The 57671-nt window shown below is 69.1% G+C and carries 47 protein-coding genes and 1 pseudogene (1 of these 48 running past the window's edge); 34 read left to right on the forward strand and 14 right to left on the reverse strand.

Going from position 1 to position 57671, the window contains the following annotated elements:
• Positions 1 to 90 precede the first annotated feature (90 nt).
• The 3 genes from ACLF3G_RS25480 to ACLF3G_RS25490 all read right to left on the reverse strand — a co-directional run bounded on the left by ACLF3G_RS25480 (position 91) and on the right by ACLF3G_RS25490 (position 2278).
• The gene (locus tag ACLF3G_RS25480; protein WP_430672211.1) at positions 91 to 1188 is read right to left on the reverse strand and encodes an HAD domain-containing protein; all 1098 of its coding nucleotides are present in this window, start codon (positions 1186 to 1188) and stop codon (positions 91 to 93) included.
• Between the two features lie 469 nt (positions 1189 to 1657).
• Positions 1658 to 1933 carry a hypothetical protein gene (locus ACLF3G_RS25485; RefSeq protein WP_430672212.1) on the reverse strand — a complete coding sequence of 92 codons (276 nt, stop codon included), beginning with the start codon at positions 1931 to 1933 and terminating at the stop codon, positions 1658 to 1660.
• Positions 1934 to 1948: 15 nt separating this feature from the next.
• On the reverse strand, positions 1949 to 2278 hold the full coding sequence (locus ACLF3G_RS25490) for a hypothetical protein (protein WP_430672213.1): 330 nt from the start codon (positions 2276 to 2278) through the stop codon (positions 1949 to 1951).
• On the opposite strand from ACLF3G_RS25490, the gene ACLF3G_RS25495 reads away from it, so the two are divergent.
• Both ACLF3G_RS25495 and ACLF3G_RS25500 read left to right on the forward strand, forming a co-directional pair.
• Complete coding sequence (locus tag ACLF3G_RS25495; protein WP_430672214.1) at positions 2277 to 2903, forward strand: 3'-5' exonuclease; 627 nt, start codon at positions 2277 to 2279, stop codon at positions 2901 to 2903. The genes ACLF3G_RS25490 and ACLF3G_RS25495 overlap by 2 nt on opposite strands.
• Positions 2904 to 4050: 1147 nt before the next feature.
• Positions 4051 to 5046 (forward strand): replication protein RepA, encoded by a 996-nt coding sequence (locus tag ACLF3G_RS25500; RefSeq protein ID WP_430672215.1) that lies wholly within the window; start codon positions 4051 to 4053, stop codon positions 5044 to 5046.
• 917 nt (positions 5047 to 5963) lie between these two features.
• Here the strand turns inward: ACLF3G_RS25500 and ACLF3G_RS25505 are convergent.
• The 3 genes from ACLF3G_RS25505 to ACLF3G_RS25515 are packed head-to-tail and all read right to left on the reverse strand — an operon-like array spanning position 5964 to position 9432.
• The gene (locus tag ACLF3G_RS25505) at positions 5964 to 7280 is read right to left on the reverse strand and encodes an aminotransferase class III-fold pyridoxal phosphate-dependent enzyme (RefSeq protein WP_430672216.1); all 1317 of its coding nucleotides are present in this window, start codon (positions 7278 to 7280) and stop codon (positions 5964 to 5966) included.
• Positions 7277 to 8542: an NAD(P)/FAD-dependent oxidoreductase gene (locus tag ACLF3G_RS25510; RefSeq protein ID WP_430672217.1), complete on the reverse strand. Its 1266-nt coding sequence runs from the start codon at positions 8540 to 8542 to the stop codon at positions 7277 to 7279. The genes ACLF3G_RS25505 and ACLF3G_RS25510 overlap by 4 nt, the downstream gene beginning before the upstream one ends.
• Positions 8539 to 9432, reverse strand: a complete 894-nt coding sequence (locus tag ACLF3G_RS25515; protein ID WP_430672218.1) for an FCD domain-containing protein — start codon at positions 9430 to 9432, stop codon at positions 8539 to 8541. Before ACLF3G_RS25515 ends, ACLF3G_RS25510 begins: the two co-directional genes overlap by 4 nt.
• Positions 9433 to 9514: 82 nt before the next feature.
• Between ACLF3G_RS25515 and ACLF3G_RS25520 the strand changes: the two genes are divergently transcribed.
• Genes ACLF3G_RS25520 through ACLF3G_RS25540 form a run of 5 tightly spaced genes read left to right on the forward strand, consistent with a single transcriptional unit; the run spans position 9515 to position 15492 of the window.
• The gene (locus ACLF3G_RS25520; RefSeq protein WP_430672219.1) at positions 9515 to 10633 is read left to right on the forward strand and encodes a C45 family autoproteolytic acyltransferase/hydolase; all 1119 of its coding nucleotides are present in this window, start codon (positions 9515 to 9517) and stop codon (positions 10631 to 10633) included.
• Positions 10630 to 12177 carry an ABC transporter substrate-binding protein gene (locus tag ACLF3G_RS25525; protein WP_430672220.1) on the forward strand — a complete coding sequence of 516 codons (1548 nt, stop codon included), beginning with the start codon at positions 10630 to 10632 and terminating at the stop codon, positions 12175 to 12177. The genes ACLF3G_RS25520 and ACLF3G_RS25525 overlap by 4 nt, the downstream gene beginning before the upstream one ends.
• Positions 12174 to 13118, forward strand: a complete 945-nt coding sequence (locus ACLF3G_RS25530; RefSeq protein ID WP_430672221.1) for an ABC transporter permease — start codon at positions 12174 to 12176, stop codon at positions 13116 to 13118. Before ACLF3G_RS25525 ends, ACLF3G_RS25530 begins: the two co-directional genes overlap by 4 nt.
• Positions 13115 to 13918, forward strand: a complete 804-nt coding sequence (locus ACLF3G_RS25535) for an ABC transporter permease (RefSeq protein WP_430672222.1) — start codon at positions 13115 to 13117, stop codon at positions 13916 to 13918. The genes ACLF3G_RS25530 and ACLF3G_RS25535 overlap by 4 nt, the downstream gene beginning before the upstream one ends.
• Positions 13915 to 15492: a dipeptide ABC transporter ATP-binding protein gene (locus tag ACLF3G_RS25540; protein WP_430672223.1), complete on the forward strand. Its 1578-nt coding sequence runs from the start codon at positions 13915 to 13917 to the stop codon at positions 15490 to 15492. Before ACLF3G_RS25535 ends, ACLF3G_RS25540 begins: the two co-directional genes overlap by 4 nt.
• A 31-nt stretch (positions 15493 to 15523) precedes the next feature.
• Here ACLF3G_RS25540 and ACLF3G_RS25545 read toward each other — a convergent pair whose 3' ends face one another.
• Positions 15524 to 16468 (reverse strand): LysR family transcriptional regulator, encoded by a 945-nt coding sequence (locus ACLF3G_RS25545; RefSeq protein WP_430672224.1) that lies wholly within the window; start codon positions 16466 to 16468, stop codon positions 15524 to 15526.
• 126 nt (positions 16469 to 16594) lie between these two features.
• Here ACLF3G_RS25545 and ACLF3G_RS25550 point away from each other — a divergent pair, with 126 nt between their 5' ends.
• The 5 genes from ACLF3G_RS25550 (at position 16595) to ggt (ending at position 23304) form a co-directional block, all read left to right on the forward strand.
• On the forward strand, positions 16595 to 18424 hold the full coding sequence (locus tag ACLF3G_RS25550; RefSeq protein ID WP_430672225.1) for a CocE/NonD family hydrolase: 1830 nt from the start codon (positions 16595 to 16597) through the stop codon (positions 18422 to 18424).
• Positions 18425 to 18447: 23 nt separating this feature from the next.
• Entirely contained in the window at positions 18448 to 20043 is a 1596-nt protein-coding gene (locus ACLF3G_RS25555; RefSeq protein ID WP_430672226.1) for an ABC transporter substrate-binding protein, read from the forward strand.
• 2 nt (positions 20044 to 20045) lie between these two features.
• Positions 20046 to 20588: a GAF domain-containing protein gene (locus ACLF3G_RS25560; RefSeq protein WP_430672227.1), complete on the forward strand. Its 543-nt coding sequence runs from the start codon at positions 20046 to 20048 to the stop codon at positions 20586 to 20588.
• Positions 20589 to 20590: 2 nt separating this feature from the next.
• Entirely contained in the window at positions 20591 to 21589 is a 999-nt protein-coding gene (locus tag ACLF3G_RS25565; RefSeq protein ID WP_430672228.1) for a Bug family tripartite tricarboxylate transporter substrate binding protein, read from the forward strand.
• A gap of 107 nt (positions 21590 to 21696) precedes the next feature.
• Positions 21697 to 23304 carry a gamma-glutamyltransferase gene (ggt, locus tag ACLF3G_RS25570; RefSeq protein WP_430672229.1) on the forward strand — a complete coding sequence of 536 codons (1608 nt, stop codon included), beginning with the start codon at positions 21697 to 21699 and terminating at the stop codon, positions 23302 to 23304.
• A 144-nt stretch (positions 23305 to 23448) separates the two neighbouring features.
• Here the strand turns inward: ggt and ACLF3G_RS25575 are convergent, their stop codons facing one another.
• Complete coding sequence (locus ACLF3G_RS25575; protein WP_430672230.1) at positions 23449 to 24381, reverse strand: LysR substrate-binding domain-containing protein; 933 nt, start codon at positions 24379 to 24381, stop codon at positions 23449 to 23451.
• Between the two features lie 104 nt (positions 24382 to 24485).
• On the opposite strand from ACLF3G_RS25575, the gene ACLF3G_RS25580 reads away from it, so the two are divergent.
• From ACLF3G_RS25580 to ACLF3G_RS25610, 7 genes are all read left to right on the forward strand, one after another.
• The gene (locus ACLF3G_RS25580; RefSeq protein ID WP_430672231.1) at positions 24486 to 25610 is read left to right on the forward strand and encodes a mandelate racemase/muconate lactonizing enzyme family protein; all 1125 of its coding nucleotides are present in this window, start codon (positions 24486 to 24488) and stop codon (positions 25608 to 25610) included.
• Positions 25607 to 26692, forward strand: coding sequence for a mandelate racemase/muconate lactonizing enzyme family protein (locus ACLF3G_RS25585; protein ID WP_430672232.1), 1086 nt, complete (start codon positions 25607 to 25609; stop codon positions 26690 to 26692). Before ACLF3G_RS25580 ends, ACLF3G_RS25585 begins: the two co-directional genes overlap by 4 nt.
• 20 nt (positions 26693 to 26712) lie before the next feature.
• The gene (locus tag ACLF3G_RS25590) at positions 26713 to 27906 is read left to right on the forward strand and encodes an ABC transporter substrate-binding protein (protein WP_430672233.1); all 1194 of its coding nucleotides are present in this window, start codon (positions 26713 to 26715) and stop codon (positions 27904 to 27906) included.
• Between the two features lie 4 nt (positions 27907 to 27910).
• A complete protein-coding gene (locus tag ACLF3G_RS25595) occupies positions 27911 to 28771 on the forward strand; it encodes a branched-chain amino acid ABC transporter permease (RefSeq protein ID WP_430672234.1) in 861 nt (286 codons plus the stop codon).
• Between the two features lie 5 nt (positions 28772 to 28776).
• On the forward strand, positions 28777 to 30522 hold the full coding sequence (locus ACLF3G_RS25600; RefSeq protein WP_430672235.1) for an ABC transporter permease subunit: 1746 nt from the start codon (positions 28777 to 28779) through the stop codon (positions 30520 to 30522).
• The gene (locus ACLF3G_RS25605; RefSeq protein ID WP_430672236.1) at positions 30503 to 31240 is read left to right on the forward strand and encodes an ABC transporter ATP-binding protein; all 738 of its coding nucleotides are present in this window, start codon (positions 30503 to 30505) and stop codon (positions 31238 to 31240) included. Before ACLF3G_RS25600 ends, ACLF3G_RS25605 begins: the two co-directional genes overlap by 20 nt.
• 167 nt (positions 31241 to 31407) lie before the next feature.
• Positions 31408 to 32604: a M20 aminoacylase family protein gene (locus ACLF3G_RS25610; protein ID WP_430672237.1), complete on the forward strand. Its 1197-nt coding sequence runs from the start codon at positions 31408 to 31410 to the stop codon at positions 32602 to 32604.
• Positions 32605 to 32652: 48 nt separating this feature from the next.
• Here ACLF3G_RS25610 and ACLF3G_RS25615 read toward each other — a convergent pair whose 3' ends face one another.
• From ACLF3G_RS25615 to ACLF3G_RS25630, 4 genes and pseudogenes are all read right to left on the reverse strand, one after another.
• On the reverse strand, positions 32653 to 34056 hold the full coding sequence (locus tag ACLF3G_RS25615; RefSeq protein WP_430672238.1) for a M20/M25/M40 family metallo-hydrolase: 1404 nt from the start codon (positions 34054 to 34056) through the stop codon (positions 32653 to 32655).
• Positions 34057 to 34590: 534 nt separating this feature from the next.
• A pseudogene (locus ACLF3G_RS25620) lies at positions 34591 to 34782 on the reverse strand (IS21 family transposase); the annotation flags it as partial.
• A 75-nt stretch (positions 34783 to 34857) separates the two neighbouring features.
• Positions 34858 to 37167, reverse strand: coding sequence for a molybdopterin guanine dinucleotide-containing S/N-oxide reductase (locus tag ACLF3G_RS25625; protein WP_430672239.1), 2310 nt, complete (start codon positions 37165 to 37167; stop codon positions 34858 to 34860).
• Between the two features lie 164 nt (positions 37168 to 37331).
• The gene (locus ACLF3G_RS25630) at positions 37332 to 38582 is read right to left on the reverse strand and encodes an MFS transporter (protein WP_430672240.1); all 1251 of its coding nucleotides are present in this window, start codon (positions 38580 to 38582) and stop codon (positions 37332 to 37334) included.
• Positions 38583 to 39023: 441 nt separating this feature from the next.
• Between ACLF3G_RS25630 and ACLF3G_RS25635 the strand changes: the two genes are divergently transcribed.
• From ACLF3G_RS25635 to ACLF3G_RS25660, 6 genes are all read left to right on the forward strand, one after another.
• Positions 39024 to 40052 carry an ABC transporter substrate-binding protein gene (locus tag ACLF3G_RS25635; protein ID WP_430672241.1) on the forward strand — a complete coding sequence of 343 codons (1029 nt, stop codon included), beginning with the start codon at positions 39024 to 39026 and terminating at the stop codon, positions 40050 to 40052.
• Between the two features lie 65 nt (positions 40053 to 40117).
• A complete protein-coding gene (locus ACLF3G_RS25640) occupies positions 40118 to 41155 on the forward strand; it encodes an ABC transporter substrate-binding protein (protein WP_430672242.1) in 1038 nt (345 codons plus the stop codon).
• A 19-nt stretch (positions 41156 to 41174) separates the two neighbouring features.
• The gene (locus ACLF3G_RS25645; protein WP_430672243.1) at positions 41175 to 42197 is read left to right on the forward strand and encodes an ABC transporter substrate-binding protein; all 1023 of its coding nucleotides are present in this window, start codon (positions 41175 to 41177) and stop codon (positions 42195 to 42197) included.
• A gap of 10 nt (positions 42198 to 42207) precedes the next feature.
• Positions 42208 to 44421 (forward strand): ABC transporter permease, encoded by a 2214-nt coding sequence (locus ACLF3G_RS25650; protein WP_430672244.1) that lies wholly within the window; start codon positions 42208 to 42210, stop codon positions 44419 to 44421.
• Positions 44418 to 45491 carry an ABC transporter ATP-binding protein gene (locus ACLF3G_RS25655; protein WP_430672245.1) on the forward strand — a complete coding sequence of 358 codons (1074 nt, stop codon included), beginning with the start codon at positions 44418 to 44420 and terminating at the stop codon, positions 45489 to 45491. The genes ACLF3G_RS25650 and ACLF3G_RS25655 overlap by 4 nt, the downstream gene beginning before the upstream one ends.
• A gap of 230 nt (positions 45492 to 45721) precedes the next feature.
• Entirely contained in the window at positions 45722 to 46351 is a 630-nt protein-coding gene (locus ACLF3G_RS25660) for a MaoC/PaaZ C-terminal domain-containing protein (protein ID WP_430672246.1), read from the forward strand.
• Positions 46352 to 46362: 11 nt separating this feature from the next.
• Here ACLF3G_RS25660 and ACLF3G_RS25665 read toward each other — a convergent pair whose 3' ends face one another.
• Complete coding sequence (locus ACLF3G_RS25665) at positions 46363 to 47988, reverse strand: winged helix-turn-helix domain-containing tetratricopeptide repeat protein (RefSeq protein WP_430672247.1); 1626 nt, start codon at positions 47986 to 47988, stop codon at positions 46363 to 46365.
• A gap of 471 nt (positions 47989 to 48459) precedes the next feature.
• Between ACLF3G_RS25665 and ACLF3G_RS25670 the strand changes: the two genes are divergently transcribed.
• The 9 genes from ACLF3G_RS25670 (at position 48460) to ACLF3G_RS25710 (ending at position 56834) form a co-directional block, all read left to right on the forward strand.
• Positions 48460 to 49437, forward strand: a complete 978-nt coding sequence (locus ACLF3G_RS25670; protein WP_430672248.1) for an EamA family transporter — start codon at positions 48460 to 48462, stop codon at positions 49435 to 49437.
• A 257-nt stretch (positions 49438 to 49694) separates the two neighbouring features.
• Positions 49695 to 50495 carry a cytochrome c oxidase subunit II gene (gene coxB / locus ACLF3G_RS25675; protein WP_430672249.1) on the forward strand — a complete coding sequence of 267 codons (801 nt, stop codon included), beginning with the start codon at positions 49695 to 49697 and terminating at the stop codon, positions 50493 to 50495.
• Between the two features lie 67 nt (positions 50496 to 50562).
• A complete protein-coding gene (ctaD, locus tag ACLF3G_RS25680) occupies positions 50563 to 52344 on the forward strand; it encodes a cytochrome c oxidase subunit I (RefSeq protein WP_430672250.1) in 1782 nt (593 codons plus the stop codon).
• Positions 52341 to 53051: a cytochrome c oxidase subunit 3 gene (locus tag ACLF3G_RS25685; protein ID WP_430672251.1), complete on the forward strand. Its 711-nt coding sequence runs from the start codon at positions 52341 to 52343 to the stop codon at positions 53049 to 53051. The genes ctaD and ACLF3G_RS25685 overlap by 4 nt, the downstream gene beginning before the upstream one ends.
• A gap of 9 nt (positions 53052 to 53060) precedes the next feature.
• A complete protein-coding gene (locus tag ACLF3G_RS25690) occupies positions 53061 to 53777 on the forward strand; it encodes a heme-copper oxidase subunit III family protein (RefSeq protein ID WP_430672252.1) in 717 nt (238 codons plus the stop codon).
• 9 nt (positions 53778 to 53786) lie between these two features.
• Positions 53787 to 54146 carry a cytochrome C oxidase subunit IV family protein gene (locus ACLF3G_RS25695; RefSeq protein WP_430672253.1) on the forward strand — a complete coding sequence of 120 codons (360 nt, stop codon included), beginning with the start codon at positions 53787 to 53789 and terminating at the stop codon, positions 54144 to 54146.
• Positions 54147 to 54352: 206 nt separating this feature from the next.
• Positions 54353 to 55792, forward strand: coding sequence for an NAD(P)-binding domain-containing protein (locus ACLF3G_RS25700; RefSeq protein ID WP_430672254.1), 1440 nt, complete (start codon positions 54353 to 54355; stop codon positions 55790 to 55792).
• A gap of 14 nt (positions 55793 to 55806) precedes the next feature.
• A complete protein-coding gene (locus tag ACLF3G_RS25705) occupies positions 55807 to 56268 on the forward strand; it encodes a CMD domain-containing protein (protein WP_430672255.1) in 462 nt (153 codons plus the stop codon).
• Positions 56265 to 56834: a peroxidase-related enzyme gene (locus tag ACLF3G_RS25710; protein ID WP_430672256.1), complete on the forward strand. Its 570-nt coding sequence runs from the start codon at positions 56265 to 56267 to the stop codon at positions 56832 to 56834. Before ACLF3G_RS25705 ends, ACLF3G_RS25710 begins: the two co-directional genes overlap by 4 nt.
• 78 nt (positions 56835 to 56912) lie before the next feature.
• Here the strand turns inward: ACLF3G_RS25710 and ACLF3G_RS25715 are convergent, their stop codons facing one another.
• Positions 56913 to 57671 carry the 3' portion of a Bug family tripartite tricarboxylate transporter substrate binding protein gene (locus ACLF3G_RS25715; RefSeq protein WP_430672257.1) on the reverse strand. 219 nt of this gene lie beyond the right edge of the window, so 759 of the gene's 978 nt are visible here — the last part of the coding sequence; its start codon lies beyond the right edge, outside the window; it ends in the stop codon at positions 56913 to 56915.

The raw sequence follows: 57671 nt of genomic DNA on the forward strand, positions 1-57671 counted from the left end.
AGCGAACCGAGCTTAACCACCTGTCCGAGATCCGGGGACCACCTCAACCTGAACCGCGTTCTCTGTCGGCTATCGCTCGGATCACTCTCTTTAGAAATCGGCATCGCAGCCCGCTCCCCTAGGCTCCGGCTCCGGTTCCGGCTCTTGCGCTGGCCGATCCTGCGCAAGCCGAGCGCGGAATGCAGCTACGGCCTCAGCCTCTGCAGCGGCCTCGGAACCGCCCACTTGGCCGAGTAAAGCTCGCGCGGCTCGGCGCGAAGGCCAGCCTTGAAGCAGATCGAGCGGCCGATCCAGCACTGCCCCCCTGCCCTCCAGCCACGCTGCCGCTTCGACCGGATCGCCGTGATGCGCGGCCACCACCTCGCGCCACAAACCACCGTCGACGGCGAAGACCCCGAAGTCCTGGTCCACCGCACCGAAAGCCCGGAGCGCCACGCGGTAGCAAGAGACCGTCAGGCCATCGTCGGCATCGATCCGAACCCAACGATCAGACTGGCGACGATCGTCGAGGACAATCCAGTCCCAACCCTCATCCCAGTAGTCCGCGGAATAGGCACGCAGCAGCCGCCGCTCCTCGGACTGCTCCTCGTCCGGCAATTCCTCAGGCCGGTCAGGCATGGGCCTCAGCCGGTGCCACCTAAGCCAATCCAGAATATCCTCGGCCGGCGTCGAACTCGCGAGGCCGCGGCAGGCAGGGTCAGCGTGGAGCAGGGTCGCGTCGAGGCCCTCCGCAACCAGTTTCGCGACCGTCTGCTCTGCGCCGAAGCTCCGTCTCCACATCGACGACACGACGATATGAGCGTCAGCCAGTCGCGCCAGTCGGTTGAGCAGCCAGATCGCATGTTGGTCAAAGGACACCAAGGACATACCGCGTTGCCGGCCGTCCCAGGTCCCCTCCGCCATAGCGGCTCTTGCCTCGGCATTCCTCGGGTGAAGCCAGCCCGCACGGGTCAGTAGAACCCCGTCAATGTCAATGAAGACTACCCGTGGCCTCACACCCTCAGCCGGCATCGCCTGGCCCCTCCCCATTAAACCAGCGGAGCACTTCCAACACCGGCCGATCAACCCGCACCAGCTTGCCACCAGATAGAAGCAGCAAGGAGCCGCCGTCGTCATCGGAACACACAGCAGGCACCGCTGTAGCTGCAATTCCGTGCACCCGGCCGTCCACATCGCGGACGAGGACATACCGGCCAATCCGGCTTCCGCTTGGAGGGTTGTCCATGCCCCCTCGCCTACCCGCGCAACCGCCAGCGCTCGGCATGAGGCCGCACCTGCTCAGCCGTGATATCTCGGGTGAGCCGACGCCGGCGCCGCCTCAGGTCCGCTATCAAAAGCCGCAAAAGCCGGTGGTCCTCGAAGCGAGCCAACTCGCCGATCTGCCTACGATGCCTCGTCTTCCAGACCTCCCGGATGGCCTCGAAAGCCAACCCGATCGCGGCACGCTGGACACCAGGACGCGACAGGATGTCGGCGGGGATCGGCGGCAGGGTGGAGCTCGGATGAACAGGAGGACGGGGCATAGCACCATCCTAACGTTCCTGGTCTGTTCTCGGCCAGCCTAAACTGTCATCGATCGGATCACCTCGCACGCAGTCACCCGGGCCGGGTTCACCTCCCCTGCCCTCCCGCCGCCGGCCCCTGGGCCGCAGAGCCGCTATTTCTGGGGCTTCGCCACGTAGTGACCAGGAATGCGCTTCTCATCGATCCCGAGATCAACATGCGACATCGGGATCTCAGGGACGCCGAAGTTGGCCCCGTCCAGCGGGTGCCCGGCCAGGAACAAGCCTGAGATGTGCGATCCCCGACCACACTCGATCCGCGCACCACGATAACGCAGGGTCGGACCACCCCAAGGACCCTCAGCGTTCTCGACCCTGACCTCGTGCCGAGTTGGCTCGGGGATCAGCATCGGTTCTTGCATCTGCGCCATCGGGATCTCCTCCGCCTAGGCACACGTCCCGACCACGATCTGCATAGCGTAACTACTGACGATATCGGGACCCTCTGGTGATCCGATGGCAAACTCCCGCGGGTTTTTGCCTCCCAATCCGGATTTAGGATAGAGCCACCATCGAGCCCCGCCGTCCTCCCCAAAGACAGATTTGACCGTCGCGGTGACTTCGGCGAGGGCCGGGTTCGCCGCATCTAAGGCGAAAAGCTCCACGCTAAGACGCTGGACCTCATCCATCGCCGCCTTCAATTGGGCCAGGACCTCTTCCGCCCGTCGCGGCCCGTCGCCCGCACACCCTCGATGACCTAGGTTGCCCTTCACCATGACCAATCCTCTCCCCTGCCCCCTGGATATAGAAGCCTCCGGCCTCTCCGATGACAGCTACCCCATCGAAATCGGCCTTGCCCTCCCCTCCCCCACCCCGGGCGGAGACTGGGAGATCCTGCTGCTCTCCTGGCTGATTCGACCCACCGCAACATGGCTCGACAACCAGGACGCATGGAGCACCACAGCCGAGCAAGTTCATGGCCTAACGCTCGACCGGCTGCAAAGTGAGGGCCTGGATCCCGCCGAGGTCGCGCGCGAGATCGACCAAGTTCTCAATGGCCGCATCGTCGTCGCGGACACCGGGCCAGCAGGTGCTGACGCCTTCTGGCTGAAACGCCTGGCAGCGGCTGCCGGTGAGCCATGGTCGTCGCGCACCTGGCCGCTCTCTCTATCGAAATCCGGCGATCTGATAGCCGCCGCAGCACGCAAAACCGGCATCTCCCGCTCGCGCGCCGTGATGATGATCCAGGCCGCACCCGAGGCAACACACGCAGCTGCCGAAGACGCCCACCGCGAGACGTGGATGTGGTGCGATGCCATGTCCCCGGATGTTCCGCGGCAGGTCATCTCCGAGGCCAGCAGCTATCGCCGCCGGTGGCCGTCGACGCGCGTCCCGGCATAACGCCGGGCCGGACCGGAGATATCGAGATCATGGCTCTGGTCCTCCGCAGGCGGCGTGACGTTGCCGGACCTCAGCCAGCATCTTCTGCGCCGTTCCGAATGAGACCATCCGCGTCTCGATAGGCCGCGCCCCACAGGCGGGACACCGAAGGCGTTCGCCCGACCTACCCGAGGGAAGCTTGCCCGAGCCTTGCCAGTAGGCGGACGAATTGAAAGTGGGGGCCTGGACTCGGATCGCTGCCCGCGACGAGGTTGCCATAATCCAGCCCGGACAGCGAAGAAATTGGCCCGCGCCCAAGGGGGCCTTGCTGTTCGCAATGGTTTGGTCGAATCTCGCCATGGCTCAGACTCTTGATGGGACGTGGAATAGAAGCCTCCACTGCTCCGGCACTGCCAGAGATTCGCACGCCCCCACCGCACCCGGATCACGGTCTCCGGCAGGTACGCAAGTGCCGATGCGGCGGGAGGCAGGCCAATCTGGCAGGTGGCGGGTGTGGTCCGCGAGGATGGCCGGGCCACCTTCCACGGTACCGTGGAAGGTGGCCAGACAGAGGATTCCCGTTGGCCGTTTCAGTTCAGCGGCAAGTTCACGACAGGACCCTTCACCGGTCAGAGCGTCATGAACCCCATATCCGCGTGGCGCCGCGACTGCACCGTAGAACTGCGGCCAGACGATGCCGTGCCAGGAGAGGCCGCAGGCGGTAGGGATCACCGGCCGCGAGGTCAGTCCGACCGCGGCCGTCATTGACAGCCCGGGGCGGCAGCGCACCGGGCGCTGGACGGTGCCAGCGCTCATTGGCATGGCCTGCCGGCCAGACAAGGGCGCGCCTGCCTCGCCGCTTGTCCGCACAGCAGGGTCGACGGTGAGTGAGAATCTCAGCCGGCCAGCATCGCCCCGACTCGGCGCTGGTGGGGGGATCACTCACCCAGAGCCGATCCACCGGCAAACGCGCCTGTCCTGGGGGGATCACACACGGAACTGGGGGGGCTGCTCACGGAATCGCGGTTGTCCACAGGGGCAGCACTCACCCCTTCTACTAGATTCAGAATCAACTTCTTCCAAATAGCCTGGTGAGTAATCCCCCCATTGACCTAAGCGGTCATCGCACGCTTCCGTAGTGAACGTTGAGCAGCGCCGGGGCGAGTCCATGAGCATTGAAGGAGAGCCCGACTTCGGCGCGCGGCGCCTGGTTCTCGTGCACGGACGCGATACGGCGCGTGCGATGGTCGAACCGGAACAGAAGCGGCTGGTGGACATCGCTGCCGAGGTCATGGGCGATGACGTCGGCCGCATCGGCATCACCTACACCGGCTTCTGCCTTACTGGTCTCCCGCACAAGCGTCTGCCCGATGAACACCCGTGGGAAAAGAAGGGCCACCGGGTTACGCTTCTTATCGAGCCGGGACGGATGAAGATCGGCCGTGGCCCGGCGAAGCTGCACGGCGTGCCTTACGGGGCTCGCGCCCGCATGATCCTTCTTTATCTCCAGACGCAGGCTGTCAGGACCGGTTCACGCGAGGTCGAACTCGGCCGATCCATGCGTGACTGGTTGGGACGAATGGGGCTGTCCTGGGGTGGCGAGACCGGCAAAGCCCTGCGTGAGCAGGCGACCCGGATCGCTGCCTGCAGCCTCAAGTTCTTCTGGGAGGGCGAGAACAGCGATGGGTGGACGAAAGGCGGCTTCGTGCGGTCCGGACTCCGCTTCCACCTGGCGGACAGCAATGAGGAGCGGCAACAAGGCTTGTGGCAAGAGAGCGTGCTGTTGGATGAAGTCTTCTACGAAGCGTTGCAGAAGCACCCCGTTCCGCTGCGGGAGGCGGCCCTTCGCGAACTGTCCGATCGCTCGACAAGCCTCGATCTCTATATCTGGCTGGCCTATCGCCTGCACACGCTGAAGGCTCGCACCCCTGTCCGCTGGGCCGCGCTGCGCGAGCAGTTTGGGAGCAATTACGCGAAGATCAGCGCCTTCAAGCGCGACTTCATCAAGGCGCTTGGTCCTGCCGTCGCAGCCTATCCGGAAGCGCGCGTTGAACTCGCCGAAGAGGGCGTGGTGCTCTTCCCGTCCCAGCCGCCGGTCACTCGGCGCCTTGTGCCAGTGGGGGGCGAACTCACCGCTGTTGGCCGGCGCACCGGGGCCAGGTGAGTGATCCCCCCAAATCATGGGGGCTGGTTTGGGCTGAAGCCGGGGTCCGCGTCTGAGTTCCAGCCGGGCGCATTTCCTGGCATGTTGAATCGGACATAAATCCGCGACACGGTCGGCTTCTGGTCCTAGCGTGGAGCTGGCAGGAGCCCGATGGCACGGCACGATCCTTGCGCTGGATTCGCGTGACCGGCCATGCTGCTCCCCGGCCGAACGGCAGCCCCAGGATGCTACGTCTCGTGGATTCTTCGTCATGGGCGACCTCAGCAGCCATGACCGCCAGACCGTCCGCCAGCGTGATAAGAATTTGTTCTTATTTTTTGGCGGCCGTCGGTATCAGGTGAGTGATCCCCCCATTGCCATCGCGGCGGGGACCTGAGGACAAGCGCTTGTCGTTGATCTCGACCTGGCTCCGCAGCGGCGTGGCTCTGTCCCCCGTGCTCTCCGCGACGGCGCCAGATTTCGGCGCATTGCCATGGGGTGCGCATCCGGCCCAGGAGCGCCAGTGAGTGATCCCCCCAGGCTGAGCCGGTCTTCCGCCGGAAAGTGCTCATCGCCCAGTGCTGCCGCAGGGATCCGAGTTGCCCGTGGCGGCAATCACACGCCGACGCGGGGGGAACACTCACCTGGGTGTCGGCTCAAGCCACCGAGTTCCGCTGGGCTGGAGCCGCTCCGGCCTTGGCCGGAACCAATTCCGAACTGACGGTCCCACTTGCTAGGGCAGACCTGAAGGCGTTCATCGATCCTGGGGCGTGTCGGCACGAACTCCCGGTCTGCCATGGCAGCGCGAGACCGCTTCAGGGTGCTCCTCACGACAGCCAGGGCACTCCCACCGGCCGGTGCTGGTCGAGGATCGCGGAGCCTGCCGTGTACGTCTCCGGCCACTCCGCTCCCGGAAGAACGGGTTCGGGGCGACTGCTTCAGGCAGCATCCCGCAGGGCGTCGCGGATGGTCTGCGCGATGCGGTCGATGTCGGCCTGTGCCAGGACCAGCGGCGGCGAAAGCACCAGCATGTCGCCGGCCGCCCGCACCAACACGCCCTCCGCGAAGCAGCGATCCGCGACCGCCGGCCCACGTGCTCCGCCGTGCGGCGCCAGTTCGATGGCGCCGAGGATGCCGATGGTGCGGATATCCACCACATGCGGCGCGTCACGCAGCGCATGGATCGCATCCGCAAAGGGTTCGGCCATGGCGGCGGCGTTCGCGAAGATGCCGTCCTGCTCATAGGCTTCCAGCGCGGCGAGGCCGGCGGCGCAGGCCAGCGGATGGCCGGAATAGGTGTAGCCGTGGAACAGCTGCACCGCCTCCGGCGGCCCGGCCATGAAGGCCTCGTAGATGCCGGAGGAGATCAGCGTGGCGCCCATCGGCACGGCGCCGTTGGTCAGCCCCTTGGCGCAGGCCATGATGTCCGGCGTCACGCCGAAGGCCTGGCTGGCGAAGCAGGTGCCGAGGCGGCCGAAGCCGGTGATGACCTCATCGAAGATCAGCAGGATGCCGTGCCGGTCGCAGATGGCGCGCAGCTTCTCGAGGTAGCCGAGCGGTGGCGGGTACACCCCGCCGGACCCGGTGACCGGCTCCACGATCACCGCCGCGACGGTGGACGGGTCCTGCACCGCCAGCAGCGCATCGAGCGCATCGGCGTGTTCCGCGCCCTGCGCCGGGCGTCCACGCGGAAAACCCATGCGTGCGGGGTCATAGGGCAGCGGCAGGTGATGGACGTCCGGCAGCAGCGTGCCGAAGTCCCGCTTGTGGCGGCCGATGCCGCCGACCGAGAGGCCGCCGAAGCCGACGCCGTGGTAGGATTTTGCACGGCCGATGAATTTCACGCGGCCCGCATCGCCGCGCACGCGGTGGTAGGCACGGGCGATCTTCAGCGCGCTGTCCACCGCCTCGCTGCCAGAATTGCTGAAGAACACGTGCTCCAGCCCATCTGGCGCGACCGCCACCAGGCGTTCGGCGAAGGCGAAGGCGCCGGGATGGCCCATGCGGAAGGAGGAGACGAAGTCGAGCCGCCCGGCCGCGGCACGGATCGCCTCCGTGATGCGCGGATGCGCGTGGCCGGCATTGACGCACCAGAGGCCCGCCATGCCGTCCAGCACGCGCCGCCCGCCGGATTCGACGTAATGCATGCCCTCCGCGCCCACGAACATCATCGGCGCCTCGCGGAAGGCGCGCGCCGCGGTGAAGGGCATCCAGTAGGCTTCGGACAGCGCGTTGGGGCGGGGGTCTGCGTTCATCGGGGCCTTGCGGGGGTTGCGCGGTCCAGCCGGTCCCGCAGCCGGAACCAGACGCTGCCCGCGGCGGCGTAGAGCGACTTCAGGCGATGCAGCGGGATCGGACGCAGCTTTTCCACCGGCGGCAGCGCCAGTGTTTCGCCGCCCATCAGCAATGTCGCCAGTTCCGGGCCCAGGGCCGTGCACCAGGCGATGCCCTTGCCGTTGCAGCCGATGGTGGCGAAGACGCCGTCATCCAGCGCGAAAAGCCGCGGCAGGCGGTCCAGCGTGATCGCCACCTGGCCGCCCCAGCCGTAGTCGGGTGGCGCCTCGGCGAGGTGCGGATACAGCCGCGCCAGCATGTGCCGCTGCGTGCCGAAATCCCCCGGGCCGCGCGGCGCGCGCAGCCGGCCCTTGCCGCCGACCACCAGGCGGCCATCCCGATCCGCCCGGAAATAGCGCAGCACGCGGCGCGTGTCCGACACCACGGGCATGTCGGCGGGCACCACGCCGGCCCGGGTCGCGATTTGGAAGCTCCAGACCGGGATCATGGTATCGGCCAGGCCCGGCCACACATCGCCCGCCAGCGCATTCGTCGCCACCAGCACGCGCCGCGCCCGCAGATGGCCGTCCGCCGTCGTGATGCGCCAATCCTGTCCCTCTCGCCGGATGGCGGTGGCGCGGGACGGCGCATGGAGGGTGGCGCCCGCCGCCAGTGCTGCGCGCGCCAGGCCGCGGGCATAGGCCAGGGGCTGCACGCTGCCGGCGCCGGCGTGCAGCCAGCCGCCGAGATAGGCCGGCGTGCCGAACATCGCCGACGCTTCCTCCCGCGACAGCGCCCGCACCGGCGCGCCGGCCCGCTGCCAGGCGGCGAGGCGGGGCGCCATCAGCGCCAGCGCCGCATCCGTGTCGCCAAGCTGCGCCCAGCCACTGCGGGAGGCATCGCAGGCGATGCCGTGGCGCGCGATCAGCGCGAAGGTCGTCTCTGCCGCAGCCGCGCCGAGGGCATACAGCGCCGCGCCACGCTCCGGCCCATAGAGCGCGACGGCATCGGCCACGTCATGCTTGAAGCCCGGGATCACCTGCCCGCCATTGCGGCCGGAGGCCCCGGCTCCGGGCGCCACCGCCTCCAACACCGTCACCGCCACGCCGCGTTCGGCCAGGGCAAGCGCGGTGGACAGGCCGGAGTAGCCCGCGCCGATGATGGCGACCTCGGCCTCCGCCGACCCGCGCAGCGGTGCCAGCGCGGGACCGGCCGGCGCGGTCGCGTCCCAGAGTGGCGTCATGGCACGCCCCGCAGCCGCGCCAGTTCGCCGGTCAGCGCCTGCGCCGCCCGCAGATGGTCCCGCAACAGGCGGGCGGCGGCCGCATGGTCGCCGGCCTCCAGCGCATCGAGGATCGCCAGATGCTCCGTCGCATTCTGCCGCACGCGATCGGAGCCCAGCACCCAGCCGTAGTTCAGCAGGCGCCGCAGCCGGTTGTGCTGTTCCGTCGCCGCCAGGAAGAATCGGTTGCCGGAGGCGGCGACGATGCCGTGGTGAAAGGCGGCGTTCAGCTCGAAGAAGGCGACCGCGCGCGAATCGTGCCACCGCGTCTCCAGGAAATCCCGGTGCCCCAGCCGCATCTCGGCCGCGAAACCGGCGGGCAGCGCGTGGCCGGGCTCCAGCAGCGCCGCCGGTTCGACTGCGATGCGGAAGCGGTAGGCCGCATCGCGTTCCGCCGGCGTCGCGAGGCCCGGCGCGAAATGCCAGCCATGGCCGCGATTGCGCGCGACGATGCCGAGCTCCTCCAGCCGCAGCAGTGCGCGCGACAGCTCCCCGCGCGCCGCGCCGGTGTGGCGCTGCAATTCGGCCTCGGAAAGTGAATCCGGTAGCCGCCCGGCCGCCCGATCCCGCGACAGCCGCACCATCAGCGAATCCACCGGGTCCTCCGCCGCCGTCGCCGGCATGGGCGCGGGCGGGTCGCGCAGCACCAGGGTGCGGCCCCGCGCCTCCACGCGCCCGGCCTCCGCCAGCACCGCCAGCGCGCCCCGGATCGGCGTGCGCGAGACGCCGAGCCGCGCCGCCAGCGCATCCTGCCGCAGCGGCGTGCCGGGGCCGGCGCCGTCCCTCGCCAGCAGGTCGAGCACTGCCCGGGCCAGATCGTGATGCAGGGAGGTGGCGGCTTCGGGGGGCAAAAGGGCGCTCGATTTCGCTTGCGAGGCGTATTCTGGCGCACTACCGTATTTTCCGCAACCATAATCCAAATGGAGGCCCGGCTTGGCCACGGCAGCGCCCCTCATCGAAGTCTCCGGCCCGCCACGCGAACGCGGCCGCCAATACGGCGAGCAGGCCGCGGCGCGCATCCGCCTCGGCATCGCGCACTACTCCGAGCAGTTGGCCGGCAGCGGCCTGGGCTGGGACGGCATCCGCGACCTGGCGCTGTCCTTCGAGCCGGAGATCGCGCGCTTCGATCCCGGCATGGCGGAGGAGATGCGCGGCATCGCCGAGGGCGCCGGCCTGGACCACGCCGCCATCCTGCTGCTGAACGCGCGCACCGAGATCCTGAAGCTGGCCAAGCGTCGCAAGGACCCGGACCCCGATGGCTGCACCGGCGTGGTCGCACTGCCCGGCATCACGCTCGGCAAGAAGCTGATCCACGCGCAGAACTGGGACTGGAAGCTGGAATGCGCCGAGACCGCCGTGGTGCTGAAGATCCACCGCGACGATGGTCCCGACATCCTGACGTTCACCGAGGCCGGTGGCCTGGCCCGGTCGGGCATGAACGCGGCCGGCATCGCCATCACCGCGAACTACCTGGAAAGCGACCGTGACTACCGCAGCACCGGCGTGCCGCTGGCGCTGATCCGCCGCCGCGCGCTGATGGACCGGCAATTGGCGGTGGCGATGCACGCCGTCTACACCACGCCGAAATCCGCCTCCAACAACATGATCCTCAGCCAGGCGGGCGGCATCGCGATCGATTTCGAATGTGCGCCGGACGAGACCTTCCAGGTGCATCCGGACAACGGGTTGCTGGTGCACGCCAACCACTGGGTTTCCCCGATCGCGCTCTCGAAGCTGCGCGACACCGGCATCCAGGCGACGCCGGACAGCCTGTACCGCGACATTCGCGTGCGCGACCTGCTGGCGCCGCAGCGTGGCCGGATCACGGTGGAGTCGATCAAGGCGGCGCTGTTCGACGACTACCAGTCGCCCTGGTCGGTCTGCCGGCCGCCGCGCGAGAACCTCAGCAACAACCTGTCCGCGACCGTCGCGCAGATCGTCATGGTCCCGGAAGACGGCCTCATGCAGGTCGCCATGCTGCCGGCGCTGGACCGCACCTTCACCACCTACCGCCTGGACCTGGAGCCTGCCGCCATGAGGAGCGTCGCATGAAGTTGCGCCATCTTGCGCTGGGCCTTGCCGCCCTGCTCGCTGCGACGCCGCTGGCGGCGCAGGAATCGCTGCTGCGCGCGCGGCTGAACTCCGACATCCGCTCGACCGATCCCGGCACCAACCGCGACGCCAATACCGATGCCGTGGTGCTGCATGTGGTGGAGGGGCTGGTCGCCTACCGGGAGGACACCTCCATCGGGCCGCTGCTGGCGGAGAAGGTGGAGATCTCCGGGGATGGTCTCGCCTACACCTTCACCCTGCGCGACGGCGTGCGCTTCCACAACGGCGCGACGCTGACCTCGGAGGATGTCAAGTTTGCCTGGGACCGCTACCTGCGACGCGAGACGAACTGGCGCTGCCTGCCGGAATTCGACGGCCGCGGCACCACGAAGATCACCGCCATCGAGACGCCGGACCCGCGCACCGTGGTGTTCCGCCTGGAACGGCCGACGGCGCTGTTCCTGGCCAACATGGCGCGCGCCGATTGCGGCGGCTCCGGCATCTGGCACCGGGAATCGCTGAACGCCGACGGCAGCTGGAAGGCGCCGATCGGCACCGGCCCGTTCCGCCTCGGCGAATGGCGCCGCAACCAGTTCATCGAGGTCACGCGCTTTGCCGACTACGCGGCACGCGCCGGCGAGCCCGATGGCTATACCGGCAACAAGACGCCGCTGGTGGACCGCGTGCGCTGGCTGATCATCCCCGACGCCTCCGCCGCCAAGGCGGCGCTGCTGTCGGGCGCCATCGACATCAACCCGGACATCGCGACGCAGGACATTCCGGAGTTGCAGGCGCGGCTGGACATGCGCCTGGCATCCAGCCCGACCATGGGCATGATGGCGATCCTGATGCAGACGCGCGACCCGCTGCTGTCCGATGTGCGCATCCGCCGCGCCATCGCCTTGTCGCTGGACTACGCCGAACTGGTGCAGGCGCTGTCGGATGGCCAGTCCCGCTACAACCCCTCCGTCATCCCGGTCGCCAGCGGGTCGCATGGCGCGGTGCAGCGGGAGGGTTTCAGCCGCAACCTCGATGAGGCGCGCCGGCTGCTGCGGGAGGCCGGCTACCGCGGCCAGACCATTCGCATGATCACCACGCGGCGCTACAATTCGCTGCTGGAGATGGCGACGCTGAGCCAGGCGATGGCGCAGGAAGCCGGCATCAACATCGAGTTCGAGGTCATCGACTGGGCCACCCAGCTCGACCGCTATACCCGCGGCGACTACGCCATGATGGCCTTTACCTACTCTGCGCGCCTCGACCCGTCGCTGTCCTTCGAGATGGTCTCCGGCCCCAAGGCGACGCAGCCGCGCAAGGCGTGGGACAATCCGGAGGCTCTGGCGCTGATGCAGGAAAGCATGCGCGTCACCGACCCGGCGCGCCGGCAGGCGATCTTCGACGATCTGCATCGCCGCTTCATCGCGGAGGTGCCGATGATCGTGCTGTACAACGACGCCAATGTCGCCGCGCATCGCGCCGGCATGGTGGGCTTCCGCGCCTGGGCCACCGGCCAGCCGCGCTTCTGGGGCGTGCGCCTCCAGTGATCGGCTATGCGGCGCGGCGATGCCTGGCCGCGCTTCCGACCCTGCTGCTGGTTGCCATCGCGGTCTTCCTGATGATGCGGCTGATCCCCGGCGATCCGGCGCAGCTCATGCTGGGCGATGCGGCCTCGGCGGAGGAAGTGCAGGCGCTGCGGCGCAGCATGGGGCTGGAGGAGGCGCTGCCGCTGCAGTTCCTGCATTGGGGCGGCGCCGTGCTGGCCGGTGATTTCGGCCGGTCCATCACCAATGGCGAGTCGGTGCTGCCGCTGATCCTGTCCCGCTTCGGCGTCACGGCCGTGATCGTGCTGCTGGCGGTCGGGCTCGCGACCTTGATCGCGGTTCCGCTCGGCATGCTGGCAGCCTGGAAGCAGAACCGGCTCACGGACCTGGTGGTGGTCGGCTTCGCCACGCTCATGCTCTCGATCCCGTCCTTCTGGCTCGGGCTGATCCTGCTGCTGGTCTTCGGCGTGAAGCTCGGCTGGCTGCCCGTGGTCGGCTTCGTCGGATTCGGCGAGGACCCGCTGGTGGCGGCGGGGTACGTGGTACTGCCGGTGGCAACCCTGGTGCTGGTCGAGGTCGGCGTGCTGACGCGCATGGCGCGCGCGGCCACCATCGACGTGCTGCGGCTGGACTACATCAGCCACGCCCGCGCCAAGGGGCTGTCGGAGTTCACGGTGATGCGGCGCCACGCGCTGCCCAACGCCTTCGCGCCGACGCTGACGCTGGTCGGCCTGGTGCTGGGCAATCTGCTGGGTGGCATCGCGGTGATCGAGACGGTGTTCACCCTGCCGGGCCTCGGCCGGTTGCTGGTGGAGGCGATCTTCCAGCGGGACTACCCGGTGGTGCAGGGCGTCATGCTGTTCGTGGCTGCGATCTACGTGGTGGTGAACCTGCTGGTCGACCTTGCCTACCCCGCCTTCGACCCGCGCGTGACGGCCGAATGAGGGTCCGGGCCAACTTGCTGCTGGGTGGCGTGCTGATCTCCGCCGTCGCCGCCATCGCCGTCACCGCCGCCTTCTGGACGCCCTATGCCCCGCGTGCCGTCAATCTGCGCCGCCGGCTCAACCCGCCCTCGGAGATCCACTGGCTCGGTACGGACGAGTTCGGCCGCGACGTGCTGTCCCGCCTGATGGCCGGGGCCGAGACCAGCCTGACGGTGGCGGCGGTGACGGTGCTGGTCGCCATGCTGCTCGGCGTGCTGATCGGCCTGCTGGCCGGATTCTTCCGCGGCTGGACGGACCGTGCGCTGATGGCGCTGAACGATGCGCTCCTGGCCTTCCCGGGCATCCTGCTGGCGCTCGGCCTGCTGACCGTCATCGGGCCGTCGAAATGGGGCATCGTGCTGGCGCTGGGGCTGGCCTATGCGCCGGCGGTCGCCCGCGTGGTGCGCGGCAGCGTGCTGTCGCTGCGCGAGCGTGAGTTCGTCGAGGCCTCCCGCGCCCTTGGCAATTCCGAAGCCTACACGCTGTGGCGCCACGTCCTGCCGAACTGCGTCTCGCCGCTCACGGTGCTGGCGACCTCCATGTTCGGCTGGGTGATCCTGTCGGAAAGCGCGCTGTCCTTCCTCGGCCTCGGCGTGCCGCCGCCGGCGCCGAGTTGGGGCAACATGCTGGCGACCGCGCGGCCCTACCTGGAAACCGCCACCTGGCTGTCGATCGCGCCGGGGGTGATGATCGCGCTGTGCCTGCTCGGCACCAACCTGCTGGGCGATGCGCTGCGCGACCTGCTGGACCCGCGCAATTGACCACTCTGCTCAGCGTGGACCGGATGCGGATCGGCGCGAAGCCGGACTTCATCGCGGTGCAGGACGTATCCTTCGACCTCGCGCCGGGCGAGATCCTGGCGCTGGTCGGCGAATCCGGCTCCGGCAAGACCGCCACCGCGCGCGCCGTCATCGGCCTGCTGCCGCCGGGGCTGGCCATGCTGGGTGGCAGCGTGACCTTCGACGGCACGGCGCTGCATCCCGGCAACCTGCGCCCGCTGCGCGGCCCCGGCATCGGCATGGTGTTCCAGGAGCCGATGACCTCGCTGAACCCCGCGCTGCCCATCGGCGTGCAGATGGCGGAGGGGTTGGCGCTGCACACGAAGCTGCGCGGCGCCGAGATCAGAGGCGCCTGCCAGGCCATGCTGGCCCGCGTCGGCATCGCCGACCCGGCCGCCTGCCTGCGCGCTTTTCCGCATGAATTCTCCGGCGGCATGCGCCAGCGCATCATGCTCGCCTCCGTCATGCTGCTGCGGCCGAAGCTGCTGATCGCGGATGAACCGACCACGGCGTTGGATACGCTGACGCAGGCGGAGGTGCTGGACCTGATGGTGGCGCTGACGCGCGAACAGGGCAGCGCCGTGCTGCTCATCACCCACAACCTGGGCCTGGTCGCGCGCTATGCGGATCGTGCCCTGGTGATGCGCCGCGGCCGCGTCATCGAGGAAGGCGCCGCCCGCGCGCTGCTGGCGGCACCGCGGGAGGCCTACACCCGCGCCCTGGTCGATGCGCTGCCGCGTCGCGGGCCGCCACCGATTCCACGCGCGCCCTCCGAACCGCTGCTGCGGGCGGAGGCGCTGACGGTGGATTTCGCCGGCCGCCGCCGCTTCTTCACTCGCGGCCGCGCGGTGCAGGCGGTGCGCGGCGTCGATCTGGCGGTGCATGCGGGGGAAGCCGTTGCCCTGGTCGGTGGCTCCGGCTCCGGCAAGACCACGCTCGGCCGCGCCATGTTGCGGCTGGTGGAGCCCAGCGGCGGCCGTATCCTGTTCCGCGGGCAGGACATCTCCCGGACGCGTGGCCCGGGCCTGCTGCCGTTCCGGCTGGCCTGCCAGATCGTGTTCCAGGACCCCTATTCCTCGCTCGACCCGCGCATGCGCGTGGCGCAGATCGTCGATGAGCCGCTGCGCCTGGTGCCCGGGCTTTTGGCGGCGGAGCGGGTGCATCGCGTCGATGCCATGCTGGATGCCGTGGGCCTCGCCGGCTTCGGCGCACGGCATCCGCATGCGTTGTCCGGTGGCCAGCGGCAGCGGGTGGCGATCGCCCGCGCGTTGGTGCGGCGGCCCGATTTCGTCATGGCGGATGAGCCGGTCTCGGCGCTCGACATGACCATCCAGAAGCAGATCCTGACCCTGCTGCGCGACCTGCAGAAGGCGCACGGATTTGCCTGCCTGTTCATCTCCCATGATTTGGCGGCGGTGGGGGAGATTGCGGACCGCGTCGTGGTGATGCAGCACGGCCGCGTGGTGGAGGAAGGCGGGCGCGACCAGGTCTTCGATGCGCCGCGCCATGCCTACACGCGAGCGCTGCTGGAGGCCGCGCCGCGGCTGGAGAGCTAGGCCGAGCCGACCGCCGAGCCACGGCCAGATGTCATCGCTCCTGCGGTTCGGCCGACCGCCGCCGCAGCGTCCGTCGAAGCGCAGCGGCTTCGGCCTGCGCCGTCTCGACCACCAGCCTGGCGAACTGATCCACGATGGCGGGACGGGCCTGCCAGACGGGGAAGAAAAGCCCGTAGGGCACGGGGATGGAGCAAGCGAAAGGCCGCATGACCAGATGCGGCGCGGGGCTGGACCGCGCCACGAACGGATCGGCCAGCGCCACACCAAGGCCCTGCGCCACCATCTGGCAAACCACCACGCCGTTCGAGGCCTCGAATCGATGGCGCAAGGTCAAACCCGCCTCCCGGCAGCAGCGCTCCAGCCCCTGCCGCAGCAGGGACCGCGCATGCGTCACCACCAGGTCCTGCGACAGAAGCTCGGCCAGACCGACCTGCCGCAGCTGCGCAAGCGGATGGTCGCGCCGCATCACAACCACCGCTTCGAGCTGGCAGACCGGCTCCACCTTCAGCTTCGGGTGGGTCAGCGGCAGCACGGTGACGCCGAGGTCGAAATGCTCCTGCTCCACCACCGTCTCGGCATCAAGGCGGATCCGCGTGTCCACCTGCGCGGTGAAGTCCGGTACGCGCGCTGCCATGGCGCGGAGCGCCGGCCCCAGCACCAGGCTGGCCACCTGTGGCGCCGTCAGCACCCGCAGGTGCCGGTCGTTGCGGCCCTGGCGAATGCCGGCGGCGAGGCGTTCCAGCCCGTCATGGCCGGCGAGCACCCGCTCCGCCTGCTGGTAGTAGCGCAGGCCGTCGACGGTCAGGGTCAGTCGGCGCTTCTCGCGATGGAAAAGCTGGAAGCCGAGATCCTGCTCCAGCGCCGTCAGCAGGCGCCCGACCTGCGGCTGCGTCTTTCCGAGCCGCTCGGCGGCCTGCGAAACGGAGCCCGCATCCACGAAGGCGCGAAGCGCGTCCAGCGACCTGAGGTTGTGCATGCTGCCCCTCCACATTATGCGGAAACAGCATGTTTTGCCACAGATAACGCATTTGACGCAGCCAGCCATCGGCGAGCATGAGGGACGGGCCGCTGACAGAGCCGACATGCCGGCTCCAGCGAGGCCATGACCATGTCCGACCGCGACCACTCCGGCACCGCGTGGCGCCTGGCCCCATCGAGCTACGCCGCCTCGCGCGCCGTGGAATTCGCGCTGCCGGAGGCGCCGGCATCCTGCTACCTGACGATGCGCGACGGCTGCCGCATCGCGGTGGACATCTGGCTGCCGCAGGGCGCCACCGGCGCGAGGCCGGCCATCCTGATCCTGACGCCCTACTACCGGCGCTTCCGGCTGCGGGACGGCGGCGAGGGCGATGCCATACCCAACGCCGGCAAGTTCGTCCGCCACCTGGTGCCGCGCGGTTATTCGGTTGTGGTGGTGGATGTGCGCGGCACCGGCGCGTCCTTCGGCACGCGCGACAGCTTCCGCTCGCCGCGGGAGCGTGAGGATTCGCGCGAGATTACGGATTGGGTCGTGGCGCAACCCTGGTCGGACGGCCAGGTCGGCGCCACCGGCATTTCCTACCCTGGCGCCGCGGCCGACTTCCTGGCCAGCACCGGCCACCCGGCCGTGAAGGCGATCGCGCCGCTTTTCGCGGTATGGGACACCTATGCCGACAACTACTACCCGGGCGGCATCCCGTTGAAGCAGCTCGCGAAGAGCTATGACGACCTGATGGTCGCCATGGACCACGACCGGCGCGACCTGCTGCGCAACTACGTCTACTACGCCAATCCCGACCTTGCCGGGCCGCATCCGGTGGATGGGGATGAAGACGGCGCCCTGCTGGCCGAAGCCCTGCGCCAGCATCTGGGCAATTTCCGGCAGCCCGACTTCATGGCCGAGTTCCGCTTCCGCGAGGACCCGCTGCCGTATGATCCGGATTTCAGCTCGGCCTCCTTCAGCCCCTACTCGGTCAGTGACGGCATCCGCCCAGATGTGGCGGTGCTCGCCGTCTCCGGCTGGATGGACGGTGCCGGCTATGCCAATGGCGCGATCTCGCGCTTCCTGACGCTGCGCGACAACCCCGTGCACCTGATCCTGGGGCCCTGGGACCACGGCGCCCGGTGCAACGTCTCCCCCTGGCGCGACGACCAGACGCCGGGATTCGACCTGCTCGGCGCCGTGCTGCGCTTCTTCGACCACTACCTGCTGCGACACGACACCGGGCTCGGGCAGGAGGCCCCGGTTCACTACTTCAGCCTGCACGCCGAGGCCTGGCGCGAAGCCGGATCCTGGCCGCCGGTGGAGGCCACGCAGCGCCTGTTCCTCGCGCCAGGGGCCGCCCTGGCGGATTCGCCGGGCCCGGCCGGGCAGGATGCGACGCAGGCGGATTTCGCGTGGGGCAGCGGCGACGGCACCCGGTATGAGCGCATCGCCGGGATCAACAGCACGACCTACTACGCCGACTGGGGACAGCGGCAGGCGCGGCTGGCAGGCTGGTCCTCCGCGCCGCTGGCGCGGGACATGGAACTAGCCGGCCACGGCCTCGCTGATCTCTGGCTCGAATCGAGCGAGCCGGATGCCGCGCTGTATGTCTACCTCTCCGAGGTCGAGGCGGATGGCACCATCCGCTATGTCACCGAGGGTCTGCTGCGCGCCCTGCATCGCCGGGAAAGCCCGGCGCCCGACCGCTACCGCACCACCTGGTCGTTCCGCAGCTTCCATCGCGCCGACGCATCGCCGCTTATGCCCGGGCGCGCGGAGCGCATCCGTATCCCGCTGCTGCCCACCGCCTGGGTGTTCCACAAGGGCAGCCGCATCCGGCTTTCCCTGTCGGGGGCCGATGCCGACCACGCGGCGCAGGTGCCACATGGCCGGCCGCCACGCCTGACCCTGCTGCGCGGCGGCGACCGCGCCTCGGCCCTTGAACTGCCGCTGCGGCCCTGCGTCTGATCGACGATAGGAAGGAGATGCCCATGCACCGTCGCGATCTTTTCGCCGCCGCCAGCGCCCTCGCCACCACCGGCTGGGGCGCGCTGGCGCCACGCCCGGCGGGTGCGGCCGGCGCCAGCCTGCAGATCGGCCTCGGCGGCGCCTTCACCACCATGGACCTGCATTTCTACCACGCGGTGCCGAACCACACGGTGGCGATGCACATCTATGAGCGGCTGATCAACCGCGCGCCGGATGGCAGGCTGATTCCTGGCCTCGCGACGGAATGGAAGCCGCTGTCCGACACATTGTGGGAATTCAAGCTGCGGCCCGGCGTGAAGTTCCACGACGGCGGCGACTTCACGGCGGACGACGTGGTCTTCACGTTCGAACGCGCGCGCGACGTGCCCAACAGCCCGGGCGGCTTCGGGGGATTCCTGCGCGCGGTGCAACGGGTGGAGGTGGTCGATCCCCTTACGCTGCGCCTGCATACGCCGGTGCCCGCACCGGACCTCGGCCCCAACCTGACCTATGTCGGCATCGTCTCCCGCCGTGTCGGAGAGGGCGCCACCACGGCGGACTACAATTCCGGCAAGGCGGCGATCGGCACCGGACCCTACCGCTACGCCTCCTACACCCCCGGCAGCCGGGTGGAGATGACCCGCAACGACTTGTGGTGGGGCCCCAGGCCGGCGTGGGAGCGTGTTTCACTGCGGCTGCTGAGCAACCCGGCGGCGCGTACGGCGGCCCTCCTTTCCGGCGACGTGGATATCATCGACACGCCCTCGGTCAGCGACCTGCCCCGGCTGCGCTCCGATGATCGGTTCCAAGTCACGGCAATCCCCGGTATCCGGCTGATCTACCTGGTGCCCGACCTGTCGCGCGAGGGGGAAAGCCCCTTCGTCACCGATGCCGGCGGCACGCCGCTACCGCGCAACCCGTTCCGGGACCTGCGGGTGCGGCAGGCGCTGTCGCTTGCCCTGCGTCGAGAGGCGCTGGCCGACCGGATCATGCTCGGGACCGCCACGCCGACCGGCCAGTGGATGCCGCCGGGTGCTTATTCCTACGCCCCCAGCGTGACGCCGCCGGAGGAGGATGCCGCGCGGGCACGCGCTCTGCTGGCCGAGGCCGGCCTGCCCAACGGCTTTCGCCTGACCCTGCACACGCCGAACGACCGCTACCCGAACGACGCCCGCCTGGCGCAGGCTGTGGCGCAGATGTGGGCGCGGATCGGCGTGCAGACCACGGTGGAGGCACTGCCCTGGGCCAGCTACGCGGCACGCGGCGGCCGGCAGGAGTTCTCCATGGGCCTGTGGGGCTGGGGCAGCGCCACCTTCGAGGGCGGCTACATGCTGACCCAGTGCTTCGCAGCCCATGATCGCGCCCGCAGCATTGGCCTGTATAATTACGGCCGCTACAGCAACCCGGCGCTCGACGCGCTCGCCGCCCGCGCCGTCGCCACCGTGGACGAGGCAGTGCGCGAGGCGCAGCTGATCGAGGCGACGGAGCTCGCGATGTCGGATATGCCGATCATCCCGATGCTGATGCTGCAGAACCTGTGGGCGGTGCGGAAGGCCATCGCCTTCATGCCGCGCTCGGACGAGCGGACTCTGGCGGTCGATGCGCGGATGGCGGGCTGATCGTGGCAGGCCGCCCCGATCCCCTGCCGCATCTGGCCCGCCTCGCCCTTGCGCAGGCGGAGCCGGCGCAGCCGGCCGCCACCCTGGCCGCACTGGATGCGGCCCTGGCGGCCGCCGTCGGGCACCTGCTGTGCACCATGCAGGTGCATCATCCCGGCGGTGAGGCGGAACGTGTCTATTCCAACCTTCCGGGCGCCTATCCCGTGGGCGGCCGCAAGCGGGCCTCCACCGCGCCGCGGATGCGGGAGCTGATGCAGCATGGACAGCCCATCCTGATCCGCACGGAGGCCGAGTTGTGGGCCAGCTACCCGGACCATGCGGGCGCAACCGCGCTCGGCTGCGGCAGCGCCATGAACACGCCGGTGCGGTGGCAGGGCCGCACGCTCGGGCAGGTCAACCTGATGCACAAACCGGGCTGGTACACCGAGAACGACGTGCTGCTGGTGCGCAGCTTCGCCCAGCTCGCCCTGCCCGCCTTCCTGGCGCTGACCGAAGGTCGCGTGACAGATCAGTTCCCGACGCCCCCCCGAGCCACAGGAGCATGATCATGTTCGACCGAGCCCCCCGCCGCCGCCTGCTGCAAGTCGCCGCCGCCTTGGCAGCGACCGGCCCGATGCTGCCCCGGCGTGCGGCCGCCCAGGGCCAGCCTTGGCCGCGCGCGCAGCCGATCCGCGTCATCGTGCCCTTTGGCGCCGGCGGCGCCACCGATATCGCCGCCCGCGTCATCGCGCAGGAGATGCAGGCCGCGCTCGGCCAGACCATGGTGATGGAGAACCGCGCCGGCGCCGGCTCCACCCTCGGCACCGGCTACGTCGCCAGGATGCCGGCGGACGGCTACACGCTGCTGATCACCACCATCAGCGGCTTAGCGATCGGGCAGACGCTCTACCACGACCGCATCCAGTATGACGCCGACAAGTCCTTCGAGCACATCGCCATCATGATGGGCACGCCCTACCTGCTCTGCGTCAATCCCAGCCTTCCGATCCGCGACGTGGCCGGCTATGTCGCGGCCGCCAAGGCCGGGCCGATGTACTATGGCACTTCCGGCGCCGGCGGCGTCGCGCATCTCCTGGGCATGCGCCTGGCCGCGGCCACCGGGGCGCCGCTGGAGCACGTGCCGTATCGCGGCTCCACCCAGGCGATCACCGACCTGATGGCCGGCGTGGTGCCGAGCGTGCTGGACAGCCTGACCGCGACCAGCGCGCATATCCGGTCCGGTGCGCTGCGGCCGCTGGCGACCACGGCACCGGAACGCTCGCCCGACTTCCCGGACGTGCCGACCTTTCGCGAGTTGGGCTACCCGGAGGTGGTGGCCGATGGGTGGGCCGGCCTCGCCGCCCCCGCCGGCACGCCGCGGCCGATCCTGGAGAAGCTGGCCGAGGCGGTCCGCAGCGCGCAGGCCAGTGCCAGCGTGAAGCGGCGCTTCGCCGAGACCGCGACGAGCGCCGGGCGCCACTACCTGGAGGACGCGCAGGCCTTCGTCCGGCAGGAAGTTGCGGCCTGGGCCCCGGTGATTCGCGCCTCCGGCATCACGCCGGACTGAGCTTTCCGCTGCCGCGCAAGCGGCAGGCGCCGTTCTGCGCCCACAGATGTTTTTTGGTCTTGCGCCAGCGCGCCGGGCAGCGCGTGGCGGGAAAGGGGAGAGGCACGATGCGGGGCATGGTGGTCGCGGCACAGCCGGAGGCGGCGGAGGCGGGGGTGGAGATCCTCCGCCAGGGCGGCAACGCGGTGGATGCCGCCATCGCCTGCGCCTTCAGCCAGGGCGTGGTCGATCCGCAGATGTGCGGCATCGGCGGCTTCGGGGCGATGCAGATCTGCATGCCCGGGCACGGCGTGCACACGGTGCTGGAGTTCTTTGCCAAGGCGCCGTTCTCGGCAACGCCCGACATGTGGGCCGACAAGTTCATCGGCCAGTCGCGCGACGGCTTCGTGTACCTGCTGCGCGACCAGAGCAACGACCTGGGCTATGGCGCCGTCGGCACGCCGGGCAACGTCGCCGGCTATACCGAGGCGCTCTCGCGCTTCGGGACCATGCCGCTTCGCGAGGTGATGCGGCCGGCCATCGCCCAGGCCCATCGTGGCGTGATGGTGCGGCCCTACATGCATTACTACTGGGCCATCGACCACGGTGGCGACGGCCAGGTGAATGTCGCCGAAAAGCTGCGCTTCAGCGACAACGGGCGGCAGGTCTATTTCCGCAACGATGGATCGCTGAAGCGCCCGGGTGACGTCCTGCACAACCCCGACATGGCCCGCAGCCTGGAACGCATCGCCGAAGGTGGCGCCGAGATGTTCTATCGCGGCGACATGGCGCGCGAGATGGCGGCCGACATGGCGGCACACGGGGGCGGCGTGACGCTGGAGGATCTGGCTGCCTACCGTGTGGGAGAGAAGTCGCCCTGCTGGGGGACCTATCGGGGGCTGCGCATCGCCGCCAACCCGCCGCCCGCCGGCGGCGGGTCGCTGATCGAATTGCTGCACATCCTTGGCTGCTTCGACATCGGAAGGCTGGTGCACAACAGCCCGGAGCACCTGCGCATCCTGGCGGAAGCCATGAAGTGGATGACGATCGACAAGGACGCTCACATGGGCGACCCGGATTTTGTCGATGTGCCGCTCGATCGGCTGCTCTCGGCAGGGCATGCGGAGGCGCTCGCCGCCCGCATCCGCGCCGGGGAGAAGGCCAGCGTGGCGCGTGCCGGAGAACCGCGGGATCCGCCGGACACCACCGTGGTCTGCGTTGTGGATGCGGAGGGCAATGCGGTCTCCCTGACCCATACGCTCGGCATCCCGTCCGGCGCCATCACCCCGGGACTCGGCTTCATGTACAATGGGTGCATGAGCGGCTTCGATCCGCGCCCGGGCCGCGCCGGCTCGATCGCGCCCGGCAAGAGCCGCGCCAGCACCATGGCGCCGACCATCCTGTTCCGCGGCGACGCCATCGCCATGGTGCTGGGCGCACCGGGCGGCACCTACATCGTGCCCGCGCTGGCACAGGCCATCAGCAATGTCGTGGATTTCGGCATGTCGATGGCCGAAGCCGTGGCGGCGCCGCGCATCGTGGCGCTCAGCGACACGATCGATGTCGCCAACCGCATCCCGCACCGGGTTACCGACGCATTGCGCGACATGGGCTACCCGATCGCCCGGTCCTACCAGAGCTATGCCTTCGGCGCCCCGCACGGCGTCATGATCCAGGACGGCGGCTGCCTGGGTGGCGCCGATCCGCAGCGCGATGGAATGGCGCTGCACATGTGAGCCAGGGCTGCATCGCATCGGTCGGAGGCGGATGGGAGACCGGCTGAGACGGATGCTACGGCAAGGTCGTCGTCGGGCCCGAGCCTGCGTGGGCAGGGAAGAGGATTCGATTTCTCGTTCGCCTCTGCTGCGCCTCTGGGGCGCCTACGGCAGCGCCTGCCCACGTGCCACCAGGCTGGTGACGCAGGGCATGCTGGCGCCGTGGCGTCGGATCGTCGCCAGCAGGACCAGTGCCGCGCGCGAAAGCGCGACCCGCGCCGGCACCAGCGCCTGCGCCGTCACCACGCAACGCGGCTCCAAGCGCAGCCGCACCACACCATGTTCTCGATCATCCAGCAGAAGGAATGGGTCGATCACCGCCACGCCGGCACCCGCCCGCACGAGCGCCAGCGCGGTGGAGGACTGGTTCACCTCCAACGCGATCTTCCGCTCGATCCCCGCCTCCCGGAAGCTCTGTTCCACCAGGCGTCCGAGGGGCAGGCTGCGGCTGAAGGAGATCAGGGGCCAGGCGGCGAGGTCCTGCGGCGTAACCGAACCCGACGCGGTCAGAGGGTGATCCGGCGGCACCACGCAGACCAGATCACCACGGCACAGCGGCACCAGCCGCGCATCGGCCTCCGCGATCGGGGTCAGCACCAGGCCGAAATCCACGCCGCCCTGGGTCACTGCTTCGACGACGGAGAGGTTGTCCATCGTCTGCACCGTGACCTGGATGCGCGGCCGTGCCTGGCGGAAAGCCGCAACGGCGGGGGGTAGCAGGTTGTCCGCCAGCGTCGGCGTCACCGCGACGACCACCGACCCGACGCTGGATTCGCGGATGTCGCCCACAAGGCGCTCGATCCGTTCCAGCCCCTTGAAGACACGCTCCACCTCGTCGAGCAGCACGCGCAACTCCGGCGTTGGCTGCAGGCGGCCCTGGAGGCGCAGGAACAGCTGGAATCCGGCCGCGGCGGCGCATTCGCGCAGCATCATGCTGACCGCGGGCTGGGAGACGCCGAGGTCGCTCGCCGCCGCGGTGACCGCGCCGTGCAGCGCGACGGCGCGGATGACCTCCAACTGTCGGAAGCTCAATTTCATAAGACCAACTTATGATGACCGGGGTTATGGGGCTTGATCTGATTTTATCGCGGTTCCAGGCTAGGGTCACCCCGCCCGGACAAGAAGGTGGGGCGAGGACGTCCATGCTGATCACGGCCATCGAAAGCTCTGTCGTGTCGCTGCCCTTCACCATGGGTGGCCCGCATCCGCTGTTCGCCGGGCAGCCGTGGGATCGGCTGGAGATCCTGCTCGTACGGGTCGAGACCGCGGACGGCCTGGTCGGCTGGGGTGAAGCCTTCGGCCACGCAGCCATCCCGGCCACCAAGGCAGCACTCGACAGCATCGTGGCGCCGCTGGCGGTTGGTCGCGATGCGGGCGACATCAACGCTCTGACCCGGCAGGTGCTGCACGGGGTCCACCTGCTCGGGCGCAACGGGTCCTTCGTCTATGCCTGGTCCGGTGTCGAAATGGCCTTGTGGGACCTGCTTGGCAAGCGCACCGGACAGCCGGTGTGGCGGCTGCTGGGCGGCAGCGCGCCGGGCCCTCTGCCGGCCTATTCCAGCCTGCTGTCCTATGGCGGGAACCTGGATCTGGTGGCGCGCAACACGGCGGATGCGCGGGCGCAGGGATTTCGCCACATCAAGCTGCACGAACTGACGCGCGACGCGGTGCTGGCCGCTCGCGCCGCGGCGCCGGATGCCGCCATCATGCTCGACGTGAACTGCGCCTGGACGCCGCCGGTGGCGCGCGACATGGCGGCGAGCCTTGCCGGCGACGGGTTGCTCTGGCTGGAGGAGCCGGTCTGGCCGCCGGAGGATGCCGATGGCCTGGCCAGCCTGCGCCGCCACGGCATCCCGCTGACGGCGGGCGAGAACACCGCCGGCCTCTTCGGCTTCCGCACGCTGATGCAGGCCGGTGCGATCGACATCGCCCAGCCCAGCGTCACCAAGATCGGCGGCATCGGCGAGATGGTGCAGGTCTTCGCCCTGGCCCGAGCGCAGGGGGTGGAGGTGATCCCCCACTGCCCCTACTTCGGCCCCGGCTTCGTCGCCACGCTGCATGTTGCCGCCGCGCTGGCGGAACGCCCGCTGATCGAGGTGCTGTGGCTGGAGATGGAGGCCAATCCCTTCGACCCATGGGTGCGCGCCAGGGACGGCCATGTGGCCGTGCCGACCGCGCCGGGCCTGGGCTGCGACCCTGACCCTGCGGTGCTGGCGAAATACACCGCCGCAGCGCCCACCAGAACCGAAGCGAGGCGCGCCGCATGAAGGTCACCGCCATCGAGACCACGCCGGTCGTCGTCGCGCTGCCGCAACCGATCGGCAGTGCGCTGGGGCAGATCGCGCGCTTTGGCTGCATCCTCGTCATCCTGCGGACGGACCAGGGGATCACGGGCGAGAACCTGATCTTCACGCTGAACGACCGCCGGACCAAGGTGCTGCGGCAGATGGTGGATGACCTGGCGGATGTCGTCGTCGGGCGCGATGCCGGACACATCGTCGGGTTCTGGGCGCGGGCCTGGAAGGACATCAACTTCCTCGGCCACAAGGGTGTGCCGGTCGTCGGGATCTCCGCGATTGATGGGGCGCTGTGGGACGCGCTCGGCCAGGCCACGGGACTGCCGCTGTACCGCCTGCTCGGTGGCGCGCAGGATCGTGTGCCGGCGTATCACAGCGGCGGACTCTGGCTGTCCCGTTCGGTCGATGAACTGGTGGCGGAAGCGCGGTCCTTCCTCGACCAGGGTTTCCTCGCGATGAAGATGCGGCTCGGCAAGGCCGATCCTGCCGAGGATGCCGCACGGGTCCGTGCGGTGCGGGAGGCAGTCGGGCCGCAGGTGGCTTTGATGGCCGACGCCAACCAGGGGCAGAGCGAAGCGCAGGCGATCCGGCTGGGCCGGATGCTGGAGGAATTCCAGTTGGCCTGGTTCGAGGAACCCCTGCCGGCCTGGGACCTCGATGGCCTGGCCCGAGTCGCGGCCGCGCTCGATACGCCGATCGCCAGCGGCGAGACGGAATACACCCGCTACGGCTTCCGCCGCATGCTGGAACTGCGCTCTGCCGACATCCTGATGCCGGACCTGCAGCGTGTCGGTGGCGTCAGCGAGTTCATGCGGGTCGGCCACATGGCCGAGAGCCACGACGTGCCGGTGTCGAGCCATCTCTTCCCGGAGACCAGCATCCAGGTGCTCGGCGCGCTGTCGAACGCCAGCTACCTCGAATACATGCCGTGGTTTTCGCAGCTTTACCTGGAGGCGTTGGAGTTCGAAGGCGGACGGGCCGTCGTGCCCGAACGTCCCGGCTGGGGCTTCCGCTTCGACTGGGATCGTATCCGCCGCCTGCAAGACCAATGAAGCAAACAGGAGGAAATCCCATGAACATCACACGTCGTAGCCTTGCGCTCGGTGGCGCCGGCCTCGCCACGGCATCCGGTCTTGGACTTGCGGCGCCCGCGCTGGCGCAGGGCGAGCCGATCCGCATCGGCTGGCTCGCCGCCCTCACCGGCCCAAGCTCGGCACCCGCCATCGGCTTCGATCGCGGCGTGCACCATGCGGTGGATGCGTTGAATGCCGCCGGCGGCGTGCGCGGCCGGAAGATCGAACTCGCGGTGCGGGATACCCAGGGCGATCCGACCAAGGCGGTGAACGCCGCGCAGGAGATGATCAGCCGGGTGCGTGTGCACGCGATTTGGGGACCTACCAATTCCGGCGAGTCGCTGGCCGTGACGCCGATCATCGCGCGCGGCCGGATGCCCAACGTGCACCCGTGCTTCGTGGATACGCTGATCGACCCGGTGCGCTATCCCAACGCCTTCCGCATGGCCCCGTCGAACAGCCAGATCGACGACGCTGTCAGCGGCTATGGCGTGAACATCATGAAGCTGAAGAAGTTCGCCGTGATCGGCGACACCACCGGCTACGGCACCACCACCGTCAACAGTTCCTCCGCCAGCTTCAAGCGGCGCGACGCGGAGGTGGTGTACAGCGGCACCATCGACGCGACCCAGCCGGACCTGACGCCGGACATGCTGCGGATGCGCATCTCCGGTGCCGAGGCGATCGCGGTCTGGACCGTCTCGCCGGGCCTGATCTCCCGCATCATGAACGTGCGCGCCAACATGGGCTGGAATGTGCCGCTGATCGGCCATCCCGCGATGGGATCGGGCGAGGTGGGGCAGTTGATCGCAAAGCCGGAGAATTGGGAGAAGACCTATATCCTGGGCTTCCGGAATTGCAGCTACGGTGCCGACGGCAAGCTGCCGGACCACGTTCAGGCCTTCGTCGACCGCGTGAAGGGCAGGATCAACTTCGAGGACACGACGCTGTGGTGGGTGGCCGCCGGCGTGGACGCGATCAACATCATCGCGGATGCGGTGAAGGAGTCAGGCGGCACCGATCCGGCGGCGATGATCGCCTACTGGAATTCGGTGCGCAGCTACCCCGGCCTTTATGCCAGCTACACCTGGTCGGCGCAGAACCACAACGGACTGCCGGAGAGCGACCTGGTGATGTCGGAAGCCAACTCGCTGCGCCAGGGCGCCTACAAGCTCGCCCCCGGCTACACCTGATCCCATGCTCCCAGCCATCCTCCTGTCGGGGCTCGCGGTCGGCGCCGTCTATGCGCTGATCGGCGTCACCTACAACGTCATGTTCTCGGCCTCGCGGGTGATGAGCTTCACCGCCGGGCAGCTCGGCATGCTGGGTGGCGTGCTGGGTGCCGCCTTCATCGGCGTACTCGGGCTGCCGGCGATCCTTGGCTTCCTGCTGACGCTGGCGGCCTGCGCGCTGGTCGGCGTGCTGACGGAGATCATTGCGGTGCGGCCGGTGCTGAAGAGCCTGGAACAGCACCTGTATGTCCTGTCGACGCTCGCGCTGGCGCTGATGATCCAGCAGTTCACCGCCATCAACTGGAGCACGGAGCCGCAGCCCTTTCCGAACCTGTTCGGCTTCCAGGGTGGCGGGGCCGGGGACGAGAAGTTCTGGCTGCCCATCCTGGCCTGCATCACCGTCGTGGTCGGGCTGGAATTCCTCTATCGCCGCACGCTGATCGGCCGCGCCTTCCTCGCCATCGCCGAGGACAATTTCGCCGCCCGTGCGCTGGGCCTGCCGGAACGCAACCTGAGGATGACGAGCTACGCGCTGGCCGGCGTGATTGGTGGGCTGGCCGGCTTCGCCTCCGGCCAGCTCTTCCTCGCCTTCTTCGCCAATGGCGCGATGCTGAATTTCTACGGGTTTGTTCCGGTCGCGCTGGGTGGGCTTGGCAACAACCGCGGGGCGATCATCGGCGGGCTGGCGCTTGGCGTATTCCAGCAATCCGCGAACTTCCTGGTCGGTGGCGTCTTCGCGAGCGTGGCCGTGTTCAGCGTCTTCATCATCGTGCTGCTGTTGGCACCGCAGGGGCTGTTCGGCGCCCCGGCACAGCGCCGCGTATGAACGCCATGGCCCTCAAGCTCCTGCCCTTCCTGGGAATCCTGGCCGTCGCGCTGATCCTGCCGTTGGTCAGCAACGACTACTGGACCCTGATCGCCACGCGCGCCGCGATCTACTGGGTCCTGGTCTCCGCGCTCAACCTTGTCGTCGGATTCGCCGGGCAACTGGCGATCGGCTGGGTGGCGATGCTCACTCTCGGCGCCTATACCACCAGCGTCCTGGTGGCGGGCAACGTGATGCCGCCGGTGCATGTCTACCTGGCGCTTGGCGCCGCGGCGGTGGTCGGCGGCGTGTTCGGCGTCATCGTCGGCCTGCCGGCGCTGCGGCTACGCACCTTCTACTTCGCCATGACCACGCTCGGCTTCGCCACCATCGTGACGCAGGTGGCGCTGGCGTGGCAGAGCGTGACCGGCGGCGGCATCGGCATCATCGGCCCGGTGTTGCCGGCGCCCTTCGACACGATCTTCGGCTTCTACCTGTTCTGCCTCGCCCTGGCGGCCTTCTGCACCTGGATCACGGCCAACGTCGCGCATAGCCGCTTCGGACGATCCCTGGTCGCGATTCGCGATGCCGATGTCGCGGCGGAGGCGGCGGGCATCTCCAAGCCCCTGCTGCTGGGCTCGGTCTTCCTGTTCGCCGGCACCATGGCGGGAATTGCCGGCGGGCTGTTCGCCACGCTGCAATCCTACATCAGCCCGGAAGCCTTCACCTTCGATCTTTCGGTCCTGTTCTTCATCGCGATCCTGATCGGCGGCCGTGGCTCCATCCTGGGTCCGCTGATCGCCACCATCGTGTTGACCTGGCTGCCGGAATTCGCGGCTCCGCTGGTGGCCTGGTCCACCTTCCTCTACGCCACGCTGCTGCTGGTCATCGTCCTCGCGGTTCCCGGTGGCATCGCGGCCCTGCTGGACTTCCGCAGCCGACGCCTGATCGAGGGCGATCGCACCATTGTGCCGCGGCCGGACCTGCTGCGTGAGATCCTGGGGGACCGAGCCGGTACCGAGACCATTTTCCTGAAGGACGTGGTGCTGAGCTTCGGCGGTGTCCGGGCGATCGACGGGCTGGACCTCGAGATCGAGCCGGGCAAGGTGCATGGGCTGATCGGGCCGAACGGGTCCGGCAAGACCACCACGCTGAACGTCATCTGCGGTTTCTATCGCCCGGAGTCGGGCAGCGTGATCCTGGACGATCAACCACTGCCGCCGGCGGCACCCCAGACTCGTGCCGCCCATGGCATCGCCCGCACCTTCCAGACGCCGCGGATTATCGGCGAATCCTCGGTGCTGGACAACGTCATGGTCGGTGGTGTCATTCGTGGCCGTGGCAGCTTCTTCGAATCGCTGCTGTCGCTGCCACGGCATCGCCGGGACGAGGCGATGCTTCGGCATGATGCGCTGCTGGCACTGCGCTGTGTCGGACTGGGTGCTCTGGCCGAGGTGCGGGCCGACCGGCTGCAACACAGCGAGCTTCGGTTCCTTGAGATTGCGCGCGCCCTGATGCTGCGGCCGCGCTTCCTGTTGCTGGACGAGCCGGCGGCAGGACTTTCGGCCGAGGAGATCCGAAGCCTCGGCGCGCTGATCCGCGCCATCAGCCGGCAGGGCACCGGGGTGCTGCTGGTGGAACACCATGCCGACCTGATCTTCGACATCTGCGACCAGGTCACGGTGCTGAACCTCGGTCGCGAGCTGGCCGCGGGCACCCCCGCCGAGATCCGTGTCCATTCGGAGGTGGTCAGTGCATATCTCGGGGCCTGAGGCGTTGCTCGATGTCTGCGGGATCTCCGCGGGCTACGGCAAGATCGCGGTGCTTCACGGCGTGGACGTCCGAGTTGGCGCCGGTGAAGTGGTTTCGCTGCTCGGGCCGAATGGCGCGGGCAAGACCACGCTTCTGCGTGCCCTGACGGGTCTGTTGTCGGTGACGGCCGGCAGCGTGCGGTTCGCCGACCGGGACATGAAGGATGCCGGGCCGCGAGGATCGGCGCGTGCCGGGCTGGTGCATGTGGTGGAGGGGCATCGGATCTTCACGCAGCTCAGCGTCACGGACAACCTGCTGCTCGCCGCCTACGACCTGCCGCGCCGTGAACGTGCTGCGCGGGTCGAGGAGGCGCTTTCCGTCTTTCCGGAGATCGCCGCCAAGCGTCATGACCGGGGCGGCATGTTGAGCGGGGGGCAGCAGCAGATGCTTGCGGTGGCGCAGGGCCTTGTGCGGCGGCCGCGGCTGCTGCTGCTCGACGAGCCATCGGCCGGACTGTCACCGGTGCTGGTCGATCGGGTGCTGGGTGTCGTGGCGGATCTCCGCGACACCGGCACCGCCGTGCTGCTGGTAGAACAGCTGATCGACAAGGCGCTGGCGGTGTCCGACCGTGTCTATGCGATGGCACAGGGGCGCGTGGTGTTGCAGGCACGGGCGGATGAACCAGGCCTGCATCAGCGCCTGGAGAGAGCGTATTTCGGCGAAGCAGCAGCAGCCTGACGCAGCCCGGTGCGCGAGGATCGGGCGCACCGTCCAGGCACAACCCCGATTGGCTTGAGCCCCCACCGCGCTATGCTTGGCTTGGCAGGCCTTGCCGACGCTTCGGCGCCAAGTCGGGCGCGGCTCCGGATGGCGAGGTCATCAGGGACAGGCAGAGGAACAGGGACATGAAGCCGGACATGCAGGCGCGGATCGCCCGGTTGCTGCCTGACCTCGTCACCCTGCGGCGCGACATCCACGCCCATCCCGAACTTGGCATGGAGGAAACGCGTACCGCCGCCCTGGTTGCGGAGCGGCTGCGGGCCCTGGGCCTGGAGACGACGGAGGGTGTTGGTCGCTTCGGTGTCGTGGGCACGCTGCGGGGCCGGCGTCCGGGCCAGGGGGCCATCGGCCTCCGCGCCGACATGGATGCGCTGGCACTGACCGAGCAGACGGCCCTGCCCTACGCCTCCACGGCTTCTGGCCGCATGCATGCCTGCGGCCATGATGGCCACACCACCATGCTGCTGGGCGCCGCGCAGATCCTCGCCGAGGATCCCGACTTCGCCGGCACGGTCCACTTCCTGTTTCAGCCGGCGGAGGAAGGCCGCGGCGGCGCCAAGGCGATGCTCGACGACCAGCTCTTCGAGCGATTCCCCTGCGACGCCGTCTACGGGATGCACAACATGCCGGGCTTGCCGCTGGGGCAGTTCGCGCTCCGCAAGGGGCCATTGATGGCCGGCTCGGGACGGTGGGTCACGACCTTCCGCGGCAAGGGCGGGCATGGCGGCAACTCGCCGCATCTGGCGAATGACTTGGCGCTGGTGCAGGCCGTCTTCATCCAGATGCTGCAGGGCATCGTCAGCCGCAACGTGCCAGCGCTGGAGAGCGTGGTGGTCAGCGTCGGTCACATCGCCGGTGGTGCCCGCGAGGCGCTGAACGTCATGCCGGCAGAGCTCGTCGTCGGCGGGACGATGCGCGCTTTCAACTCGGCCATGCAGGAACTCGTCGAGCGGCGTATCCACGAGCTCGGCCAGTTGGCCGCGGCCAGTCAGGGTGCGACGGTGGAGGTGTCCCTCTGGTGGAACGCCATTCCGCTGGTCAACCACGAGCGCGAGACGGAGGTGATGGCCGCGGCGGCGCGAGCCGTGGCAGGTGAGGATGGAGTGGATGCCGCGACCCGGCCTGTCACAGGCGGCGAGGATTTTGCCTTCATGCTCAAGGCGAAGCCCGGCGCCTTCGTCTTCCTCGGCACCGGCACTGCGCCTGATGGAACGGCCCACGCGCTGCATTCATCACTCTACGACTTCAACGATGCCGCGCTGCCTCACGGCGTGGCCTTCTGGGTCAGCCTGGTGCGGCAGGAGCTGGGGGTGACGGGCTGAACCCCCCTCCCCCAGACTGCGGGAGCGTGCCGCTGCGGCGCGGCGGGACTAGGCGGTGCGGCGGAACGCTGCGGGCGGCGTCCGGCCGATCTCCGTCAGCAGCAGCGGCCAGAGGCGCAGGCCCTCGTCCAGCGAGGACAGGCGGAAGAACTCGTTCGGCGCATGGGCATCCTCGTCGGCGCTGGCGAGGCCGAACATCAGGCTGTCCATGCCGAGGCTTTCCTGGAACAGCGTCGTAATCGGCACGGTGCCGCCGAGGCGCATCACGGCCGGTTCCGCTCCCTTCTCCCGCCGCAGCACGGCCGCCGCGGCGGCGCGCAGTGGATGGTCTGCGCCGAGCGTATAGGCACGCGTGCCCCCCGGGCTGAAGTGGAACTCCAGCGCCACCCCATTCGGGGCGTGACCTTCGAGATGCGCCTTCACCGCGGCCTGCGCCGCCGCCGGGTCCTGGCCGGGAACCAGGCGCATCGTGAGCTTGGCATGAGCTTCGGCCGGCGTGACGGTCTTCCCACCGCGACCCGTATAGCCACCCCACATGCCGTTGACCTCGATGGTCGGTCGGAGCGTGGTGCGTTCGCGGACCGTATAGGCGGGGTCTCCGAAGGGAACCGCACCGAACTCCGCATACCAGGCCGCCTCGTCCAGCGGGAGCGAGGCGGACTCGACACGCAGGGCGTTGGTGAGCGGCCCTGCACCGGCCTCGAAGCCCTCGACGGCGACACGACCGTCGTCCTCATGCAGCGTTGCGACCAGGCGCGCCATCTCATGCAGGGCGTTGCGCATGGCGCCACCGACCTTGCCCGAATGAGCGTCCTTCCTCGCGGTGCGCAGGCTGAACTGCAGCGCGGTGATGCCGCGGCAGCCGATGTTGAGGACCGGCACCTTGCCAGCGGCGCCGCCCCCATCAGCGGACAGCATGGCATCGGCGGCCAGCAATTCGCGATGCGCCTCGATCAATACCGGCAGGCTCGGGCTGCCCACCTCCTCCTCCCCTTCGAGGAACAGCTTGACGTTGACCGGGCAGCCGCCCTCGACGGCCAGGAAGGCCGCCACCGTCTCGATGGCGATGGTGGTGGACCCCTTCACGTCGCTTGCGCCGCGCGCGTAGATCCGGCCGTCGCGGAGCGTCGGCTCGAAGGGTGGCGACTGCCAGAGCTCGAGCGGGTCGGCCGGCTGAACGTCGTAATGGCCATAGATCATGATGGTGGGCGTGTCCGGACCAGCGCCAGTCCAGGCGCCGTAGACCGCCGGCTGGCCGCATGGCGCCTCCAGCAGCTGGACATCCTGCAGGCCGGCCACCCGCAGGCGGTCGAGCAGGAACTCGCGGGCGCCGCGCATGCCATCGGCGAAAGCGGGATCGGTGCTGACCGAGGGAAAACGGATCAGCGTCAACAGCCGTTCGAGGATCGCTTCCTTCTGGCTTGCGAGATACTCCGCGACGCGCACGCTCATGGACGGTTCTCCGGTCTACGCGGCCACAGTAGAGCCGACGCCCCGGTCGTGCCACGGGTCCGCCCGCGCCCGGTCTTCCCCAGGACGCAAAAAGGGCCCATGGCGGTAAGGCCTCCGGGCCGATCTGTCGCGCCTGGCGTCCAGTGGCTGGTGCACGGCGGCAATGCCTACGCGGCGGGAGCCGGCGGACGGCCGGACCAGGCTGTTCGACATCGACCTCGGGGGCGATGCCATCACCTCGCGGGTGGCCTGAATAGGGACGCCGCCAGCAAGGCGGACACGCCGTGCGCGTCGTCGACCTGGATCTTCATGGCGCCTCCAAGGATCATTGAGCGTTGGCCCCGGGACAGCCGACCACACGGCGGACGAGCCGAGACCTGATCACGGGAAAATCCGATCTTCAACATCATCAACGTGAACAAGCGCCCGCACAGCCTGCTCGATTGGCTGCAGGAGGCTCGGCCCAACATCGTGTGCCGGCAACAGCTGAGGGCGGCGCGGAACGTCTTGCCGGCCGAAGCCATCAAGGCAGCCCGCCAGCCCCTCGCCGGCCCTGGCCTCGGCGAACACCAGGCGGGAGGCGCCCATGCAGGCGACGAACAACCTGACCTGCCAGATCTCGCCACTGGTCGGGTCAACCACGTCGATGGTGTCGCCCGCGAAGTCCACGAACATCTTCTCGCCGCCGGCATGACCCTGTCGCATGGCCGGCGACATGCGGCCTTTCCCAGGCGCTGGGCACGGTATTCTTGTCAGAGCAAGGCGCCGCAGAGCAGGGCGCTGGCCACGCGGCTCCCCGTTCTAGCCTGCCCTCGGTGGGTCGAAGGCACGGATCGGCGGCAGGTTGCCGGTGAAGCGCTCGACCTCCACCACGGTGATCTGACCGGTGCAGCCCTGGGCGAGCGCCGAGGTCCCGGCATCCCGCGTCAGCACATTCGGGTTGCCGTGCACGCAGAGCGGCCGGTCGTCCTCCGGATCCTCCGGATCGTACCAGGCGCCGGTCGCCAGCTGCACGACGCCGGGGCGGATGTCCGTGGTCAGCCGCACTGCGGCCAGGCAGGCGCCGCGGGCGTTGGACAGCCGGATGACGTCACCATCGGCAATGCCGCGCGCCGCCGCGTCCGCGGGATGCATGGTGGCGACCTCCCGGCCGCGTCGTTTCGACCCGATGCTGTGGCCGCCGAAATCGAGCTGGCTGTGCAGCCGCGTCGCCGGCTGGTTGGCGACGAGGTGCAGCGGCGTGCCGGGGCCTGGAGTCTCCTCGGGCGGCAGCCAGGTGGGATGGCCGGGGCAGCTTGCCTCGCCAAAGCCGGCCACGGTCTCGGAGAAGATCTCGATTCTTCCGCTCGCGGTCGGCAACGGGTTGGCGTCCGGATCCTCGTGGAAGGCACGCCAGGGGCCACCGTCGTCGGGGGCCTGCGGCAGGCGCAGGCTGCCCGCGGCCCAGAACTCCTCGAAGTCCGGCGCGGGCAGGCCCTGGTCGCGCAGCCCCTGCTGCGTGCGCGCATAGAGGTGCCGTAGCCAGTCGCGGCTGTTGCGACCTTCGGTGAAGGCTTGCTCCACGCCAAGGCGCCGGCTGAGGGCTGCGAAGATGTCGTGGTCGTCCCGCGCCTCGCCATAGGGCTCCGCGATCCGGTGCATCGCCACCATGAGCGGATCATGGGAGCTGTAGCCGATGTCCTCGCGCTCCAGCGTCATGGTCGCGGGCAGGACGATGTCGGCGTGGCGCGCCGTGGCGGTCCAGGCCTGCTCGTGCACGACCAGCGTGTCGACGCGTGCGAAGGCCTGCCGCAGACGGTTGAGGTCCTGGTGGTGGTGGAAGGGGTTGCCGCCGGCCCAGTAGACCAGCCGGATGTCGGGGTAGGTTCGCGTCTGGCCGTTGTACCGGTAGGCCGCACCAGGGTTCAGCAGCATGTCCGCGATGCGGGCGACGGGAATGAAGTTGCCGTGCCGGTTGCGTCCCTGCGACAGGGTGGGACCGGGCACGGCGTTGGCGCGTCGGCCATAATAGCCGATGGCGCCCAGGGCATAGCCGTAGCCGCCGCCGGGCAGGCCAATCTGGCCGAGGGCCGCCGCCAGCACCGCGCCCATCCAGACCGGCTGTTCGCCATGCTCTGCCCGCTGCAGCGAATGGGCCACGGTCACCAGCACCCGCTTGCCGTGCAGCCGGCGCGCCAGGGCGCGGATCGCCTCCGCCGCCACGCCGGTGATCGGCGCCGCCCAGTCGGCGTTCTTCGGCTGGCCGTCCGCCTCGCCCAGGAGGTAGCGCTCGAAGACCGGCCAGCCGACGGTGTAGCGCTCGATGAAGGCCCTGTCGTGCAATCCATCGGTGACCAGCGTGTGCACGAGCGCGAGCATCAGCGCGGTGTCGGTCCCCGGGATGTTGGCGATCCACTCGGAACGGGTCTCCTCCGGCAGGTCGCTGTGCAATGGACCAATCAGGATGAAGTCGCAGCCGCGTTCGCGGGCCGCCCGCATGGCGCCGCGCTCGACGTGCTCGCTGATGCCGCCGCCCGATACCATGGCGTTCTTGAGCGCCATGCCGCCGAAGGCCAGCACGACCTCGCTATGCGTCGCCACCTGGTCCCATGTGACGTTGTGCTTGGTCAGGGCCTCGTAGTCGCCGAGGATATGCGGCACGATCACCGTGGCAGCGGCGGAGCTGTAGCTGTTGACCGAGGCGACGTAGCCGCCCAGGGCCGTGTTCAGGAAGCGGTGGATCTGGCTCTGGGCGTGGTGGAAGCGCCCGGCGCTGGCCCAACCGTAGGAGCCGCCGAAGACGCCGTCCGGCCCATGCCGGTCCCGGACCCGACGCAGTTCGTCGCCCAGCAAGTCCAGCACCGCGTCCCAGGCCATGGGAACGAACTCGTCCCGTCCGCGCCGGCGATCCGGCCCGGGGCCCCGCTCCAGCCAGCCACGGCGCACCATCGGCTGCGCGATGCGCGCGGGGTGCCGCAGTGCAGAGGGGAAGTTCTGGATGATCTCATTGGGGTCCGGATCGCCCGGATACTGGCGAACCAGAAGCTCGCCGTCGCGCATCGCCGCGGAGAAGACGCCCCAGTGCGAGCTGTGCGGACGGAATTCGGCCATCGGTTCGATGTCGGCACTCATGCGATTGCCTCCGGGCATGGTTGAGAGGGGCTTCCTGTGCAGTATCATGGCACGGACGCTGCTTCGAGTACGGGCTTTGAATGCAGTCGCCCGGACTTGGATGCGGGTCAGCAGTGGGCAGGCGCCGCCGATACCTGAGTACGATGTCGATTGCGGCCCTTGCTTCAGGCCGCGGCCCGCAACGATTGCATCGCGCCGCGCTGCCGCATCAGCAGGGTGCCGATCAGCGCCACCTGCGCCAGGCCGAAAACAATTCCGACCCACCAGGCCGCGGCATAGAAGCCAACGCCGTCATAGATCGCCCCCGCCAGCCAGGCGCCGAAGGCCATCCCGGCGAGGCTGCACATGAGCAGCGCCGGAACGCGCCAGGTGACTTCGGCAACCGGGAACAACTCCCGCACCGCGAGCACATAGGCGGGCACGATCCCGCCGAAGCCAAGTCCATAGGCGGCGGCCGCGAAGAACAGCCCCGCCTCGTCCTGCGTCGCCAGAAAGCCCAGCATCCCCACCGTCTGCGCCAGCCCGCCGATGAAGACGGTCCACAACCCGCCGACACGGTCCGACAGCCAGCCCCAGAATTGCCGCGCCACGAAGGCCGAAAGCAGCAGCACGGACAGCATGGCGGCCCCCACCGAGGTCCGGATGCCGAGGTCGCCGCAGAAGGCGACGAGATGCGCCGCCGGCATGGCCATGGGCACGCAGCACAGGAAGCTGCCAAGCGCCAGCAGTGCCAGCGCCGTGTTCGGCGGCATCCCCAGCACCGGCGCCCCGGGCTGCGACCGGATCGCGCCTGGCCCGCTCAGCGGCACCGGCGGTGGCCGCAAGACCAGCGCCGCCAGCGTGACGATGACCGCCGAGGCAGCGGCGCCATAGCCCAGCATGGTCCACTGCCAGCCGAAGGCCGCGATGCTCCGCTCGAAGAGCGAGGGCCAGACGAAGCCCGCGACGTATTGGCCGGAGGAGACGAGAGCCAGCGCCGTGCCTCGCCGCCGGTCGAACCAGAGCGACACATAGGCCAGCATCGGCGGGAACAGCGCGCCATTCCCGAAGAGCCCGACGCCGAGGCCGATGCCGACGAGCAGCGACCATGGCTCCGCAAGCGAGGCAGTGACCAGGCCGGCCAGGATTGCAGAGCCGCCAAGCATGGCAACCGCACGCTGCCCGAACCGTCCCGCCAGCAGCCCGCAGACGACGCCGCCGATGCCGGTACCGAGGTAAGCGAGCGAGGTGGCAAGCGAGGGGAGCGACCTGCCCGCGCCCAATGTCTCGGAGATTGGCACGAGGCCGACGACCACCGTCAGTGGGGCGCCCGCGGCGAACGCGAGCATGGTCAGGGCGGCGGCGGCAATGATCCAGGAATGGCGGGATTCGATGCTGCGCGCCTGGTCCGCGCGAATTCCGCCTGGTTCTCCCATGGCGGAAGTCTCCATGCGCCCGGCACCTGAGACAAGCCCCGCACTGCAACGGCGGTACGCACGGCGCCGCCGATCCCCGTGAGCCGCTTCTGGCGGGCAGGATGCCGGCGACAACAGCGTGGCCGTGGGGTCGCACTGGTTGATAGATTTGCGGCCCAGGAGCCACGCGCGAACGCCTGGTCGCAGCTTGCGGCGAAGGGCGGCGGAGCGGCAGGCCATGGTCGGCGGGGCCGCAGGCCGCTTGTCATTGTGACGCTTCTATTGCATTTTTATGAAGGCCCAGCGCCAATCGAAAGCGGTACTGGCTGGAAGGTGTCGTTTCGTCCCGCCACCAGCTGCGGCTGAATTTTACGGAATTGGCTCGGACAACATTCCGGCGACAATAAAGCGACTGCAAATCTAGATATATTTTCGACTTTGCAAAGAAAAGGGAAACGACCCATGCAATGCCGCCTCCTGCTCCCGCTCCTGGCTCTTGGTGCGGGCACCGTCACGACGCCCGTCGCGGCGCAGGGCTCATTGAACCTGTACTGTTCAGTCCAGAACGAATGGTGCCAGGCGGTCGCCACCAACTTCCAGCGCGATACCGGCATCCGCGTGAACATGACGCAGCGCGGCAGTGGCGAGACGCTGGCCGCGATTCGCGCCGAATCGCAGAATCCACGCGGCGACGTCTGGTTCGGCGGCACCGGAGACCCGCATCTGGCCGCGGGCGAGGAAAACCTGACGCAGGCCTATGAGAGCCCCAACAATGCCGGCCTGCATCCCTGGGCGCTGACCCAGTGGCAGCAATCCCAGCGGCGTGCCGTAGGCGTCTACGCCGGCGCGGTCGGCTTCGGAATCAACACGGAGTTGCTGGCACGCAAGAACATCGCGCCGCCGACCTGCTGGGCGGACCTGCTGGATGCGCGCTTCCGCGGCGAGATCCAGATCGCCAACCCGAACTCCTCCGGCACCGCCTATGTCGTCATTGCGACGCTGGTGCAGCTGATGGGGGAGGAGCCGGCCTTCGAATACCTGCGCCGCATGCACCCCAACGTGAATTCCTATACCCGGTCCGGCACCGCGCCAATCAAGGCCGTGGCGCGCGGTGAGACCGGCGTGTCCATCAGCTTCGTGCATGACGCGGTGACGGAGGCCAATGCCGGCTTCCCCGTGACCTACGCGACACCCTGCGAGGGCACCGGCTACGAGATCGGGTCCATGTCCATCATCCGCGGGTCGCGCAACCTGACTCAGGCGCGCCGCTTCTACGACTGGGCGCTGACGGAGCCGGCCCAGCGGCTGGGCTTCGAGGCCGGCGGCCAGTTGCAGATGCCCTCCAACACCGCCGCCCCGCTGCCGCCCAATGCCCCCGACCTCTCGCGCATCCGGCTCATCGAGTATGACTTCGCGAAGTACGGCCAGGCTGCCGAGCGTCGCCGGCTCATCCAGCGCTGGGACCGCGAGGTCGGCTCCGCGCCGCGCTGACCCCCGCCCCCGCCGGCGTGCATCCGCGCGCCGGCCCGCTGAACCGCCCCAGGATACCCCCCGACATGTCCCACCGCCTGGTCGCCGCCGTCGCGGTCGCCGCTTTCGCCTCCTTGTCGGCGCCCCTATCCGGCCCGGCCGCTGCGCAGGGCAGCCTCAACATGCTCTGCGCCCCGGCCGCCGACTGGTGCGAGGCGATCGCCGCTGCCTTCCAGCGGGAGACGGGCGTTCGCGTCGCCATGGCGCGCAAATCGGCCGGCGAGATCCTGGCGCAGATCCGGGCGGAGGCGCAGAACCCGCGCACCGACATCTGGTTCGGCGCCTCCTCCGAGACGCACATCTCGGCGGCGGAGGCGAACCTGCTGCAGCCCTACACCTCGCCCAACATGGCGGAGCTGCACCCCTGGGCGCAGCGCGTGCATGCCATGGCAGGGGAGCGCTGCGTCGGCGTGTCATCCGGCGCCATCGGTCTTGCCTGGAACCGGGAGTTGATGGCGCGGAAGAACCTGCCGCTGCCGGCGAGCTGGGCGGACATGCTGAACCCGGCCTATCGCGGCGAGATCCAGCTGCCCAATCCGAATTCCTCCGGCACCGCCTACACCATCATCGCCGGGCTGGTGCAGCTGTGGGACGAGGATCGCGCCTTCGCCTACCTGCGGCAGCTGCATGCCAATGTGAACGCCTACACACGCTCCGGCGCCGCGCCGATGCAGGCGGTATCGCGCGGCGAGACGGCGCTGGCGGTCAGCTTCAACATGGAGGTCACCTCCATGCAGCAGGCCGGCTTCCCGATCGACATCGCCTACCCCAGCGAGGGCACCAGCTACGAGGTCGCCTGCATGTCGATCATCCGCGGCGCCCGCAACCTCGCTCAGGCGCGGCGCTTCTACGATTGGTACCTGACGCCGGCGGCGATGGATATCGGCCCGAAGGTCAACCAGTTCCATGCCCCGGCGCATCGCGGCGCGGCACCGGATCCCCGCATCCCGGACATCTCCGCCATCCGGCTGGTGGACTACGACTTCGCCGCCTTCGGCCAGGCCGATACGCGGCGCCGCATCCTGCAGCGCTGGGACCGCGAGGTCGGCGCCCTGCCGCGCTGAAGTTTACAGAGAGAACCGCATGAACCGCCACCACCTGGCACTCGCCGCAGTCTTCACCCTTCCGGCGCTGCCCGCGGCCGCGCAAGGCCAGCTCAACCTGTACTGCTCCGCCACGCTGGAGTGGTGCCAGCCGATCGCGCGCGGCTTCGAGCGCGAGACCGGCATCCGCGTGAACCTGACGCAGAAATCGACCGGCGAGATGCTGGCGCAGATCCGCAGCGAAGCGCGCAATCCGCGCGGCGACGTGTGGTGGGGCGGCACTGGCGACCCGCATGTGGCAGCCGGTGAGGAGAACCTGACCCAGCCGCATGAAAGCCCACGCATCGCGGAACTGCACGACTGGGCGCAGGCGCAGTGGCGGCAGACGCAGGGCCGCACGGTCGGTGTCTATGCCAGCGTGCTCGGCTTCGGCTTCAACACGGAACTCATCGCGCGCCGCAACCTGCCGGCGCCGCGCTGCTGGGCCGACCTGATCGACCCCGCCTATCGCGGCGAGATCCAGATGGCCAATCCGAATTCCTCCGGCACCGCCTACATCATCATCGCCACGCTGGTGCAGATGATGGGGGAGGAGCCGGCCTTCGACTACCTCAAGCGCCTGCACGGCAGCATCAACGCCTATCCGCGGTCCGGCACCGCGCCCATCACGGCGGTGGCGCGCGGCGAGACGGCGCTGTCGCTGTCCTTCGTGCACAATGCGGCGGAGGAAGCGGCGGCCGGCTTTCCGGTGGGTCACGCAGTGCCCTGCGAGGGTACGGGCTACGAGATCGGCTCCATGTCGATCATCCGCGGCGCGCGCAACCTGGCCGCTGCGCAGCAATTCTACCATTGGGCGCTGTCGGCGCCGGCGCAGGTCACCGCCTCGCAGGAGGCGAAGAAGCTGCAGACCATGGCCAACCGCGGTGTGCCGCTGACCGAGGGTGCGCCAAACATGGCAACCGCGCGGATCATCGACTACGACAATGCCCGCTTCGGCGCGAGCGCCGAACGGCGCCGGCTGCTGGGGCGCTGGGACAGGGAGGTCGGCGCGCTGCCGCGCTGAAGCCAGCCTCATGTTCTTCGGAACCTCCTTCTTCTTCTGGCTGATCGCCGCCCTCGGGACGCTGGTCCTGCCCTGGCATATGCAGCAGGACGGCCTGACGGTGGCGGGCCTGTTCGCGCTGGGACGGGAGGAGGCGGAGGCGGCCTCCGCCCTGTCGCAGGCGGCGCAGCATGGGCGGTTCTGGTTCTGGCCGATCATCGCCGCGCTGGCCCTGTCGCTGCCTGGCGCGTTGCCCTCAGGCGACCGCGCCATGCGCTCGCGCTTCCTGGTCTGGGGCGGCGGGCTCGGGCTGGCGGGTCTGGTGGCGCAGGGGCTGGCGGTCGGCATCCAGGGCTGGTCCTGGCCGATCCTCGCCAGCCTGTTCGGGGACCTCAAGGACAGGCAATTCGGTATTGGCCTCGGCGGATCGCTGGCCTTTGCGGGCTTCCTGATCCTGCTGACGGACGGTCTGGCGCTGCGCGGCTACTTCAAGGGCGACCGCTTCGTCTCCGGCGCCGTCGGGCTGCTGGTGGCCTCCATCATCGTCTTCACCGCCTGGCCCGTGGGCACGGTGCTGTCCGAGATGTTCACGCCGCGCGCTGAACTTTCCGTCGGCGCGGCCATGGCGGAACGGCTGTTCGATTCGAAGATCTGGGGCCTGGGCTGCGTCACCGGGCGGGTGAATTGCGGCGTGTTCTGGAACACGCTGCTGCTGGCAACCAGCACCGCGACGGCGGCCACCATCCTCGGCCTGTGCTTCGCGCTGATCGTCACGCGCAGCGGCTTCCGCGCCAAGCGGCTGCTGCGGCTGCTGACGGTGCTGCCCATCATCACGCCGCCCTTCGTCATCGGCCTCGGCCTAATCCTGATCTTCGGGCGGTCGGGCGTGTTCAACCAGATCGCGGAATCGATGTTCGGCCTGGAACTCGGCCGCTGGATCTACGGCTTCAACGGTGTGATGCTGGCGCAGGTCTTTTCCTTCACGCCGATCGCCTTCCTGGTGCTGATCGGCGTGGTCGAGGGCATTTCCCCCGCCATGGAGGAAGCCTCCCAGACCCTGCGCGCCAGCCAGATGCGGACCTTTCGCGCGGTGACGCTGCCGCTGATGCTGCCGGGCCTGGCCAATGCCTGGCTGGTGGTGTTTGTCGAAAGCCTGGCGGATTTCGGCAACCCGATCGTGCTCGGCGGCTCCTTCGGCGTGCTGTCCACCGAGATCTTCTTCGCCGTGGTCGGCGCGCAGCAGGATTTCGGGCGGGCTGCGGTGCTGGCCGCCATCATGCTGGTGGTGGCGCTGACCGCCTTCATCATCCAGCGCAGCGTGGTCGGCAAGCGATCCTACGTCTCGATGACTGGCAAGGGCGATGTCGGCCTTCCGACGAAGCTGCCGCCGCCGGTGCGGCGGGTGGCCTACGCGGTGGCGATCCCCTGGGCGTTGCTGACCATCATCGTGTACTTCATGGCGTTGGCCGGCGCCTTCGTGCGGGTCTGGGGGCGGGACTGGACGCCGACCTTCAGCCATTTCGAGCGCGCCTTCGCGCTGGAATGGTCCAGCACGGGGTCGCTGATCTTCTCCGGCGGTGCCTGGCATTCGCTGTTCACCACCATCCAGCTCGCCGCCATCGCGGCACCGATCACGGCGGGCCTCGGCCTGCTGGCCTCCTGGGTGCTGACCCGCCAGCGCTTTGCCGGGCGCACCGCGCTGGAGTTCGCGCTGATGCTGACCTTCGCGGTGCCCGGCACGGTGATCGGCGTCGCCTACATCCTGACCTACAACCTGCCGCCGCTGGAGATCACCGGCACGGCGGTCATCCTGGTCGCCTGCTTCGTGTTCCGGAACCTGCCGGTCGGCGTGCGCTCCGGCGTCGCGGCGATGAGCCAGCTGGACAAGTCGCTGGACGAGGCCGCGGTGACGCTGCGCGCTTCCACCTTCCGCACGCTGACCACGGTGGTGCTGCCGCTGCTGAAGCCGGCCATCGTCACCGCGCTGGTCTATTCCTTCGTCCGCGCGATGACCACGGTCTCGGCCGTGATCTTCCTGGTCTCGGCGGAGTATGAGATGGCGACGGTGTTCATCATCAACCGGGTGATCAACGGCGACTACGGCCTGGCCATCGCCTACTGCGCGGTGCTGATCGTGCTGATGATGGCGGCGATCGGGCTGATCAACCTGCTGGTCGGGCGCCGCAACCTCGGCCGGCGCGCGGCCGCCATTCCCACCCCCGCCCCTGTCGGAGGCCGCGCGTGAGCACCCTCATCAAGACAACCGGCGCGGAGGTCCGCCTCGCCGGGCTCGGCAAGCGCTACGGCCAGGTGCAGGCGGTGAAGCCGCTGGACCTGGTGATCGAGGGTGGCACGCTGGTGACGCTGCTCGGTCCTTCGGGCTGCGGCAAGACCACGCTGCTGCGCATGATCGCTGGACTGGAGCAGGCAACGGATGGCCGCATCTTCATCGGCGGCCGCGACGTAACCCTGCTTTCCGCCGGCGAGCGCAACGTCTCCATGGTCTTCCAGTCCTACGCGCTGTTCCCGCACATGTCGGTGCTCGACAACGTGGCCTACGGTCTGGTGTCGTCCGGCGAGCGGAAGCGGGAGGCGCATGCGAAGGCGGAGGCGGTGCTGGAGACGGTGGGGCTGAAGGGTTTCGGCGCGCGCCTGCCGTCCGAAATGTCGGGCGGCCAGCAGCAGCGCGTGGCGGTGGCGCGTGCGCTGGTGCTGGAGCCCGACGTGCTGCTGTTCGACGAACCGCTGTCCAACCTGGACACCCGCCTGCGCCGCACGATGCGCGAGGAGATCCGCGCGCTGCAGCAGCGGCTGGGCCTGACCGTGGTCTATGTCACGCACGACCAGGCGGAGGCGCTGGCGGTCTCGGACAAGATCGTGGTGATGCGCAATGCCGGCATCGCCCAGGCGGGCGCGCCGGAGGTCCTGTACGCCAGCCCGGATTCGGTCTTCGTCGCCACCTTCATGGGCGAGGCGAATCATGTACGCGGCGTGATCGAGCGGGTCGACGGCGAAAGCTGCGTGCTGGCGCTGGACGGCGCCCGGCTGACCCTGCCGGGGCGTGGCCTGCCGCCCGGGCCGGTGGATGCGGTGATCCGGCCGGAGGCAATCCGCATTGCGGCGCCGGACGCGGTGAACGGGCTGGATGCGACGGTTGCGCGTGCCACCTACATGGGCTCCCACACCGAATACTACTTCACGACCTCGGTCGGCGAGTTGTTCGCCCAGGGCGCGGATCGCCTGCGCCGGCGAAAGCCTGGCGAACGAGTACGACTGGCCTTGGATGTGGAGGGCGTGGTTGTGGTTCGGCCATGACGCGGTTGGAACCGCATGAGCAATGGTGCGCCGCCAGAGCGCGCGGGACGGCTGTGGCGGGTAGAGCAGCGGAGGAGTTCCGGGCTCATTGCGAGCAGGTGGTCCGCGGCAGCGGGCGGCGTGGGCTCCAGCGTGGCGCGGCTGGTCGCGGCGCCGGTGCAACGCCAGGCGCACCACGTCACTGCCGCGGTGTTCGGCTACTGGGCTGGCCTGCCGCATGCCGGCAACCATTGGCACTACGCCCAAGGTGCGAGCGTCGGCGTCATCCGGACCAATGCCGGGCAGCACTGCGTCTTCGTTTCCGTGCCCCTGCCCGCTTTCGCGACGCGTTCCGCGCCGACCGCGCCGACCGCGCCGGCGCCTACCACGCCGCGCTGCGGGAGGTGGCGCCGGCGCTGGCGGAGGCGGTGGCGCGCGCGCGGCAGGCCTCGCCCCTGGACGCCTTTGCGGGGCGCCGAGGCTTCTTCCGACAGGCTTCCGGGCCGCGCGATGTCGAAATTTTCTCCGAGATGACGGGGGACCGGAACCTGCTGCACACCGACCCGGTGCTGGCGGCGCGCGCGCCCTTCGGCGGCCTGATCGTGCGGGGCGGCGTCACCTCCGGCCTGCTGAACGCGGTGGTCGCGGAGGATTTGCCCGGCCCCGGCAGTGTCTTCCTCGGCGTCGAATGGCGCTTCATGAAGGCGGTGCAGGTCGGGGAGGAGATCACGGCGGAGGTCGAGGTGACCACGGTCCGCGACGACAAGCCGGTCGCGACGCTGCGCACGACCGTGCGCGACGCGCGGAGCGCCGCCTGCCTGACCGGCACCGCGGTGACCTGGACGGCGCCGCTGCGCGAAGCCGGCCGGCGGTCGGGATAGCCCCAGCCGCTTCAGGCCTGTCCGGCCTGGAGCGCCTCCCGACCCTCCGCGACACCCGCCTCGCGCAGTCCCTGCACGAAAAGCTCCACCAGGCTACCGTCGGCGCAGAAGAAGAAATCCGAGCGGGCCATCGCGATGGAGTAGCCCGGCTGCTTCTCCAGCAGCTCGGCAAGTGCCTCCTGCGCCGCCGCCTGGTCCCGCTTCAGGCCGAGCGCCGCAGCCAGGATCGCGTAGGGCCAATGCTTGGCATTGGGCACACGCCTGCCCTGCCGCGCCAGGTCCACCGCGGCATCCAGGTCGCCCAGCGCTAGGTGCGCCAGCGCCCGCATCGCGTGAAAGCTCGAGAGGTGCGGATCGCGCGGGCTGAGGTCGGTGGCGCGTTCGAGGCAGGCACTGGCTTCCTCGTGCCGGCCGCAGAACACCAGCGTGAAGCCGAGCGCGAACCAGGCCTGCGCGAAGCTCGGGTTCAGCGCGATCGCCTGCTCCAGCAGGGCGACCGCCTCCCGGTAGTCGCGCCGGAAGGCGTGGGCGCGACCGAGCACGCACAGGTTCATGCAATCCTGGTCGTCGAGCGTCACCGCCACACGGGCCTCCCGCATCGCTTCATCGAGCAGCGCGGGACGCGCCTCGGGGGGACCGAGCACCGCGCTTTGCAGGTGGACATAGGCCAGCGCGCCATGGGCGCGGGCGAAGCCCGGGTCGATCTCGATGGCGTGGCGGAACATCGCCTCGGCTTCCGTCATGCCCGGCGTGGTGAAGCCCCATAGGTGCCAGAGGCCGCGCTGGTAGCAGTCCCAGGCATTGAAATCCTCGGGCGGCCGTCGCGCCGCAGCCTCGCGCTCCAGCCGCGCCAGTTCGGGTTCGATGGTCGCGGCGATCTGCTCCGCCATCGTCGCTTGGATGTCGAGGATCTCCGGCAGCGCCAGCGCGTGCGTGTCGGACCAGAGCTGCTCCCCGGTTTCGGCCGAGACCAGGTCGGCGGTGATCCGCACACGCTCGCCCCGCTTCGCGACGCTGCCCTGCACCAGGTAGCGCACGCCGAGTGCCCCACCGATGTCTTGCGGCGTCTGCACGCTGCCGGAGAAACCGGCACCCGAATGCCGGCTCAGAACTTCCAGCCAGCGATAGCGCGCGAGCTGGCGGATAATGTCCTCGGTCAACCCGTAGCTGAAATATTGCGCGTCCTGTTCCGGGCCGATCGTGACGAAGGGCAGCACGACGATGGACGGCCGGCCGGTTGCGGCGCGCGGGGCGGGCAAGGGGGTGGCCAGCCTCGCGGGGATCGTGGCAGGCGCCGGGTCAGCACCAGGCCCCGGCGCTTCGTTGGGCACTTCCTCGACCTCGGCGACGAAGCGGAAGCCGCGCTTGTGGATGGTGCGGATCACAGCCTGGCGATCGCCGTCGTCGCCGACAGCCTTGCGCGCGGCGTTGATGCGGCTGCTGAGGGCAGCCTCGGAGACGATGCGGCCATTCCAGATCGTGTCAAAAAGCTCATCCTTGCTGACGACGCGGTCGCGGTGGCGCAGCAGGTGGACGATCAGGTCGAAGACCTGAGGTTCGACATGCAGCGGCGCCCCATCCCGGCGCAGTTCCTGTCGCTGCAGATCCACCTCGTGCCCGGCGAAGGTCATGCGCATCGCCATCCTCCACGACCGTGCGACACATGCCCGCGTTCGGTTTCATGCCGCCTGCCGCGCCGCAACGCGCTGACGCGTCCGCGAAACGGACGCAGGAATTGCCACACGGCGTCCGTGGGTATCGCCGAAATTGCCAGCACATCTCAAGGCAAAGCTCAGCCGGCCTGCAAGCGCGCCGGGCGCCGTGCCGCCAGAAGAGGGACGCCGCAATGCTGCGGCAGACCGTTTCCTGGAGCACAAGCATGCAGACCGACCCCACGCCCGGCACCCGGCATCGCACCGCCTTCGGTACGCTGATCGACACCGGGCGAGGCCGTAGGCACGGCCGGGTGGCCCCGCGGCCCTGGATCCCCGTCTGCCGCGCGACATCGGCCTGTTGCCCGAGGCTGCCTCCACCAACGCCCTGAAGCTCCTCTGCAGGGCCTGATCCGCCAGGCCGACCGCTGGGCCTGACCCAAGGGAGCCGTTCCAATGACCACCCTCGTCCTGCCCCGGTCGCCTCCGGCGGCTGGCAGCGCCGTCCGCCCGCGTCCTGCGCCTCCAGCGGCCCGGGCCGATGCCATCCGGTCCGGCGTGCCGCTCGGCATCGCCGCCGCCGTCACCGCCGCAACCATCTGGGGCGGCGCCCTGGCGATGACGCGTCTCGGCGTGTCGGGCGCCGGCACGCTTGCGCCGCACGACATCGCGATGCTGCGCTTTATGGGCCCGGCCCTGCTGTTGCTGCCGGTTCTGCTGCGCGCCCTGCCGAGGGTGCGCGCCGCGGGCGTCTGGCTACTGCTGTTGCTCCTGGCCGGCGGCGGCACCCCCTTCGTGCTGGTGGCCGGCCACGGGCTGCGCGTGGCGGAGGCGGCGGAAGCAGGCGCGCTGCTGCCCGGCACAGCGCCGCTTTGCGTGGCCGTCGTCGCCACGCTTTTCGGCGAGCGCTTCGGCCGGGCGCGGTTGCTGGGCCTGGCGTTGATCGGCTTCGCCATCGTGGCAGTCGCGGGACCGGCGCTGGTCCAGGGCGCTGCCGAGGCGCGCGGCGGCCAGGCCCTGCTGCTGGCGGCGGCCATGCTCGCCGCGGCCTATACGCTGGCGCTGCGAAAGGCCGGGCTCAGTGCCTGGGAGGCCACCGCCTTCGTCAGCGTGGCCTCCGTGGCGACGTTGGGCCCGGTCTACCTGCTGGTGCTGGAGCCGGGCATCGCGGGCGCATCCTGGCGGGAGATCGCGGTTCAGGCGGCCTACCAGGGCGGTGTCTCCGGCCTCATCGCGCCGGTCGCCTTCGCGACTGCGGTGACACGCCTCGGCGCGGTGCGGGCCGCCGCCTTTGGTGGGCTCAGCCCGGTGGCGGCGGCGCTGATCGGCTTCGTCCTGCTGGGCGAGATGCCGGGGCCGGCGACCGCGCTGGGCTTGCTGGCGGCCAGCCTTGGCGTCGTGCTGGTCAGCCGTCCCGCGGCGCGTACATCGTAGCCACCAGATCACGTGCCGCTGACCGCCGGCATTTTTTCTTGTCGGCACGAGCCGCGTCCGGCACCGTGCCTTGGACGTGTCTTGCCTGCTGCACACCGTGCTCGCGCATGCATCGCAGAGGGTTGGACGATGGCGAAGGCTGAACAGCCAGTCGGCACAGGGAAACGTGCGACCAGCCCTCCCGCCCCGTGCGGGACGCACGTCCCTGCTGTGCAACATGGACCTGCGCAGCCGCTCTGGGCCGGGTTCGGGCTGCCATGGCCGTAGCCCTGATCCTGGTCCTCGTCGCCGTCGGATCGGTGGTGTTCCACCTGCTGAGCCCCTGGTGGTGGACGCCGATCGCGTCCAACTGGGACTACATCGACGCGACCATCACCATCACCTTCTGGATCACCGGCGCCGTCTTCGTCGCCGTAGTGGTCTTCATGGCCTACTGCGTCTTTCGCTTCCGCAACACGCCAGGCCGGCGCGCCGAATACGAGCCGGAGAACAAGCGGCTGGAGGTCTGGCTGACGGTCGCGACCGCGCTCGGCGTCGCGGCGATGCTGGCGCCTGGCCTGTTCGTCTGGCACCGCTTCGTCACGGTGCCGGCGGATGCGACCGAGATCGAGATCGTCGGACAGCAATGGCAGTGGAGCTACCGCCTGCCCGGCGCCGACGGGACGCTTGGCGCGGTGGACACGCGGCTTGTCTCGCCGGACAACCCGCTGGGCCTCGTACCCGCCGATCCGGCCGGGCAGGACGATGTGATCATCCAGGCCGAGGATCTCCATCTGCCCCTCGGGCGACCCGTGAAGGTCCTGCTGCGTTCGGTCGACGTTCTGCACAATTTCTACGTGCCGGAGTTCCGCGCCAAGATGGACATGATCCCGGGCTCGGTGACCTATTTCTGGTTCACGCCCACCCGCACCGGCAGCTTCGATGTGCTTTGCGCCGAGCTCTGCGGCACCGGTCACGCCGTCATGCGCGGCCGCGTCGTCGTGCAGACGGAGGATGAGTACCAGGCCTGGCTCGGCGGCCAGCGCCGGTTCGCACAAATCACCGAGGACACGAGATGAGAAGGCCGGCCGGCCTGGTGCGCCCGCGGCGTCGGAAGCTGTCGGGCCGGCAAGGAAAGGCAAGCTGATGAGCGAGATCGCACACGGCCCCGGCGGCCTGATCCCGGCGGCAGAAGTGCCGGAGATGGAGCTGCCGCACCCGCATGGCTGGTGGAGCACCTATGTCTTCAGCCAGGACGCCAAGACCATCGGCATCCAGTACTCGCTGACCGCGATCGCGATCGGGATGGTGGCGCTGGTGCTGTCCTGGCTGATCCGCCTGCAACTCGGCTTCCCCGACACCTTCACCTTTATCGAGCCGCAGGCCTACTACCAGTTCATCACCATGCACGGGATGATCATGGTGGTGTACCTGCTGACCGCGCTGTTCCTTGGCGGCTTCGGCAACTACCTCATCCCGCTGATGCTCGGCGCGCGGGACATGGTGTTTCCCTTCGTCAACATGCTGAGCTTCTGGATCTACCTGTTGGCCGTGCTGGTGCTGGTCGCCAGCTTCTTCGTCCCCGGCGGGCCCACCGGGGCCGGATGGACGCTGTATCCGCCGCAGGCGATCCTTTCCGGTACCCCGGGGCGGGAGTGGGGCATCGTGCTGATGCTGCTCTCGCTCTGCCTGTTCATCGCCGGCTTCACCATGGGCGGCCTGAACTACGTGGTGACGGTGCTGCAGGCCCGCACGCGCGGCATGACACTGATGCGCATGCCGCTGACGGTCTGGGGGATCTTCGTTGCGACGGTCATGGCCCTGCTGGCCTTCCCGGCCCTGTTCGTCGGCGCCTTGATGATGCTGCTCGACCGCCTGATCGGCACCAGCTTCTTCATGCCGACGCTGATCGAATTTGGTGAGCGGCTGCGCCATGGTGGCGGCAGCCCGATCCTGTTCCAGCACCTGTTCTGGTTCTTCGGCCACCCGGAGGTCTACATCGTGGCGCTGCCGGCCTTCGGCATCGTCTCCGACCTGATCAGCACGCATGCGCGCCGCAACATCTTCGGCTACCGCATGATGGTCTGGGCGATCGTCATCATCGGCGCGCTCAGCTTCATCGTCTGGGCGCACCACATGTATGTCAGCGGGATGCACCCGTGGTTCGGCTTCTTCTTTGCCACCACCACGCTGATCATCGCCATCCCGACCGCGATCAAGGTCTACAACTGGCTGCTGACGCTGTGGCGCGGCAACATCCACCTCAATACGCCGATGCTATTCGCGCTCGGCTTTATCGTAACCTTCGTCAATGGCGGGCTGACCGGGCTGTTCCTGGGCAATGTGGTGGTGGACGTGCCGCTGTCCGACACGATGTTCGTGGTGGCACATTTCCACATGGTGATGGGCGTTGCGCCGGTGATGGTGATCTATGGCGGGATCTATCACTGGTACCCCAAGATTACCGGACGCATGCTGGATGAGACGATGGGGAAGATCCATTTCTGGATCACGTTCCTCGGCGCCTATGCGATCTTCTTTCCGATGCACTATCTCGGGCTGCTCGGCGTGCCGCGGCGCTACCATGCCATCGGCGAAACCTCCTTCGTGCCGGCCTCGGCGGGCGACCTGAACGCCTTCATCAGCGTGGTTGCGCTCGTGGTGGGCGCGGCGCAGCTGCTGTTCCTGTTCAACCTGGCCTGGAGTCTGCGCCACGGCCGGCCGTCAGGGCCCAATCCCTGGCGCGCCACGACACTGGAATGGCAGACGCCGGAAACGCCGCCGGGGCATGGCAACTGGGGATCCGATCTGCCGGTGGTGCACCGCTGGCCTTATGACTACTCGGTACCTGGCGCGCCGGAAGACTTCGTCCCGCAGAACCAGGCCGACCCGCCGCCGGCGCATGAGGCAAAGGGGCTTGCGACATGACGGCAACGCTGCTGCTGCTGGGTGTGCTCGCGACCTTCGCGGGATGGTGGCTGATGCGGCAGGGCATCGCGAGCCGGCCGTGGCTGGAGACGGGACCGCTGGAGGTGGCCTCGCCGCGTGGCGCGGTGGCGCTGCCGGCGGCCAAGATCGGGCTCGGCGTCTTCATCGGCGTGGCCGCCGCACTGATGGCGCTGCTGCTCAGCGCCTATTCGATGCGGATGGCGCTACCGGACTGGAGCCCGCCGCCGCAGCCGCGGCTGCTCTGGGTGAACACGGCGGTGCTGGTTGTTGCGAGCCTGGCGCTGCAACGGGCGGTGCGCGCGGTGCAGGGTGGCGACCGGGAAGGCACCGGTTCCGGCCTGCTTCTGGGCGGTGTGGCGGGCCTCGCCTTCGTCGCCGGCCAGCTCGCCGCCTGGCGGCAACTGGCGACGGCAGGCTACCTGCCCACGGGCAACCCGGCCGACGCCTTCTTCTACCTCATCACCGCCGTGCACGGGCTGCACCTGCTCGGCGGGCTGGTGGCGCTGGGGAGGACCGGCGCGAAGCTGCGGCAGGGCGTGCCGGATGACAGGCTGCGACTGAGTGTGGAGCTCTGCGCCGTCTACTGGCACTTCCTGCTGCTGGCCTGGATCGTGCTGTTCTTCACGCTCGCCTTCTCGCCCTCGCTCGACTGGCTCGTCGCGCTCTGCGTCGCGCCGTTCAGGTAGGACCGACCGATGGATACCGCACCGCTCGACGCCACCGCCCCTGTCCGCCCGCTTGGCTGGCGCGGCGTGGTGGCGGACTGGTCGTCGGACCAGCGCGCCTTCAAGGGGGCGTCCTGGGGGAAGATCATGATGTGGATCTTCCTGGTCAGCGACACCTTCATCTTTGCCTGTTTCCTGGTGGCCTACATGACGGTGCGGGCCTCCACCACCGTTCCGTGGCCGAACCCCAGCGAGGTCTTCGCGCTGGAGGTCGCGGGCACCAATTTCCCGCTGCTGCTCATCGCCATCATGACCTTCGTTTTGATCAGCAGCAGCGGCACCATGGCCATGGCGGTGAACTACGCCTATCGCCGCGACCGGACGAAGACCGCGGCGCTGATCCTGCTGACCGCGCTGTTCGGCGCCACCTTCGTCGGGATGCAGGCCTTCGAGTGGTCGAAGCTGATCCACGAGGGCGCCAGGCCATGGGAGAACCCCTGGGGCGCGGCGCAATTCGGCGCGGCCTTCTTCACCATCACGGGTTTCCACGGCACGCATGTGACGATCGGCGTGATCATGCTGCTTGTCGTCGCGCGCAAGGTCTGGCGCGGGGACTTCGACCACGGGCGGCCTGGCGGCCTCACGGGCCGCAGGGGCCGCTACGAGATGGTGGAGATCGCGGGCCTCTACTGGCACTTCGTGGACCTGGTCTGGGTCTTCATCTTCGCGCTGTTCTATCTGTGGTAGGAGGCGACCATGGCGGCGAGCCACGCGACGGTACCGGCGACTCCAACGGCCAATCATGAAGGGCAGCAGCACCCGGTCCGGATCTATCTCGTGGTCTGGGGCTGGCTGTTCGTCCTCAGCCTGTTCTCCTACCTGGTTGATTACTTCCATTTCCAGGGCCTGCTGCGCTGGACGCTGATCCTGCTGTTCATGGGCCTGAAGGCCGGGCTGATCGTCGCCGTCTTCATGCATATGGCGTGGGAGCGGCTCGCGCTCGCCTACGCCATCCTGCTGCCGCCGCTGGCGGTCCTGGTCTTCGCCGCGCTGATGCTCATCGAATCCGACTATACGCTGTGGATGCGTCGGACCTTCCTCGGCACGGGAGATTGACATGGCGATGCACGTCGCCGGGATGGGGAGGATGGTGTGACACGCGCCCCACCAGTCCGTCGGCTCAGCAATCGGGCCATCATCGGGCTCGGGCTTGCGCTCTGCATCCTGGTCGCGGTTGTACTGGCCTGGCTTTTCGGCGCCGTCTGACCGCCGTCCGGCCAGCCCCGTGACTCGCGCCGGAACGCCGCGCTAGAACCCGCTTCATGCTGGATGCCGCAAACGCCCCCAGGGGCGTCCCCGCTGGGCTCGACGCGCTGGAGGCGCGCCTTCGCCAGGATCTTGGCTGGCTGGAACTGCCGGCCAGGCCCTGGGTGCCGCCACGCCACCATGCGGGGCAGGACGTCGCGGATGTGGTGGTGATCGGGGGCGGCATGTGCGGGCTGGTGGCCGCCGCGGCGCTGCGCCTGCTCGGCATCGACAATATCCGGGTGCTCGACCGTGCGGCGGCGGGGCAGGAAGGCCCCTGGGTGACCTATGCACGGATGGAAACCCTGCGCTCCCCCAAGACGCTCACCGGTCCGGCGCTGGACCTGCCGGCGCTGACCTTCAGGGCTTGGCATGAGGCGCAGCATGGGCCGGCCGCCTTCGCCGCCATGGGCAAGATCCCGCGCGGCATGTGGATGGACTACCTGGTCTGGTACCGGCGCGTCATGGGCATCAAGGTCGAGAACGACGTCGAGGTCACGCTGATCCGGCCGGAGACGGAGGCGCTGTTCGTGCTGGAGACCAGTGCCGGGCGGATCCCGTGCCGCCGGGTGGTGCTGGCGACCGGGCGTGACGGGCTGGGCAGCGCCTGGCTGCCGGAGATTGCCGCCATGCTGCCCCCTGCCCTGCGCGCGCATTCCCGCGACAAGATCGACTTCGCCGCCCTGGCCGGCAAGCGGGTCGGCGTCGTCGGTGCGGGTGCCTCGGCCATGGACAATGCCGCGGCGGCGCTGGAGGCCGGCTGCGCCCGGCTCGACCTGCTGGTGCGGCGGCCGGCGCTGCCGCGGGTGAACAAGTTCACCGGAATCGGCAGCCCCGGCGTGGTGCATGGGTTCGCAGGCCTGCCGGATGACTGGAAGTGGCGCTTCCTGAACTTGGTGCTGCGCAGCCAGACGCCACCGCCACGGGACAGCACCCTGCGTGTCTCCCGCCATCCGCACGCGCACCTGCACCTGGCAAGCCCGATCCGGGATCTCACGGTGCAGGACGGGGTGATCCGGTTGGAGACGCCCGGGGAGGTGCTGGAGCTGGATTTCCTGATCTTCGCCACCGGCTTCCGCGTCGCCTTCGAGACGCGCCCGGAACTGGCGCTGCTTGCGCCGCACATCCGCTTTTGGGGCGATCGCTTCCAGCCCGCGCCGGGGCAGGAGAACGAGGAGCTTTCGACCTCGCCCGACCTTGATGCGTCCTTCGCCTTTCAGGAAAAGGCGCCGGGCACCTGCCCTGCCCTCGCCCGGCTGCATTGCTTCAACTATCCGGCGACGTTGAGCCACGGCAAGCTCTCGGGTGACATCCCGGCCGTCAGTGCCGGGGCGCAGCGGCTGGCGCAGGGCATCGCGCGCGCCCTGTTCGTCGAGGACCGCGCCATCCACTACGCCACGCTGGAAGCCTATGAGACGCCCGAGCTTCTGGGCGACGAGTGGCCCGACCGGTCGTGAGAGGAGACACAGGCTTGCCAGACCTCATCGACAGCCTCCTCGGCCTCGCGCCGGACAGCAAGCTGGGGGCACTGCGCCGCCGCCGGCCGGAGGCGCTGCGCCATGCCGAGGGCGCGCATCGCGAATTGCTGCTGCCGGAGGATCCGGGTGGACTGAGCCTGGCCGACCGTGCCGCCCTGGCACTGCGCGTGGCGCGGCGGGAGGAGGATGGAGCGCTGGCCGCGCATTACCAGGGCTTGCTGGATGCGGCCGGTGGCGTTCCCGAGGATGGTGCGCGGCTGGCTGCGCTGCTGCGCTACGCGGACACGGTGGCGGCGGCGCCCGAGGAGACCTCGCGCGCTGATATCGACGGGCTGGTGGCGCTTGGCCTGTCCTCGCGGGATATCGTGGCGGCGACGCAGCTCATCGCCTTCGTGCCCTACCAGGTGCGCGTCATCGCCGGGCTGCGCGCGATGCTGGAGGAGACGGTGCCATGAGCCGCTTCACGCTGAAGCCCGTCGGCTGGCGCCCGCGCCTCGCCCCGGTGAAGGCCGAGAGCGCGACGCCGGCGCAGCTCGCGGCGTTGGAGGCCTGCCCGCCGGCGCAGCGGCGTTCGACCTATTTCCTGACACTGGCGCATGATCCGGGTTCGCTCGGCGAGCGCGGCGCGCTGTTCAACATCGTCATGTACGCGGAGGGCGGCCTGCCACGCGCGGACCGGGAGCTGTCGACGGCGGTCGTCTCGATGGTCAATGGCTGCGTCTTCTGCACCTCCGTCCATGCCAGGCGCTTCGTCGAGCTGACCGGGGACGAGCCGGCGATGCAGCGCCTGCTGGACGAGGGCTGGGCAGGTGAGCCGGACCCGCGCACGAAAGCCATTGCCGATTTTACGGAGGCACTGACGCGTGCGCCGGGACAGGTGACGGCCGCGCATCTGGCCCCGCTGCGCGCGGCGGGGCTGGACGATCTGGAAATCCTCGACCTCGTCCACTCCGTCGCGATGTTCGCCAATGCCAACCGGCTTATGCTGACGCTGGGCGACCCGCTGCTGCCGCGAGGTTGACAAGGCGGGTGGGCAGCGCCCGCCCCCCTCACCTAACCCTCTTCCGCCATCCGAGGAAGGCGGGCTCCTGCGGGTGCTTCAGTTCACCTTCGCGCCGGAGATCCGCACCAGTTCGGCGTGGCTGGCCATTTCCTCGCGCAGGTATTGTGCCAGCCGCTCCGGCGTGCCGCCGCCATCCAGCGCCATGCCGGCACCTTCCAGGCGGCGCCGGGCCTCTGGGTCGGCCAGGACTTCGTTGGCCAGTGCATTGAGCCGCGACACGATCGCCGGGTCGGCTCCGCGCGGCAGCATCAGGCAGAACCATGTGCCGAAGGCCAGGCCGGGCATCCCGAGTTCGGCCGCCGTCGGCACGTCTGGCAGCTGCGGCACACGCTCGGGCGAAAGCACCGCCAGGGCCCGCGCCCGGCCGCCGGTGACCAGCGGCTGGGCGCCGGTGACCAGGTTGAACATCGCCTGGATGCGCCCGGCGATCAGGTCCGTGGTCGCCGCTGCTGGCGCGGCATAGGGCACATGGGTCAACCGCGTGCCGCTGCGCTGCCCGTACAACTCCGCCGCCAGGTGCATGGAGGAGCCGTTGCCGGTGGTGCCGTGGTTGATGGCTCCCGGATTTGCCTTGGCGTAGGCGGTGAACTCGGCAAGGCTCTGCGCCGGGAAGTCGTTGTTGACGATCAGGATGTTCGGCACGCTGCCGAGCAGTACCACCGGCACGAAGTCGCGCTGCGGGTCGAACGGCATGTCGCTGTACATGGCCGGGTTCGTCGCCATGGTGCCGGCCCAGGTCCACAGGATGGTGTAGCCGTCCGGCGCCGCGCGGGCCGCCGCGGTGGCACCGACGTT

Origin of the sequence: Falsiroseomonas sp. HC035 (assembly GCF_050563525.1) — a bacterium.
Classification (GTDB): Bacteria; Pseudomonadota; Alphaproteobacteria; order Acetobacterales; family Acetobacteraceae; genus Falsiroseomonas.

Coding starts and splice junctions, on each gene's coding strand:
- ACLF3G_RS25640 (WP_430672242.1), top strand. CDS start 40,118: ATGTCCCACCGCCTGGTCGCCGCCGTCGCGGTCGCCGCTTTCGCCTCC.
- coxB (WP_430672249.1), top strand. CDS start 49,695: ATGGCCGTAGCCCTGATCCTGGTCCTCGTCGCCGTCGGATCGGTGGTG.
- ACLF3G_RS25555 (WP_430672226.1), top strand. CDS start 18,448: ATGCACCGTCGCGATCTTTTCGCCGCCGCCAGCGCCCTCGCCACCACC.
- ACLF3G_RS25550 (WP_430672225.1), top strand. CDS start 16,595: ATGACCATGTCCGACCGCGACCACTCCGGCACCGCGTGGCGCCTGGCC.
- ACLF3G_RS25535 (WP_430672222.1), top strand. CDS start 13,115: ATGAGGGTCCGGGCCAACTTGCTGCTGGGTGGCGTGCTGATCTCCGCC.
- ACLF3G_RS25510 (WP_430672217.1), bottom strand. CDS start 8,542: ATGACGCCACTCTGGGACGCGACCGCGCCGGCCGGTCCCGCGCTGGCA.
- ACLF3G_RS25645 (WP_430672243.1), top strand. CDS start 41,175: ATGAACCGCCACCACCTGGCACTCGCCGCAGTCTTCACCCTTCCGGCG.
- ACLF3G_RS25625 (WP_430672239.1), bottom strand. CDS start 37,167: ATGAGTGCCGACATCGAACCGATGGCCGAATTCCGTCCGCACAGCTCG.
- ggt (WP_430672229.1), top strand. CDS start 21,697: ATGCGGGGCATGGTGGTCGCGGCACAGCCGGAGGCGGCGGAGGCGGGG.
- ACLF3G_RS25630 (WP_430672240.1), bottom strand. CDS start 38,582: ATGGGAGAACCAGGCGGAATTCGCGCGGACCAGGCGCGCAGCATCGAA.
- ACLF3G_RS25670 (WP_430672248.1), top strand. CDS start 48,460: ATGACCACCCTCGTCCTGCCCCGGTCGCCTCCGGCGGCTGGCAGCGCC.
- ACLF3G_RS25495 (WP_430672214.1), top strand. CDS start 2,277: ATGACCAATCCTCTCCCCTGCCCCCTGGATATAGAAGCCTCCGGCCTC.
- ACLF3G_RS25665 (WP_430672247.1), bottom strand. CDS start 47,988: ATGCGCATGACCTTCGCCGGGCACGAGGTGGATCTGCAGCGACAGGAA.
- ACLF3G_RS25700 (WP_430672254.1), top strand. CDS start 54,353: ATGCTGGATGCCGCAAACGCCCCCAGGGGCGTCCCCGCTGGGCTCGAC.
- ACLF3G_RS25600 (WP_430672235.1), top strand. CDS start 28,777: ATGGCCCTCAAGCTCCTGCCCTTCCTGGGAATCCTGGCCGTCGCGCTG.
- ACLF3G_RS25565 (WP_430672228.1), top strand. CDS start 20,591: ATGTTCGACCGAGCCCCCCGCCGCCGCCTGCTGCAAGTCGCCGCCGCC.
- ACLF3G_RS25490 (WP_430672213.1), bottom strand. CDS start 2,278: ATGGTGAAGGGCAACCTAGGTCATCGAGGGTGTGCGGGCGACGGGCCG.
- ACLF3G_RS25580 (WP_430672231.1), top strand. CDS start 24,486: ATGCTGATCACGGCCATCGAAAGCTCTGTCGTGTCGCTGCCCTTCACC.
- ACLF3G_RS25635 (WP_430672241.1), top strand. CDS start 39,024: ATGCAATGCCGCCTCCTGCTCCCGCTCCTGGCTCTTGGTGCGGGCACC.
- ACLF3G_RS25595 (WP_430672234.1), top strand. CDS start 27,911: ATGCTCCCAGCCATCCTCCTGTCGGGGCTCGCGGTCGGCGCCGTCTAT.
- ACLF3G_RS25710 (WP_430672256.1), top strand. CDS start 56,265: ATGAGCCGCTTCACGCTGAAGCCCGTCGGCTGGCGCCCGCGCCTCGCC.
- ACLF3G_RS25690 (WP_430672252.1), top strand. CDS start 53,061: ATGGATACCGCACCGCTCGACGCCACCGCCCCTGTCCGCCCGCTTGGC.
- ACLF3G_RS25615 (WP_430672238.1), bottom strand. CDS start 34,056: ATGAGCGTGCGCGTCGCGGAGTATCTCGCAAGCCAGAAGGAAGCGATC.
- ACLF3G_RS25585 (WP_430672232.1), top strand. CDS start 25,607: ATGAAGGTCACCGCCATCGAGACCACGCCGGTCGTCGTCGCGCTGCCG.
- ACLF3G_RS25500 (WP_430672215.1), top strand. CDS start 4,051: ATGAGCATTGAAGGAGAGCCCGACTTCGGCGCGCGGCGCCTGGTTCTC.
- ACLF3G_RS25590 (WP_430672233.1), top strand. CDS start 26,713: ATGAACATCACACGTCGTAGCCTTGCGCTCGGTGGCGCCGGCCTCGCC.
- ACLF3G_RS25575 (WP_430672230.1), bottom strand. CDS start 24,381: ATGAAATTGAGCTTCCGACAGTTGGAGGTCATCCGCGCCGTCGCGCTG.
- ACLF3G_RS25610 (WP_430672237.1), top strand. CDS start 31,408: ATGAAGCCGGACATGCAGGCGCGGATCGCCCGGTTGCTGCCTGACCTC.
- ACLF3G_RS25685 (WP_430672251.1), top strand. CDS start 52,341: ATGACGGCAACGCTGCTGCTGCTGGGTGTGCTCGCGACCTTCGCGGGA.
- ACLF3G_RS25525 (WP_430672220.1), top strand. CDS start 10,630: ATGAAGTTGCGCCATCTTGCGCTGGGCCTTGCCGCCCTGCTCGCTGCG.
- ACLF3G_RS25545 (WP_430672224.1), bottom strand. CDS start 16,468: ATGCACAACCTCAGGTCGCTGGACGCGCTTCGCGCCTTCGTGGATGCG.
- ACLF3G_RS25505 (WP_430672216.1), bottom strand. CDS start 7,280: ATGAACGCAGACCCCCGCCCCAACGCGCTGTCCGAAGCCTACTGGATG.
- ACLF3G_RS25485 (WP_430672212.1), bottom strand. CDS start 1,933: ATGGCGCAGATGCAAGAACCGATGCTGATCCCCGAGCCAACTCGGCAC.
- ACLF3G_RS25695 (WP_430672253.1), top strand. CDS start 53,787: ATGGCGGCGAGCCACGCGACGGTACCGGCGACTCCAACGGCCAATCAT.
- ctaD (WP_430672250.1), top strand. CDS start 50,563: ATGAGCGAGATCGCACACGGCCCCGGCGGCCTGATCCCGGCGGCAGAA.
- ACLF3G_RS25480 (WP_430672211.1), bottom strand. CDS start 1,188: ATGTCCTCGTCCGCGATGTGGACGGCCGGGTGCACGGAATTGCAGCTA.
- ACLF3G_RS25650 (WP_430672244.1), top strand. CDS start 42,208: ATGTTCTTCGGAACCTCCTTCTTCTTCTGGCTGATCGCCGCCCTCGGG.